This is a genomic window from Sphingobium sp. LMC3-1-1.1 (assembly GCF_040676285.1).
Classification (GTDB): Bacteria; Pseudomonadota; Alphaproteobacteria; order Sphingomonadales; family Sphingomonadaceae; genus Sphingobium.
Window position 1 is genome coordinate 1 of record NZ_JBEGHQ010000002.1, and the last position, 54603, is coordinate 54603.

57 protein-coding genes, 2 tRNA genes and 1 rRNA gene (1 of these 60 only partly in view) are annotated in these 54603 nt (G+C 65.5%); 30 read left to right on the forward strand and 30 right to left on the reverse strand.

The window, feature by feature from the left end; all coding sequences use genetic code 11:
- Together rrf and MRBLMC3_RS05950 are read left to right on the forward strand one after the other, a co-directional pair.
- A 5S ribosomal RNA gene (gene rrf / locus MRBLMC3_RS05945) occupies positions 1-107 on the forward strand; the annotation flags it as partial.
- A 63-nt stretch (positions 108-170) separates the two neighbouring features.
- Positions 171-247, forward strand: a tRNA-Met gene (locus MRBLMC3_RS05950).
- 175 nt (positions 248-422) lie between these two features.
- Here MRBLMC3_RS05950 and pgeF read toward each other — a convergent pair.
- Positions 423-1184 (reverse strand): peptidoglycan editing factor PgeF, encoded by a 762-nt coding sequence (gene pgeF / locus MRBLMC3_RS05955; RefSeq protein WP_363826681.1) that lies wholly within the window; start codon positions 1182-1184, stop codon positions 423-425.
- Between the two features lie 171 nt (positions 1185-1355).
- On the opposite strand from pgeF, the gene MRBLMC3_RS05960 reads away from it, so the two are divergent.
- Positions 1356-2972 carry an amino acid permease gene (locus MRBLMC3_RS05960; RefSeq protein ID WP_363753501.1) on the forward strand — a complete coding sequence of 539 codons (1617 nt, stop codon included), beginning with the start codon at positions 1356-1358 and terminating at the stop codon, positions 2970-2972.
- Positions 2973-3007: 35 nt separating this feature from the next.
- Here MRBLMC3_RS05960 and MRBLMC3_RS05965 read toward each other — a convergent pair whose 3' ends face one another.
- Positions 3008-4282, reverse strand: a complete 1275-nt coding sequence (locus tag MRBLMC3_RS05965; protein WP_363826685.1) for a multidrug effflux MFS transporter — start codon at positions 4280-4282, stop codon at positions 3008-3010.
- A gap of 185 nt (positions 4283-4467) precedes the next feature.
- Between MRBLMC3_RS05965 and MRBLMC3_RS05970 the strand changes: the two genes are divergently transcribed.
- The gene (locus MRBLMC3_RS05970) at positions 4468-4764 is read left to right on the forward strand and encodes an SEL1-like repeat protein (RefSeq protein WP_133653309.1); all 297 of its coding nucleotides are present in this window, start codon (positions 4468-4470) and stop codon (positions 4762-4764) included.
- A 54-nt stretch (positions 4765-4818) separates the two neighbouring features.
- On the opposite strand, the gene MRBLMC3_RS05975 is transcribed toward MRBLMC3_RS05970, so the two are convergent.
- From MRBLMC3_RS05975 to MRBLMC3_RS05995, 5 genes are read right to left on the reverse strand one after another with little or no spacing between them, the layout of a single operon-like run.
- Positions 4819-5964 (reverse strand): GNAT family N-acetyltransferase, encoded by a 1146-nt coding sequence (locus MRBLMC3_RS05975; protein WP_363826688.1) that lies wholly within the window; start codon positions 5962-5964, stop codon positions 4819-4821.
- Positions 5957-6682, reverse strand: coding sequence for a glycerophosphodiester phosphodiesterase family protein (locus tag MRBLMC3_RS05980; protein WP_363826690.1), 726 nt, complete (start codon positions 6680-6682; stop codon positions 5957-5959). Before MRBLMC3_RS05980 ends, MRBLMC3_RS05975 begins: the two co-directional genes overlap by 8 nt.
- Positions 6666-7127, reverse strand: a complete 462-nt coding sequence (locus MRBLMC3_RS05985) for a RidA family protein (protein ID WP_363753493.1) — start codon at positions 7125-7127, stop codon at positions 6666-6668. The genes MRBLMC3_RS05980 and MRBLMC3_RS05985 overlap by 17 nt, the downstream gene beginning before the upstream one ends.
- Positions 7124-7795 (reverse strand): HAD family hydrolase, encoded by a 672-nt coding sequence (locus MRBLMC3_RS05990; protein ID WP_363826693.1) that lies wholly within the window; start codon positions 7793-7795, stop codon positions 7124-7126. The genes MRBLMC3_RS05985 and MRBLMC3_RS05990 overlap by 4 nt, the downstream gene beginning before the upstream one ends.
- Complete coding sequence (locus MRBLMC3_RS05995; protein WP_363753488.1) at positions 7792-8088, reverse strand: DUF3572 domain-containing protein; 297 nt, start codon at positions 8086-8088, stop codon at positions 7792-7794. Before MRBLMC3_RS05995 ends, MRBLMC3_RS05990 begins: the two co-directional genes overlap by 4 nt.
- A gap of 77 nt (positions 8089-8165) precedes the next feature.
- Between MRBLMC3_RS05995 and MRBLMC3_RS06000 the strand changes: the two genes are divergently transcribed.
- Positions 8166-8528 carry a response regulator gene (locus tag MRBLMC3_RS06000; RefSeq protein WP_363735706.1) on the forward strand — a complete coding sequence of 121 codons (363 nt, stop codon included), beginning with the start codon at positions 8166-8168 and terminating at the stop codon, positions 8526-8528.
- A gap of 42 nt (positions 8529-8570) precedes the next feature.
- On the opposite strand, the gene MRBLMC3_RS06005 is transcribed toward MRBLMC3_RS06000, so the two are convergent.
- From MRBLMC3_RS06005 to MRBLMC3_RS06020, 4 genes are read right to left on the reverse strand one after another with little or no spacing between them, the layout of a single operon-like run.
- Entirely contained in the window at positions 8571-9368 is a 798-nt protein-coding gene (locus MRBLMC3_RS06005) for a 3'(2'),5'-bisphosphate nucleotidase CysQ (RefSeq protein WP_363826695.1), read from the reverse strand.
- Positions 9355-10701, reverse strand: a complete 1347-nt coding sequence (locus tag MRBLMC3_RS06010; RefSeq protein ID WP_363826697.1) for a TldD/PmbA family protein — start codon at positions 10699-10701, stop codon at positions 9355-9357. Before MRBLMC3_RS06010 ends, MRBLMC3_RS06005 begins: the two co-directional genes overlap by 14 nt.
- Positions 10702-10749: 48 nt before the next feature.
- Positions 10750-11685 carry an NAD(+) diphosphatase gene (gene nudC, locus MRBLMC3_RS06015; protein ID WP_363826700.1) on the reverse strand — a complete coding sequence of 312 codons (936 nt, stop codon included), beginning with the start codon at positions 11683-11685 and terminating at the stop codon, positions 10750-10752.
- Positions 11672-12751, reverse strand: a complete 1080-nt coding sequence (locus MRBLMC3_RS06020; protein ID WP_363826703.1) for an A/G-specific adenine glycosylase — start codon at positions 12749-12751, stop codon at positions 11672-11674. Before MRBLMC3_RS06020 ends, nudC begins: the two co-directional genes overlap by 14 nt.
- A gap of 26 nt (positions 12752-12777) precedes the next feature.
- On the opposite strand from MRBLMC3_RS06020, the gene MRBLMC3_RS06025 reads away from it, so the two are divergent.
- The 4 genes from MRBLMC3_RS06025 to smc all read left to right on the forward strand — a co-directional run bounded on the left by MRBLMC3_RS06025 (position 12778) and on the right by smc (position 18360).
- Positions 12778-13320, forward strand: a complete 543-nt coding sequence (locus MRBLMC3_RS06025) for a DUF721 domain-containing protein (protein WP_363735711.1) — start codon at positions 12778-12780, stop codon at positions 13318-13320.
- A 63-nt stretch (positions 13321-13383) separates the two neighbouring features.
- Positions 13384-14055, forward strand: coding sequence for a thioredoxin domain-containing protein (locus MRBLMC3_RS06030; protein WP_363735712.1), 672 nt, complete (start codon positions 13384-13386; stop codon positions 14053-14055).
- A 46-nt stretch (positions 14056-14101) separates the two neighbouring features.
- Entirely contained in the window at positions 14102-14836 is a 735-nt protein-coding gene (locus MRBLMC3_RS06035; RefSeq protein WP_363735713.1) for a thioredoxin domain-containing protein, read from the forward strand.
- Positions 14837-14916: 80 nt separating this feature from the next.
- Positions 14917-18360, forward strand: coding sequence for a chromosome segregation protein SMC (gene smc, locus MRBLMC3_RS06040; protein ID WP_363826706.1), 3444 nt, complete (start codon positions 14917-14919; stop codon positions 18358-18360).
- Positions 18361-18475: 115 nt separating this feature from the next.
- Here the strand turns inward: smc and MRBLMC3_RS06045 are convergent, their stop codons facing one another.
- A complete protein-coding gene (locus MRBLMC3_RS06045) occupies positions 18476-19933 on the reverse strand; it encodes a phospholipase D-like domain-containing protein (protein WP_363826708.1) in 1458 nt (485 codons plus the stop codon).
- Positions 19930-20835 (reverse strand): 4-hydroxybenzoate octaprenyltransferase, encoded by a 906-nt coding sequence (gene ubiA, locus MRBLMC3_RS06050; RefSeq protein WP_363826711.1) that lies wholly within the window; start codon positions 20833-20835, stop codon positions 19930-19932. The genes MRBLMC3_RS06045 and ubiA overlap by 4 nt, the downstream gene beginning before the upstream one ends.
- Before the next feature lie 105 nt (positions 20836-20940).
- Between ubiA and MRBLMC3_RS06055 the strand changes: the two genes are divergently transcribed.
- Together MRBLMC3_RS06055 and MRBLMC3_RS06060 are read left to right on the forward strand one after the other, a co-directional pair.
- A complete protein-coding gene (locus tag MRBLMC3_RS06055) occupies positions 20941-21687 on the forward strand; it encodes a 16S rRNA (uracil(1498)-N(3))-methyltransferase (protein ID WP_363826714.1) in 747 nt (248 codons plus the stop codon).
- Between the two features lie 172 nt (positions 21688-21859).
- Positions 21860-23233: a glutamate--cysteine ligase gene (locus tag MRBLMC3_RS06060; protein ID WP_363735718.1), complete on the forward strand. Its 1374-nt coding sequence runs from the start codon at positions 21860-21862 to the stop codon at positions 23231-23233.
- Between the two features lie 85 nt (positions 23234-23318).
- On the opposite strand, the gene MRBLMC3_RS06065 is transcribed toward MRBLMC3_RS06060, so the two are convergent.
- The 3 genes from MRBLMC3_RS06065 to MRBLMC3_RS06075 form a co-directional block, all read right to left on the reverse strand.
- The gene (locus MRBLMC3_RS06065) at positions 23319-24614 is read right to left on the reverse strand and encodes a methyltransferase family protein (protein ID WP_363826716.1); all 1296 of its coding nucleotides are present in this window, start codon (positions 24612-24614) and stop codon (positions 23319-23321) included.
- A 73-nt stretch (positions 24615-24687) separates the two neighbouring features.
- On the reverse strand, positions 24688-25314 hold the full coding sequence (locus MRBLMC3_RS06070) for a DUF1345 domain-containing protein (RefSeq protein ID WP_363735719.1): 627 nt from the start codon (positions 25312-25314) through the stop codon (positions 24688-24690).
- A gap of 96 nt (positions 25315-25410) precedes the next feature.
- On the reverse strand, positions 25411-25986 hold the full coding sequence (locus tag MRBLMC3_RS06075) for a peptidase S14 (RefSeq protein ID WP_133653063.1): 576 nt from the start codon (positions 25984-25986) through the stop codon (positions 25411-25413).
- A 139-nt stretch (positions 25987-26125) separates the two neighbouring features.
- Between MRBLMC3_RS06075 and ruvA the strand changes: the two genes are divergently transcribed.
- The 3 genes from ruvA to MRBLMC3_RS06090 all read left to right on the forward strand — a co-directional run bounded on the left by ruvA (position 26126) and on the right by MRBLMC3_RS06090 (position 29874).
- Positions 26126-26734 carry a Holliday junction branch migration protein RuvA gene (gene ruvA, locus MRBLMC3_RS06080; protein ID WP_363826719.1) on the forward strand — a complete coding sequence of 203 codons (609 nt, stop codon included), beginning with the start codon at positions 26126-26128 and terminating at the stop codon, positions 26732-26734.
- Entirely contained in the window at positions 26731-27750 is a 1020-nt protein-coding gene (gene ruvB / locus MRBLMC3_RS06085; protein WP_133653065.1) for a Holliday junction branch migration DNA helicase RuvB, read from the forward strand. The genes ruvA and ruvB overlap by 4 nt, the downstream gene beginning before the upstream one ends.
- Before the next feature lie 255 nt (positions 27751-28005).
- Entirely contained in the window at positions 28006-29874 is a 1869-nt protein-coding gene (locus tag MRBLMC3_RS06090) for a PhoX family protein (protein ID WP_363826722.1), read from the forward strand.
- 234 nt (positions 29875-30108) lie between these two features.
- On the opposite strand, the gene rpmG is transcribed toward MRBLMC3_RS06090, so the two are convergent.
- The gene (gene rpmG, locus MRBLMC3_RS06095; RefSeq protein WP_007687342.1) at positions 30109-30276 is read right to left on the reverse strand and encodes a 50S ribosomal protein L33; all 168 of its coding nucleotides are present in this window, start codon (positions 30274-30276) and stop codon (positions 30109-30111) included.
- A gap of 219 nt (positions 30277-30495) precedes the next feature.
- Here rpmG and MRBLMC3_RS06100 point away from each other — a divergent pair, with 219 nt between their 5' ends.
- The 3 genes from MRBLMC3_RS06100 (at position 30496) to MRBLMC3_RS06110 (ending at position 32013) form a co-directional block, all read left to right on the forward strand.
- Positions 30496-30828 carry a hypothetical protein gene (locus MRBLMC3_RS06100; RefSeq protein WP_133653067.1) on the forward strand — a complete coding sequence of 111 codons (333 nt, stop codon included), beginning with the start codon at positions 30496-30498 and terminating at the stop codon, positions 30826-30828.
- A gap of 8 nt (positions 30829-30836) precedes the next feature.
- Complete coding sequence (locus MRBLMC3_RS06105) at positions 30837-31403, forward strand: TMEM165/GDT1 family protein (protein ID WP_363826725.1); 567 nt, start codon at positions 30837-30839, stop codon at positions 31401-31403.
- 118 nt (positions 31404-31521) lie between these two features.
- A complete protein-coding gene (locus MRBLMC3_RS06110; protein WP_133653069.1) occupies positions 31522-32013 on the forward strand; it encodes a Dps family protein in 492 nt (163 codons plus the stop codon).
- Positions 32014-32058: 45 nt separating this feature from the next.
- On the opposite strand, the gene MRBLMC3_RS06115 is transcribed toward MRBLMC3_RS06110, so the two are convergent.
- From MRBLMC3_RS06115 to MRBLMC3_RS06135, 5 genes are all read right to left on the reverse strand, one after another.
- On the reverse strand, positions 32059-32529 hold the full coding sequence (locus tag MRBLMC3_RS06115) for a GreA/GreB family elongation factor (protein ID WP_363753468.1): 471 nt from the start codon (positions 32527-32529) through the stop codon (positions 32059-32061).
- A 115-nt stretch (positions 32530-32644) separates the two neighbouring features.
- On the reverse strand, positions 32645-34468 hold the full coding sequence (gene cobT, locus MRBLMC3_RS06120; RefSeq protein ID WP_363826729.1) for a cobaltochelatase subunit CobT: 1824 nt from the start codon (positions 34466-34468) through the stop codon (positions 32645-32647).
- Between the two features lie 103 nt (positions 34469-34571).
- Complete coding sequence (locus MRBLMC3_RS06125) at positions 34572-34994, reverse strand: OsmC family protein (RefSeq protein ID WP_133653072.1); 423 nt, start codon at positions 34992-34994, stop codon at positions 34572-34574.
- Between the two features lie 21 nt (positions 34995-35015).
- A complete protein-coding gene (gene cobS, locus MRBLMC3_RS06130) occupies positions 35016-36023 on the reverse strand; it encodes a cobaltochelatase subunit CobS (protein ID WP_133653073.1) in 1008 nt (335 codons plus the stop codon).
- Positions 36024-36193: 170 nt separating this feature from the next.
- The gene (locus MRBLMC3_RS06135) at positions 36194-36811 is read right to left on the reverse strand and encodes a J domain-containing protein (RefSeq protein WP_363826732.1); all 618 of its coding nucleotides are present in this window, start codon (positions 36809-36811) and stop codon (positions 36194-36196) included.
- Positions 36812-36855: 44 nt separating this feature from the next.
- On the opposite strand from MRBLMC3_RS06135, the gene MRBLMC3_RS06140 reads away from it, so the two are divergent.
- The 3 genes from MRBLMC3_RS06140 to MRBLMC3_RS06150 all read left to right on the forward strand — a co-directional run bounded on the left by MRBLMC3_RS06140 (position 36856) and on the right by MRBLMC3_RS06150 (position 38877).
- A complete protein-coding gene (locus tag MRBLMC3_RS06140) occupies positions 36856-37158 on the forward strand; it encodes a BolA family protein (protein WP_133653075.1) in 303 nt (100 codons plus the stop codon).
- 109 nt (positions 37159-37267) lie between these two features.
- Positions 37268-37975 (forward strand): glutathione S-transferase, encoded by a 708-nt coding sequence (locus MRBLMC3_RS06145; RefSeq protein ID WP_363735751.1) that lies wholly within the window; start codon positions 37268-37270, stop codon positions 37973-37975.
- Complete coding sequence (locus MRBLMC3_RS06150) at positions 37972-38877, forward strand: pirin family protein (protein ID WP_363735725.1); 906 nt, start codon at positions 37972-37974, stop codon at positions 38875-38877. The genes MRBLMC3_RS06145 and MRBLMC3_RS06150 overlap by 4 nt, the downstream gene beginning before the upstream one ends.
- Before the next feature lie 82 nt (positions 38878-38959).
- Here the strand turns inward: MRBLMC3_RS06150 and MRBLMC3_RS06155 are convergent, their stop codons facing one another.
- Positions 38960-39802, reverse strand: a complete 843-nt coding sequence (locus MRBLMC3_RS06155; RefSeq protein WP_363826735.1) for an MJ0042-type zinc finger domain-containing protein — start codon at positions 39800-39802, stop codon at positions 38960-38962.
- Between the two features lie 181 nt (positions 39803-39983).
- Between MRBLMC3_RS06155 and ftsE the strand changes: the two genes are divergently transcribed.
- The 4 genes from ftsE to MRBLMC3_RS06175 are packed head-to-tail and all read left to right on the forward strand — an operon-like array spanning position 39984 to position 42845.
- The gene (gene ftsE, locus MRBLMC3_RS06160) at positions 39984-40694 is read left to right on the forward strand and encodes a cell division ATP-binding protein FtsE (RefSeq protein WP_363735727.1); all 711 of its coding nucleotides are present in this window, start codon (positions 39984-39986) and stop codon (positions 40692-40694) included.
- Positions 40694-41608 carry a cell division protein FtsX gene (locus MRBLMC3_RS06165; protein ID WP_363826738.1) on the forward strand — a complete coding sequence of 305 codons (915 nt, stop codon included), beginning with the start codon at positions 40694-40696 and terminating at the stop codon, positions 41606-41608. Before ftsE ends, MRBLMC3_RS06165 begins: the two co-directional genes overlap by 1 nt.
- Positions 41605-42135, forward strand: coding sequence for a YdcF family protein (locus MRBLMC3_RS06170; RefSeq protein WP_363735730.1), 531 nt, complete (start codon positions 41605-41607; stop codon positions 42133-42135). Before MRBLMC3_RS06165 ends, MRBLMC3_RS06170 begins: the two co-directional genes overlap by 4 nt.
- Before the next feature lie 14 nt (positions 42136-42149).
- Positions 42150-42845, forward strand: coding sequence for a lysophospholipid acyltransferase family protein (locus tag MRBLMC3_RS06175; RefSeq protein ID WP_363826741.1), 696 nt, complete (start codon positions 42150-42152; stop codon positions 42843-42845).
- A 165-nt stretch (positions 42846-43010) separates the two neighbouring features.
- Here MRBLMC3_RS06175 and MRBLMC3_RS06180 read toward each other — a convergent pair whose 3' ends face one another.
- From MRBLMC3_RS06180 to MRBLMC3_RS06190, 3 genes are all read right to left on the reverse strand, one after another.
- Entirely contained in the window at positions 43011-43916 is a 906-nt protein-coding gene (locus MRBLMC3_RS06180; RefSeq protein ID WP_363735732.1) for a prephenate/arogenate dehydrogenase family protein, read from the reverse strand.
- Positions 43916-45013 (reverse strand): histidinol-phosphate transaminase, encoded by a 1098-nt coding sequence (gene hisC / locus MRBLMC3_RS06185; protein WP_363826744.1) that lies wholly within the window; start codon positions 45011-45013, stop codon positions 43916-43918. Before hisC ends, MRBLMC3_RS06180 begins: the two co-directional genes overlap by 1 nt.
- Positions 45014-45076: 63 nt before the next feature.
- Positions 45077-46036 carry a 2-hydroxyacid dehydrogenase gene (locus MRBLMC3_RS06190; RefSeq protein ID WP_363826747.1) on the reverse strand — a complete coding sequence of 320 codons (960 nt, stop codon included), beginning with the start codon at positions 46034-46036 and terminating at the stop codon, positions 45077-45079.
- A 57-nt stretch (positions 46037-46093) separates the two neighbouring features.
- Between MRBLMC3_RS06190 and metX the strand changes: the two genes are divergently transcribed.
- Complete coding sequence (gene metX / locus MRBLMC3_RS06195) at positions 46094-47245, forward strand: homoserine O-acetyltransferase MetX (RefSeq protein ID WP_363826750.1); 1152 nt, start codon at positions 46094-46096, stop codon at positions 47243-47245.
- Entirely contained in the window at positions 47242-47829 is a 588-nt protein-coding gene (gene metW / locus MRBLMC3_RS06200; protein WP_133653087.1) for a methionine biosynthesis protein MetW, read from the forward strand. Before metX ends, metW begins: the two co-directional genes overlap by 4 nt.
- Positions 47830-47961: 132 nt before the next feature.
- Here metW and MRBLMC3_RS06205 read toward each other — a convergent pair.
- Positions 47962-48036 (reverse strand) — tRNA-Thr (locus MRBLMC3_RS06205).
- A gap of 114 nt (positions 48037-48150) precedes the next feature.
- On the opposite strand from MRBLMC3_RS06205, the gene MRBLMC3_RS06210 reads away from it, so the two are divergent.
- Entirely contained in the window at positions 48151-48285 is a 135-nt protein-coding gene (locus MRBLMC3_RS06210; protein WP_363827028.1) for a hypothetical protein, read from the forward strand.
- Positions 48286-48295: 10 nt separating this feature from the next.
- Here the strand turns inward: MRBLMC3_RS06210 and MRBLMC3_RS06215 are convergent, their stop codons facing one another.
- Positions 48296-50077, reverse strand: a complete 1782-nt coding sequence (locus MRBLMC3_RS06215) for an aminopeptidase P family protein (protein ID WP_363826753.1) — start codon at positions 50075-50077, stop codon at positions 48296-48298.
- A gap of 93 nt (positions 50078-50170) precedes the next feature.
- Here MRBLMC3_RS06215 and MRBLMC3_RS06220 point away from each other — a divergent pair, with 93 nt between their 5' ends.
- Both MRBLMC3_RS06220 and MRBLMC3_RS06225 read left to right on the forward strand, forming a co-directional pair.
- Entirely contained in the window at positions 50171-52243 is a 2073-nt protein-coding gene (locus MRBLMC3_RS06220; RefSeq protein ID WP_363826756.1) for a S9 family peptidase, read from the forward strand.
- A complete protein-coding gene (locus MRBLMC3_RS06225) occupies positions 52243-52641 on the forward strand; it encodes an acyl-CoA thioesterase (protein WP_363826759.1) in 399 nt (132 codons plus the stop codon). Before MRBLMC3_RS06220 ends, MRBLMC3_RS06225 begins: the two co-directional genes overlap by 1 nt.
- A 67-nt stretch (positions 52642-52708) precedes the next feature.
- On the opposite strand, the gene MRBLMC3_RS06230 is transcribed toward MRBLMC3_RS06225, so the two are convergent.
- Positions 52709-53692 carry a TerC family protein gene (locus MRBLMC3_RS06230; RefSeq protein WP_363735739.1) on the reverse strand — a complete coding sequence of 328 codons (984 nt, stop codon included), beginning with the start codon at positions 53690-53692 and terminating at the stop codon, positions 52709-52711.
- Positions 53693-54078: 386 nt separating this feature from the next.
- Here MRBLMC3_RS06230 and MRBLMC3_RS06235 point away from each other — a divergent pair, with 386 nt between their 5' ends.
- Complete coding sequence (locus tag MRBLMC3_RS06235; RefSeq protein ID WP_363826762.1) at positions 54079-54486, forward strand: hypothetical protein; 408 nt, start codon at positions 54079-54081, stop codon at positions 54484-54486.
- Between the two features lie 37 nt (positions 54487-54523).
- Here the strand turns inward: MRBLMC3_RS06235 and MRBLMC3_RS06240 are convergent, their stop codons facing one another.
- Positions 54524-54603: the final stretch of an ABCB family ABC transporter ATP-binding protein/permease gene (locus MRBLMC3_RS06240; protein ID WP_363827015.1), read on the reverse strand. Its footprint extends 1780 nt past the window's final position; only the last 80 of its 1860 coding nucleotides appear in the window; its start codon lies off the right edge, out of view — the gene reads right to left on this strand; its stop codon occupies positions 54524-54526.

The window sequence follows — 54603 nt, forward strand, 5'->3', positions numbered from 1 at the left end:
CCATAGCGTCTGTGACCCACCCGATCCCTTCCCGAACTCGGACGTGAAACCAGTCTGCGCCGATGGTACTGTGGCTCAAGCCCCGGAAGAGTAGGGCGTCGCCAGGCATTATAGCTCGCGCTTCAATTCCCATCCACAATATGTGCGGCCTCCGCAGCGATCTCTAGTGTCGCGGGATGGAGCAGCCCGGTAGCTCGTCAGGCTCATAACCTGAAGGTCGTAGGTTCAAATCCTACTCCCGCAACCAGAGGCCGCAATCTTCTTCGCAGTTGGATCGCCATTCCGGTCAAACCCTCGAAACCATTAATTTCGGTCGAGGTTGGACATGGCCCATTTTCATTGCTGCAAGCTATTCTCAAACCCATTCCATTGACGCTGGCTTGCCGCAGATAGCGTGTACGGCCGGCTACCTGCGTGCTTCTTCAAGCCCGTAACGCTATCATCGAAATCTGTCGGCCATAATCGGGTTCTCCGCGGTGGCATGCACGGCGATAGCTGTAAAAGCGTTCTGGCTGCCCATATGTATCCTCGTCCAGCAGCTCGACCTGGCCGACCCCCGCACCCGCCAGCCGGGCGGCGACATAGGCGGCGATGTCGAACTGACAATGCCCCTCGCGGCCAGCCGAGAAAAAGCGATCATTTTCCGTATCTGCTGCCACGAAGCGTTCGGCGAAATCCAGCGTCACCTCATAGGACGAACGGCCGATGCATGGCCCTATCGCGCATGTGATCCGGTCACGCGCTGCACCCAGCGCCTCCATCGCATCGATCGTCCGATCCGTGACACCGCCCAGGGCGCCCTTCCAGCCCGCATGCGCCGCACCAATGATCCCTGCCGAGGCATCGGCAAACAGCACGGGAACGCAATCGGCGGTGAGAATCCCCAATATCAGACCGGGTTGATCCGTCACCATCGCATCGGCCGACGGGCGTTCGTCAATGGCAAAGGGCGTGGTGACTGTGACCACATCGGGTGAGTGGACCTGGTGGACCGTTACCAGCGCACCCCCGGGCAGCAGGGCGTCGCGCGCAAGATCCCGGTTGTGCAGAACCGCGTCACGTTCGTCTTCCGAGCCAAGTCCGACATTCAGGCCAGCATGAACCCCGGTCGAAACGCCGCCGCGCCGCCCGGCGAAGCCATGCAGCGTATCGCTCAAACTCGCTGCCCGCAGCAATTCTACCACAATTCACTCCTTTGGGGTCGTCAGGGGGAGGGGGAGCGCTTTTGGACCATGTCCCGAATGCGCAACATACTTGCGCGCCGCAGATTAGGCGATAGTCTCCACTCCATCACAAAAGGAGAGCGGCCGCAACGGCCGTCTGGGCAAAAGACTTCAAAGATAAAGGGCTCCACAATGATTTTCGGGCGCATAAAGCCATTGGATGCCATATTGGCCACGGCCGAGAAGAAAGCTCTCGTCCGTACGCTGGGGCCGGTTCAACTGACGCTATTGGGTGTCGGCGCGGTCATCGGCACCGGTATTTTCGTTCTGACCGCCGCCGCCGCGCAAAAGGCCGGGCCAGGCATGATGTGGAGCTTCGTGATCGCGGGCGCTGTTTGTGCCTTCGCCGCGCTCTGCTATTCCGAAATCGCCTCAATGGTTCCCGTGTCGGGCTCGGCCTACACCTATACCTATGCCGTCGTCGGCGAATTGCTCGCCTGGATGGTGGGCTGGGCGCTCATCCTCGAATATGCGGTCGCCGCCAGCGCCGTTTCGGTGGGGTGGTCCGGCTATTTCATGGGGCTGCTCAAAAGCATCACGGGACTCGAATTGCCGCAGGCGCTCTCGGCGGGGCCGGTCTGGACGATGAATGGCCTGATCCCACATGCTGACTTCACCCACGGCGTGATCAACATTCCCGCCATCGTCGTCGCGCTGGCAGTCACGACCCTGCTGATAATCGGCACCACCGAAAGCGCGCGCGTCAATGCCGTGCTCGTCGCCATCAAGGTGTCCGCGCTTACCGCCTTCATCATTCTGACGCTTCCCGTGCTTGACACCGGCAATTTCTCGCCCTTCGCACCCAATGACTGGTTCGGTCCCGCGGGAACCAGCGGCATGGGCATAGTCGGCGCCGCAGCGTCCATCTTCTTCGCCTATGTTGGCTTCGACGCGGTGTCGACCGCGGCGGAGGAAACCAAGAACCCGCAGCGCAACGTGCCCATCGGCCTGATCGGCAGCCTTGCGATCTGTACCATCTTCTATCTGCTCGTGGCTGCCGGCGCGATCGGCGCAATCGGGGCGCAGCCTGTGCTCGGCCCGGATGGATCGGTCGTCGCGCCGGGATCGCAGGGCTTTGCCGCCACCTGCGCGATGGCGGCCCATGCCAAGGATCTGGTCTGCTCCAACGAAGCGCTCGCCCATGTGCTGCGCGAGATCAACTGGACGGTGGTCGGCAATGCCCTTGGCCTTGCGGCCAATCTGGCATTGCCCTCAGTCATTCTGATGATGATGTTCGGCCAGACCCGCATCTTCTTCGTGATGGCACGCGACGGTCTGCTGCCGGAAAAGCTCGCCAGCATCCATCCCCGGTTCAAGACGCCCCATATCGTCACCATGGTGACGGGCATCTTCGTCGCGATCGGCGCCGCGCTGCTGCCGGTGGGGCAGCTGGCCGACATCTCCAACTCCGGCACGCTGTTCGCCTTTTTCATGGTGTGTCTCGCCGTGCTGGTGTTGCGCGTGAAGGAACCGGGCCGCGCTCGCCCCTTCCGCACGCCTTTGGTGTGGGTGATCGCGCCGACTGCGGCATTTGGCTGCGTCTTCCTGTTCTTCAACCTGCCGGTCGACGCCCAGCTTGTCCTGCCGATCTGGGGCGGGATCGGCCTCGTGCTCTATTTCATCTATGGTTATCGCAAGAGCCATGTGGGGCGCGGCCTGGTTGAAACCCATGAGCAGGATAGCGGCATCCCGCCTCAACCCGTGCCGCCGCTGCCGGGCGCGCATACGCCTGGCGGCCGGGACGCCTGATCGATCAAAGGGGGCGGATCACACCGCCCCCTTTTTCAATGCATCGGCTCGAATTCCGGATCGCGCAGCCCGCCATGATGGGGGCGCGTGAACAATTTTCCCCGCTCCGCCCAAGCGACGATCAGGAAGGAGATAGAGCCGAACACCGCCAGTCCCAGGGTCAGCGGCAATGTCGTCCCGTTGAAGGCGCGGCCGATCAGGCTGCCCAGCGTGCTCGACACGGCGGTGGTCAGAAATGCCTGGAAGGAGGAAGCGACGCCGGCGCCTTTCGCGAAGGGCTCCATGGAGATCGCGCTGAAATTCGATGCGGTGAAGGCGATGGTCATCATCGTCGCTGACTGCAGGACCATGAAGCTGGTGATGGTTTCCAATCCGGACAGGATCACGGTCAGGTGCACGACATTGATGGACACCAGGCATAGCAGCGCTGTCTGGCTCAGCCGCCGCGCACCGAAGCGCGAGACAAGGCGGCTGTTGAGCAGACTGCCGATGCCCATGCTGCCGGCGATGGCCGCGAAGGCGAAGGGAAAAATCTTCTGCGCGGCGAATATGTCGAAGAATATCTGCTGCACCGACAGGATGAAGCCGATCAGGCCGCTCATCACGACGCCGCTCGCCAACATGTAGCCGATTGACGCCCGCGTGCGGACGATCGTGCCGACCGTGCGGAAAATGGAGCCTGCGCTCATCCGCAGGCGATTTTCCGGCAGCAGCGTTTCGGGCAGCCGCATCCCCATCCACAGCAGGATCAGCGTCGCCAGGATCGCTAGCGCCCAGAAAATCCAGCGCCAGGGCGCAATCCAGAGGATCGCCTGGCCGAAAGTGGGCGCCATGACCGGGATCAGCATGAACACGGCGAAGATCAGCGACATCACGCGGGCCATCGCATCCCCCCTGAACCGATCACGGACGATGCCGACGGTGATCACCCGGCTGGCCCCGGCGAAAAAGCCGGCGGAGGCCCGTCCGACGAGCATGGCGGCAAAGCTGTGCGCGCCCGCGCAGGCGATCGAGGAAAGGATGAACAGCGCCATCGCGCTGCCGAGTACCCGCTTTCGCCCAAAGCGGTCAGACAGCACGCCGAACAGCAGCGACCCAACACCCAGGCCCATGAAATAGACGCTGATGATCAATTGGCGGTCGTTGGGGTGGGGGACCGAAAGATCCCGACCGATATCGGGCAAGGCCGGCAGCATGGGATCGATCGACAGCGCGTTCATCGCCATCAGGCAGGCGCAGAGCATCACGAATTCGCGAAACGCGATGTCCTTCTTCGGTTGCACCCGGCTGATGTCGTGATGGTCTGTCATGCCGGTGGCTATGGGGACAATCCATTGACCGCGCCACCCTTTTCACGTCGCGGACGGACGCGGGATCGGTTCAACGGAGCCATCATCACATGGTATCCGACGCGTTAACCATTTTTTATCCGCTGCCGGTGCAGCCTGCTGCTCGTCAAGAACCACAAGTCGAAATCCATGAGGGGGATTCGGTTATGGCCAATGGACTGAAGAGTGCGCAGTTTCTGATGCAAAGCCGGTTTGCCGGAGCAGAAGGCCAAACTGCGGAGGCCTGTTTCGATCTGGGCGTCGCCTATAGCTGCGGCACGGGCGGCATGCCGGTGGATCTGATCGAGGCGCATAAATGGTTCAATCTCGCCGCGCTCAAGGGCAGCGAGGAAGGGCAGGCGATGCGCGCCGAAGTGGCCGAGGAAATGTCGGCGCGCGAAATCGCCGAAGCGCAGCGGCAGGCGAGGGCGCTGATTGCCGCGACACAATTGCGCGCGGCCTGAAATCGGGGACACAGCGGTCCGCCAGGCTCCTTGCAGCCAGGCTGACCTTTGTCGTCAGTCCGGCCGCGCCTCGCCCTTCCGAAAGGGTGTCCTTTCGGTCAGCCAGATCCGGTCGCGCTGCACGCCCTGCCGTTCCGCCACCAGGAATTCGGTAACGGCCCTGCGGAAGCTGGCATTGGGAATGAAATGCGCTGAAAATGTCGGCTCCGGGGTGTAGCCGCGCGCCAGCTTGTGGCCGCCCTGCGCGCCTGCCTCCACCCGTTTCAGTCCGCGGGCGATGGCGATGTCGATCGCCTGATAATAGCATAGTTCGAAATGCAGATTGGGCACGTCTTCCGAACAGCCCCAATAGCGACCGTAGAGCGTATCCGCGCCGATCAGGTTGAGCGCACCGGCGATGGGTCGCCCTTGTCGCAGCGCTAGCACCAGCAGTACCCGGTCGGCCATGCTCTCGCCCAGCATGGAGAAAAATGCCCGGGTCAGATAGGGGCGCCCCCATTTGCGTGCTCCCGTGTCCTGGTAAAAGGTCCAGAACATGTCCCAATGCGCCTCCGTCAGCGCCGCTCCGGTCAGGTGGAGGATATCCAGCCCCTCGACCGCCCTTTCCCTTTCCTTGCGGATATTCTTGCGCTTGGCACTCGACAGATCGGCCAGGAAGTCGGCGAAATCGCCATAGCCGCGATTGGTCCAGTGGAACTGGCTATCCTCCCGGATCAGCCAGCCCGCCGCCTCGAACAGCGGCACCTGTTCGGGCGCTATGAAGGTCGCATGGGCGGAGGACAGTTGATTCTGCTGCACCACCGCCTCGATCCCGGCGATCAGCGCCGGCGCGAGGGTCCCATCACGCAGCAGCAGCCGGGGGCCCGGTACCGGCGAAAAGGGAGCCGCGATCTGAATCTTCGGATAATATTGCCCGCCGGCCCTTTCCCAGGCATCGGCCCAGCCGTGGTCGAACACATATTCGCCCTGGCTATGGCTCTTGCCATAAAGCGGCGCGGCAGCGGCGATCCGCCCGTCCGGACCATCGATCACCAGCGGCAGCGGTTGCCAGCCGCTGTTTCCGCCGACGCTGCCCGATCGTTCGAGCGCGGTCAGGAAATCCCAGCTCATGAAGGGATTTGCGTCGCCCGCGCAGGCGTTCCACTCGTCGCGCGGCAATTCCGCAACGCCCTGCGCCAGCCGGGCCACGCATTCAGTCATGGGACCGCTCGAAGATGATCTGGTCCGCATGCAGCGCGGCGCGGGCACGCTCCTCCTCTCCGCGCACCGTCCATGTCAGCACGGGCAGGCTCCTTTGGCGGGCATCATGGGCAGAAGAGGAAGGCAGGTCGCGGATATCACAGGCGATAAAATCGGGTTTCGCCGCCCAAAGTGCAAGGGCCCGCCCGATTCTGCCGCGCCAACCGCGCCTGCCCTGGTCCGTGATCACCAGGCCCCGCGCGACCAGGGGCCGGCGGCGCCTGAACCAGCCAATGGCGAGGGGGTTGAATGACATGACCGCCGCCAATGTCTTCGGCCGTCGCGCCAGATCGTCGGCAACCGCCGCGCAGATCGGGCCGACATGGCGCCCGTCCACCTTGATCTCGATGAGCAGGGGAATTTCGGTTCCGCAGAGGTCGAGCAGCGCGCGGAGGCGGGGAACGCCGCCGCCGTCGGGCAGCATCAGGCGATCTATCGACCCGGCATCATGGTCCGACACCGCGCCACCTTCGCCCGTCATCCGTTCAAGGGACGCGTCGTGAAAGACGATGGCGACGCCGTCGCGGCTGAGGCGCACGTCGCATTCGATGCCGAAACCGCCGGCGATGGCGGCCGCGAAGGCCGCCATGCCGTTTTCGCTGATCCGACCGCCGTGCAGCCCGCGATGGGCAAAGGGGCGCTCGGTCAGGAAGGGATAGGCGTCAGGCCGGGCGGACAAGGACGATCGCGTCGATCTCGACCACCGCGCCCAGCGGCAGCACCGGCACGCCGACGGCGCTGCGGGCGTGTTTGCCCGCTTCGCCGAATATCTCGACCATCAGTTCGGATGCCCCATTGGCGACCTTGGGCTGGTCGGTGAATTCGGGCGTGCTGCTGATGAAGGCGCCCAGCTTCACGATCCGTTCGACCCGGTCCAGGCTGCCGAGCGCCGCCTTCATCTGGGCGATCAGGTTGAGCCCGCAGGCGCGCGCCGCCTTGACGCCATAGTCGAGGTCGCGGTCCTCGCCCAGCCGGCCCGTCATCAACTGGCCGTCGGACAGCGAGATCTGCCCGGAAATATGCAGCAGGCCGTTGGCTTCCACCGCTGCGACATAGGCGGCGACGGGTGCGGCGGCGGCGGGCAGGGCGATGCCCAATTCACTCAGCCGGGTTTCGATGCTCATGAGGATGCTCCCTGGGTGGACGGAATATTCTGATAGGACGGTGCTGCCGGCGCGGGCCCCTCGGCCAGCCGGGCGGCGATCCATGCTTCGGCGACGGCCCAGTCGTCAATTCGGGCATGGGCCATGGGCGCGACGGCGACGTTGGCGGCGATCTGCGGCTCCCCCACCATGTGCAGGCGCCAGACGCCGGGCGCATGGTCGGCGACCGAGGCATGATGCTCCGCCAGATCGTCGATGAACAGGGCGACGCTGGGTTCGCGCTCCGCAAGGATGGCGGCCAGCGGCTTCCCCTTGCCTCCCTGGTTCCAGCGCACCGGAAGATCAAGGCCATGCGCCGCGAGCTGTTCGACGCGCTGGAGGTGATGCCGCTCCGTGATGTTGGTCAGGACCACGATGTCCGCAATCCGGCCGAGCCGCCTTATGGCCTCCACCGCCCCGGCAATGGGCGTCTGGCGGTGCATCTGCGTCTCGAAAAAGCCCAGCAGCAGTTCCCAGACCAGCGCCCGCTCCACCGGCTGGCCGCTGTCCTTGTGCCGCAGCGCCTCGCTGAAGCCGCGGTCATGCATGTCGAAATGGATATCATGCTGCTCGTCCAGCCACTCGCGAAAGGGGACGACCATGTGCAGCAGCACCTCGTCGCAGTCGGTGATGATCAACGGCCGGGTCATGCGGCAAGATGCTCCTTTGCTGCTATCAGCGCCTCCGGGCTGCTGTCGATGCTCTCTGCGCAGGCGATGAGGTCGGGCTCATGGTCCGACAGGAAGCCCAGCACAGCGCCCAATATCGCAGGATCGGCCACGCCCGCCCTCAGCGTGTCGGCATCCAGCCCCGTCAGCGCCAGCAGCCGGTCGGCGCGCCGATCATCCGCCAGGGTCCAGGCCAGCGCCATCAGCGCCAGTACGGATGGCTCTCGCGTATCGCTTGGACTATGCTGCTTGCCATGGTTAATGTCGGGACGCATGATTGATCTCAACGAAGGGCGGGTTTAGGGGACGCGCTTCCATTATATTGGCGGATTTCTCCAAACGCGGGTGACTGGTGGCAAAGCGCGTGCTCGTTGTCGAGGACAACGAACTCAATCTCAAACTTTTTTGCGACCTGTTGCGCGCGCACGGGCATGAAGTGCTGCCGTTGCGGGACGGGCGCGACCTGTTGCCCCAGGCGCGGGAGTTCCATCCCGACCTCGTGATCACCGATATCCATCTGCCGCATGTCAGCGGCCTGGACCTCATCATCTCGCTGAAGCAGGACGCGCAATTGTCGTCGGTGCCGGTCATGGCGGTCACCGCCTATGCCGGCCATGGTGATGAGGAGCGGATCCGGGAAGCGGGGGCGCAGGCCTATGTGTCGAAGCCGATCTCGGTGCTGCGCTTTGTGGAGCAGGTGAACGCATTGCTCTGACGCGCGCAAGGGCGGATTGCGGATGGGGCCGATGCGCCGCCTCTATCCCCGCGTCAATATCTCCCGCGCCCGGGGCGCCAGGCGTTCCGCCGCGGCCGCGTGAATCCCCGGCGCCGCGCACAGCAAGCCGAAAGCAGTGGGTTGCGGCCGGTTGAAGGAAAAGGGATTGCCGAGCGCATCGGTGACGACAGCGCCGGACTCTTCCGCGATCAGCGCGGCAGCGGCCACGTCCCATTCATTGCCCCAACGCACCGTGGCGACCAGGTCGGCCTCGTCCGCCGCGACCATCGCCATGCGCAAAGCGATGCTGTTGGGCTTTTCGACGGTGACGAGATCGCGGTCATGGCGGGGAAGCTGGTCCGCCGGAACCCGCGAACCGGGCAGGACGGCGCGTGGCCCGGCGCGCAGGGACCGACCGTTCCGGGTCGCCCCTGCACCCGCCTGCGCGATCCACAATTCATTCCGGGCGGGCGCCGCGAGAATGCCGAAGCGCACGGCGCCATGTTCCACCAGCGCCACCGAAACCGCCCAGCCGGGCCGCCCGCGCAGATAGTCGCGCGTGCCGTCGATCGGATCGACTACCCACACGCGCGGCAGGTTCAGCCGATGCACGGTGTCGGCCGTCTCCTCCGACAGCCAACCCGCCGCGGGATCAATGGCGTAGAGCCGCTCGCGCAGCATGGCGTCCAGTTCGATGTCAGCCTCGCACACCGGATGGCCGGGCACCTTTTCCCACTGGCGCACGCGGGTTTCCCCGCCCGCCCAGAGCGTCAGGGCCCGGTCGGCCGCGTCCGAGACGGCGGCCACGGCATCGCGCAAGGGAATGTCAGCCGCCTGCAACGGTCATCCCGTCGATACGAATGGTCGGCACGTTCATGCCATAGCGGAAGGCAAGGTCATTGGCCGGCACCAGCGCCCGGAACATGTCCTTCAGATTGCTGGCGATGGTGATTTCCGACACCGCCTGCCCAACGGCGCCATTTTCGATCAGGAAGCCCGCTGCCCCCCGGCTGTAGTCGCCCGTAACGCCATTGACCCCCATGCCGATCAGTTCGGTGACATAAAGGCCGCGTTTCACGTCCGCCATCAGTTCGCCGGGCGACAGCTTGCCCGGCTCCATATGCACATTGGTGACCCCCGCGCCCGGCGCGCCGCTGCCGCCCCGGCTGGCATGGCCCGTCGGTTGCAGGCCCAGTTGCCGTGCCGAGGCGCTGTCCAGCAGCCAGCCGGTCAGCACGCCCTTGTCGATCAGCGCCCGCCGCTCGACGGCAAGTCCCTCGCCGTCAAAGGGGCGCGAGCGCAAGCCGCGCGGCCGCAGCGGGTCGTCGATGATCGTCACGCCCGAATCGAACAGCGCTTCGCCCAGCGATTCCAGCAGGAAGCTCGATCGCCGCGCAATGGCGGGGCCCACCATTCCGCCGATCAGATGCCCCATCAGGCTGGACCCGATCCGGGGATCGAAGATCACGGGCATCACGCCGCTGCCGGTCTTCACCGGATGGAGCCGCGCCACTGCGCGATGCCCGGCGCGGTTGCCGACCGCCTCCGCATCGTCCAGATCCTCGATATGGCGGACGCTGTGGCTGGCATGGTCGCGCTGCATGTCGGCGCCGGAGCCGGCCAGCACGCTTGCCCAGGTCGAATGGCTGGTCCCCGCATAGGCCCCTGCAAAGCCATGGCTGGTGGCGAGCGCCATCTGGCTCCGCCCGGTCGCCGCGCCGCCGCCCTCGCTATTGGTGACGCCGGGCACGGCGCGTGCCGCCTCCTCCGCGATCAGGGCGCGTTCCCTGAGGTCCGCCGGTTCGGGTTCGACCGGATCGGTCAGGTCCAGCGCCGGAAGTTTCTTCCTGAGCAGCCGGTCTTCCGGGGCGAGGCCGGCATAGGGATCTTCCGGCGCCTGTCCCGCCATGGCGATGCACCGGTCGACCAGCGTGGCCAGCGTCGCGGGATTCATGTCCGACGCTGAAATGCTGGCGGAGCGGCGCCCGATGAAGACGCGCAGGCCGATCTCCTCGCCCTCCGACCGTTCCACATCCTCCAGCGCGCCCAGCCGTACCGACACGTTGGTCGACGCGTTGCAGGCATAGATGGCGTCGGCCGCATCCGCGCCCGCCCGGCGCGCCGCAGTCACCAGATCCTGCGCGCGGGACTGGGCTTCTTCTAGGCTGAGCATGGGATCGATCGTTTCCTGTAAGGGGACATGCAGGGCGAAGGGGCGGCCTTACGCGCTTGGGCGACGGTCGGCAACCTGCCCTTCCGATCCCCTTTCATCCAGCCAATGGCGCAACAGATGCCAGGCAATGGCCATCGGCGGCGGGGCGAGAAAGGGCGCACCGTCCTCCCCGGCCATTGCGGCGCGGACGCCCGCCTCGTCGCACCAGAAGGCGTGTTCGATCTCATTTTCGTCGATCTTCAGAGCGTCGTCATCGGCCTGCGCCATGCAGGCGACCATCAGGGAAGAGGGGAAGGGCCAGGGCTGGCTGGCGACATAGCGCACGGAGCGGGTGACCACGCCCGCTTCCTCCCGGATTTCGCGAACCACGGCTTCCTCCAGCGTCTCGCCCGGCTCCACGAAGCCGGCCAGTGCGGAATAGCGCCCCGCAGGCCAGCCATGCTGCCGTCCGAGCAGCACGCGCCCGCGATGTTCGGCCAGCATGATGACCACCGGATCGACGCGGGGGAAATGTTCCGCCCGGCAGGATTCGCATTGCCGTGCCCAGCCCGCCTTGGCAGGCGCCGTGCGCTGTCCGCAGACCGAGCAGAAACGATGCCGCGCATGCCAGGCCAGCAGGCTGCGCGCGGCACCGTAGAGGGCGACCTCATGCCCCGGCACCTCATCCGCCAAGGCCCGGCTGCGCGGCGTGGCGAACAGGGTGTCCGGCGCATCTGCCAGCAGTTCGGCGAAGATCGGCTGTTGCCGCTCATCCACGCCGAGCAGCGCATGATGTTCGATCAGGCCGTCGGCGGGCAGCGGTTCCATCACCAGATGGCCATCCACCACCACCGGTTCCAATCCGTCCAGTACGACGCGGCGCGCCTGCGCAGATGCAAAGGCTTCCGCCAGCAGGACAGGGTTGCTGCGGACATGGTCGACCCGGTCCAGTCGTCCGCCGCCAAAGGCGATGAGCCGCGATCCGGGGGCGTCAGAGCCGTGCATCTTTCCCTTTCTCCTTCATCGCCGTCTGGGCCGCCTGGGCCGCGCGGGCGAACAGCGTCGGCAGGCCCGCCTTCGCGATCCGGGCCACTGGCCACCATTCGCCCTCTCCAGGCGGCGTCACATCCTGCCCCACATGGGCATGATGCACCGTCAATGCGAGGGAGAAATGCGTAAAAACATGCGCGACTGGTTCCGCCACCTGGCGCCAGGCACCGGCGACCGGCGGCGTCGGATCGGGCGCGTCGTTCCATTCGGAGGAGGGCAGCGCGCGCATGCCGCCCAGCATTCCCTTTTCGGGCCGCCGCACCAGCCAGACATGCCCGTCGGGCCGTTCGATCCACCAGCCATGACCGCGGCGGTGCGGCTTGGCCTTCTTCGCCGCCTTGACCGGGAAAGCGGCAGGGTCTGCGGTACGGAAAGCCGCGCAATTCTCCCGCAACGGGCAAATGCCGCAGGCGGGATTGCGCGCCGTGCAGATAGTCGCGCCCAGATCCATCATCGCCTGCGCGAAATCCCCGGCGCGCAGGTCCGGCGTGATCGCGTCGGTCGCCGCGCGAATCCCGGGGCGTGCCGCCGGCAAAGGCGTCGATATGGCGAAGAGGCGCGAAACCACGCGTTCGACATTGGCGTCGACCACCACGGCCCGCCGCCCGAAGGCGATGGCGGCCACCGCCGCCGCCGTATAGGCGCCGACGCCCGGCAGGGCGCGGAGCCCCTCCTCCGTGTCGGGAAACATGCCGTCATGTTCGTCCGCGACCGCCCGTGCGCAGGCCAGCAGGTTGCGGGCGCGGGCATAATAGCCCAGCCCTGCCCAGGCGGCCATGACCTCGGCATCCTGTTCCGCCGCCAGCGCCGCGACATCGGGCCAGCGTTCGGTGAACCTGGCGAAATAGGGCGCGACCGCCGCGACAGTGGTCTGCTGCAACATCACCTCCGACAGCCAGACCCGATAGGGATTGGCGGCATTGGCCCCCGGCGGCGCGCGCCAGGGCAGGCGCCGCGCATGGACGTCATAATGGGCGAGCAGATCGGATGCTATTTTCTGGATGTTGCCCTCGACGCGCATGGCGCCCCTATGCCATTAAGAGAGCCATGACGGAACGCCCCCCGACACCCAAAATGAAAAGCCGCAAGTCGGATGCGGAAGACCGGCCGCGCGTCGGCGCGCCCCGCCGGATCGCCGACCTGATGCCCGCCATCGGCGCCGCCGCCTTCCGCAAGTTCGGCTTCGTGCAATCGAGCATCGTCACCCGCTGGGCGGAGATCGTGGGCCCGCATTATGCGACGATCAGCGAACCCGAATCGATCCGCTTTCCGGCGGGTAAGAAGGCGGGCGGCACATTGCAGCTCACCGTCATGAGCGGCCATGCGCCCATGATCCAGCACGTGCTGCCCGACATCATGGAGCGGGTGAACCGCTTCTTCGGCTATGCCGCCGTCGCCAAGATCGCGATGAAGCAAGGCATGGTGCAGCCCAGGGAACCGGAACGCCGCCCCCCGCCGGCCAATCTCAAGCCCATTCCGGTCGAGCTGGGGGATTCCCTGCGCGACATTGGCGACCCCGAATTGCGCGCCGTGCTGGAATCCCTGGCGCAGGGGCTTGCCAACAGCAGCGGTTTGCCCAAGATCAGTTGATCGGAAAGTTACTCCATCACCACCTTCAGCCGCGACAGGGGCGGCGCATCACTGGACCATCGCATGATGAAATTCCGCCTGGCCTTCCTCGCCCTGCTCGCCATCCCGGCAAGCGCATCTCTGTCCGCATGGGCCGCTCCCGCCGCCAACTGGCTGACCCGGATAGCCTTGTCCCCCATGGGTGGCCATGTGCTCGGCAATCCCGCCGCACCGACCAAGCTGGTCGAATATGTGAGCTACACCTGCTCCCACTGCGCGCATTTCGTGGGCGAAGCCAGCGAACCGCTGCGCGCCAATTATGTGAAGGGCGGCACACTCAGCGTCGAGGTGCGCAATGCGGTGCGCGACAAATATGACCTGGCCGCCGCGCTGCTCGCCCGCTGCGGCGGGCCGAAGCAATTCTTCGGCAATCATGAGGCGCTGTTCGCCAATCAGGAAGCCTGGATGGAGAAGATCCAGTCCTATGAGACGGACGCCGCCAAGCCGACGGATCAGAAGGCGGCCCTGCGCGACATCGGGCAGAAGACCGGCCTCTACGCGCTGATGGGCAAGCGCGGATTCAAGCCCGCGCAGCTTGACGCATGCATCAACGATCCCGCGTCGATGAAGCAGGTGCTCGCCATGACCGACGAAGCCTGGAACAAGCTGCAGATCGGCGGGACGCCCGCGTTCACGCTGAACGGCACGCTGGTCCACGGATCGGACTGGACGCGGTTGCAGGCTGCATTGCCCTGATCTAAACCACTGCACGACAACGCCCGACAACGGAGCCAAGAACAACGTGAAAGCCCTTTCCGGACTTGCCCTGATCGCCCTTAGCCTCACCGTCGCCGCCTGCGGCAAGAAGGATGAGGGCAGCGTCACCTCCGCCGAACCGATCGCCGCGGTCGCCGCGCCTGCCGGCACGAAATGGTCGGAAACCATCGCCGCCAGCCCCGACGGCTATTTCGTCATGGGCAATCCCAATGCGAAGGTGAAGCTGGTCGAATATGGTTCCTACACCTGCTCGCACTGCCGCGACTTCGCCGCCGAATCGTCCGAGGAGATCAGGCAGATCGTCGACAGCGGGAAGATGAGCTTCGAATTCCGCAATTATGTGCGCGACCCGATCGACATTTCGACGGCGCTGCTGGCCCGTTGCGGTGGCAAGGACATTTTCTATCCGCTCTCCGAACAGTTTTTCGCCAATCAGAGCGCGATGTTCGAAAAGGCGCAGGCGCTGGGCGATGAAAAATACAAGGCGCTGATGAGCGCGCCCCCGGCGCAGCGCTTCGGCCAACTGGCCTCCGCCGTCGGCCTGGTCGATTTCGCCAAGCAGCGCGGCATATCCGAAGATCAGGCGAAGCAGTGCCTGGCCGACACGGCTGCGGCCGAAAAACTGGCCAAGACGGTCGAGACCGCCAATCAGCAATATAAGATCGAAGGCACGCCGACCTTCATCCTGAACGGCGTGATGGTGGAAAATACCGCCGCCTGGCCGGCGCTGCGCACGAAGCTCAAGGAAGCGGGGATCTGATTGGACCAGGGGGGGCTGACATCGTCGGGCCGGCTTTCCGCCGATGGCGGCGCCGCCCGGCCCTGCCCTGACGTCGCGCAATGCAGATAAAGCGCCTCAAGCTCTCCGGCTTCAAGAGCTTCGTCGATCCGACCGAATTGCGCATCGAACCGGGCCTGACCGGCATTGTCGGGCCCAATGGCTGCGGCAAGTCCAACCTGCTGGAGGCGATCCGCTGGGTCATGGGCGAATCCAGCGCCAAGTCGATGCGCGGCGGCGGCATGGAGGATGTGATCTTCGCGGGCACCTCCACCCGTCCGCAGCGTGATTTCGCGGAAGTCTCGCTGCTCACCGTCCAGGAACAGGGCGAACTGTTCAACGCGGTGGAAGTGGCCGCCGACGGCGAACTGGAAGTGACCCGCCGGATCGAGCGGGGCGCCGGCAGTGCTTACCGCGCCAATGGCCGCGACGTCCGGGCCAAGGACGTGTCGCTGATCTTCGCGGATGCCGCCACGGGTCCGCACAGTCCCGCGCTGGTCAGCCAGGGCCGCATCGCCGCCGTCATCGCGGCCCGCCCCCAGGAGCGCCGCGCCATGCTGGAGGAAGCGGCGGGCATTTCCGGCCTGCACGTCCGCCGCAAGGATGCGGAGCAGAAGCTGCGGGCCGCCGAAGCCAATTTGATGCGGCTGGACGAAATCCTTTCCGACATGGACGCCCGCGCCAGCAGCCTGCGACGCCAGGCGAAGGCGGCGGAGCGCTATATCCGCCTCTCCGAACAGATCCGCATCGCCGAGGGACGCACGATCTTCGCCCGCTGGCGCGAGGCCGCCGCCAGCGCAGACGCCGCCCGTGCCGAGGCCAAACAGGCCGAAAGCGCCGTCGCCGCCGCGCAGGAGGCGCAGCAGGCCGCCGCCGTCCACGCCCATGCTGCCGTGGAGGCGCTTGCGCAGAAACGCGCCGCCGCCCAGGTCGCGCGCGATGCGGCGAGCGAAGCGGGACACAGGCTCGCCGCCCTGCGCACCGAACGGGACGGCGTGGTACGGCGCCTCCATGACCTTGCCCAGCAGGCCGCCCGGCTGGAGGAGGACCGCGAACGCGAAGGCACGCTCGCCAATGACGCGGCGGAGGCGATTGCCCGCCTCACCGATGAACTGGCGGCGCTCAAGGCGCGCATCACCGAGACCGAGGCGATGCGTCCCGATTTCGCCGGCCGGATCGCCCGTGCCGAGGACGCCGCCCGCGACGCCGAACTCGATCTGGCCAAGGCCATGGCGAAGCAGGCGGGCGAGCAGGCCGAACTGCGCGTGGCTGACGCTGCGCTTGCCGCCGCGCGCGCTCGCCTGGACCGGGCGTCCCGTGAAACGCAACGCCTTGAATCGGAAGTCGCGGCCTTGCCCGACGCCGCGCCGCTGGAAGAAAAGCGGGCCGAAGCGATCGCCGCTCAGCAGCAGGCCAGCGCCGACCGCGATGCCGCCGAAGCCGCAATCCGCTCCGCCGAAGCCGACCGCGCCGAAGCAGCGGAGGCGCGTGCCGGCGCCGAGGCCGCCTTGTCCTCCGCCCGCGCGGCCCTCGCCGCGCTCGACAGCGAAGCCGCCGCGCTCCAGCGGGCCGTGGACAGCGGCACCGGCAGCCGCAGCCGCGCGCTGGATCGGCTCAAGGCCGCCCCCGGCTATGAACGCGCGCTCGCCGCTGCGCTGGGCGACGATCTGGAAGCGCCCATCGCTGCCGAGGGCAAACGCCGTTGGGCAGGCGCGACGCCGCTCGACAGCGATCCAGGCCTGCCCGCAGGGTGCACGGCGCTCTCCGTCCATGTCACGGCGCCGGCCGAACTGGAGCGCCGTCTCGCCCAGGTCGCGGTCGCGGACAGTGACGAAGGCCAGGCGCTCGCGGTTGGCCAGCGCCTCGTCACCAGGGATGGCCAGCTTCGCCGCTGGGACGGCTATGTCGCCGTGGAAGGCGGAGCCGCCGCCGCCGAACGGCTGATCCGCCTCAACCGTCTCGAGGCCCTTGCCGCCGCCCGGCCCGCCGTCGAAGCCGATGTCGATGCTGCCCGCGCGGCGCAGGATGGAGCATTGGCGCGTGAAGGCGAGGCTGGCCGGACGCTGGCGTCCGGCCGCACCCAGCTTGCGAATGCGGATCAGCGCCTGCGTACCGCCCTGCGCGCCGCCGATGAGGCCGCCACCGCGCTCGAACGGCTGAGCGGCCGGCGCGAAGCGATGGAGGAGCGGTTGAACGAAGCCCGCGCCGACCTGCTCGGCGCGCAGGGCGAGCATGACAAGGCGCAGGCCAGCCGGGCCGCCATGCCCGATGGCGGGGAAACCCGCGCGCAGGTCGCCACGCTGCAACAGGCGAGCGAAAAGGCCCGGATCGCGGTCAGCCAGCTTCAGGCCGATCAGGCGCTGGCGGACCGCGCGCTGGCCAGCGACCGGGAGCGCATGGCCGCCGCCGATGCGGAGGCCAAGAGCTGGCGTGCCCGCGCCGGTGAAGCGGCCAAGCGCATCGCGGCGATGGTCGAACGCGGCGAGGCCATAACGAAGGAACGCGCCGAAATCGCCGGCCAGCCTGACAGTCTGGCGGCGACCATCGCCGCACTCAGCGAGCAGGGCGACACGCTGATGCAAGCGGCGGAGGCCGCGCGGCGCGAGGAAAGCGAAGCCGAAGCCGCGCTGCGCATGGCCGAACAGCGCGCGTCGCAGGCTGGCGAAACGCTCGCCAATGCCCGCGAAGCCCGCGCCACCGCCACCGCCCGCGCCGAGGCGGCGGATGAGAAGCGTGTCGAAACCAACCGCCTTTCCGGCGAGCGATTCGAATGCCCGCCGCCCGTCCTGCCCGAAAAACTGGGCTTCGCCAGCGCAGAGGTCCGCATCGCCCAGAGCGAACAGGGCGAGCATGACCGGCTCGTCACGGAGCGTGAGCGGATCGGCCCGGTCAACCTGGTCGCGGCGCAGGAACTGGAGGAACTGGAAGCCACCCAGGCCAGCAGCCGCGCCGAAAGCGAGGAACTGACCCAGGCGATCAACCGGCTGCGCGGCTCGATCGGCAGCCTGAACCGGGAGGGGCGCCAGCGCCTGCTCGCCGCGTTCGAGGCGGTGGACGGCCATTTCCGCCGTCTTTTCACGACGCTGTTCAATGGGGGCCAGGCGCATCTGGAATTGATCGACAGCGACGATCCGCTTGAGGCAGGGCTGGAAATCATGGCCCAGCCGCCGGGCAAGAAGCTGGCCGCCCTGACCCTGCTCTCCGGCGGTGAACAGGCGTTGACGGCCGTCGCCCTGATCTTCGGATTGTTCCTGACCAACCCCGCGCCGATCTGCGTGCTGGACGAGGTCGACGCGCCGCTGGATGACGCCAATGTCGAGCGCTTCTGCGACCTGCTTGACGCGATGGTGGCGCAGACCGACACGCGATACCTGATCGTCAGCCATAATGCGGTAACCATGGCCCGCATGCACCGGCTGTTCGGCGTGACCATGGTGGAACGCGGGGTGAGCCGCCTCGTGTCGGTCAACCTCGGCAGTGCGGAAGCGCTGCTCGCGGCGGAATGACTGTGTTTCGGGCCCGGAACGGATTTCGATCTGATTGAATCAGATCGCCGCTCTGGTTTCCTTGTTTTCCGCGATTTCTTAACCAGCGATCGGTTCCGATCGCTTGGAAATCGCTCTAATCCCGCTCCATCCACCCGCGCATCCGCCGGAACAATCCGCGCTCCGCCACGGGTTCCATCATCTCTCCCGGACCTTCCGGATCGAGTATCTCATTGTCCGCCAGCCATGCCTGCACGTCGTTCAGGTCAGGCGTCACATAGTGTCTCAGCGTTCGCCCCGGCTTGTCGCGCAGCTGCTCGACGGCGGCTACCAGCCCGCGCTCGGCGATCACCGCCGCCACACGCGCGACGGGCAGGTCGAGATGCTCGGCGATGAGATCGTCGCGAATCGCCCGTATCACATCCTCCCGCCCTGCATTGGCGGGCAGCGCGGCATCGATCGTCACGTCGCATTCGGTGTCCAGCCGCATGGACCGGTTGTTCATGTTGGACGATCCGACCCGCAGAACCCGGTCATCGACGATCAAGATCTTGGCATGCACATAGATCGGCTCCCCCCGCGCGGTAAACGGATGGTAGAGCCGTAACCGGCCGTGGCGGTCCCGCGCCTTCAGCGCCTCGAACAGCCGGGCGCGGCCCGTGTCCATGGCCTGCTGTTCCAGCCAGCCGTCGGCCTGTTCCGGATTGATGATGACGATCTGCGGCCCGTCCTCCTCGGCCAGCCGGGCTGCGATCGCCTCGGCAATGCGGCGGGAGGCGAAATATTGGCTCTCCGCATAGATATAGCGCTTCGCCGACGCGATCTGGTTCACATAAAGCCGCTCGATCTCGATCAGCGGTTCCTGGTCCTCCATCTCCGGCGCGGAGCGGGATATGGCGACATCCACATCCTCGAACTGCACCGGCAATGCATCGGGCCAGCAATCCTGCTGACCCTCCACCGGTAGCAGTTCCTCCCCGCCTGCATCCTTCCACCGCGCCCGCGCATGCTGGCCCAGCGCCGCCGCGACGGGCCCCTGCAGGGCCGTCGTCGCATCGTGCCAGGGGCCATAGGGCGACCCGTCCGGATGCCGCCGCCCCGGTTCCTCATCGCGGTGATGCCGGGTGTCCCAGCGATCGCCGGTCATGTCGATGCCACCGCAAAAGGCAAAGCAATCGTCGATCACCACGATCTTCTGATGGTGGGACGCGGCGGTCGGATGATGGCTGTCCAGCTTCACCGTGATGCGTGAATTGGCCATCCAGCGGACGGTCGTGAACAGGTTTGACGGCCGCACCATGGACTTCATCGCGCCCACGTCCCAGCGCAGCAGGAAGATTTCCAGCTCCGGCGTCCGTTCCACCAGCCAGCTTATGAAATCCCCGATCACCGTTGGCGCGCCGTCGCCCGCCTCATCTTCGCGGATCAGCGTGATGGCGGCGTCAAAATCCCAGCCGATCAGCATGATCCGCTTCTTCGCCTTCATCATCGCGGCGCGGGCATGCCGGAAATAGGCGTCCGCATCGACGATCATGCTGGCCTTCAGCGCCCGCTCGATCCGCCAGCAATCCTCCCTCTCGCGCGGACCGTTCATGCGCTGCCCACCACCAGGCAGCCCAGGAACATCAGCAGTCCCGCAAAGCGATTGGAACGGAATTTGGCCAGGGGATCGATGCCGTCCTCCTTCAGCGTCGCCACCTGCCAGCCCAGATGCACCGCCATGGGCAGCAACGCCGCCAGCGCCAGGCCCTGCGGCCTTGCCTGCCAGATGGCGCTGGCCCAAAGGCCCAGCGCCATCGCATAGCAGAACGCCACGCCGCTGCGCACATGCCTGCCCATGGACAGGGCGCTCGATCCGATGCCGATCAGGGCGTCATCCTCCCGATCCTGCAACGCATAGATGGTGTCATAGCCGACCACCCAGAAGATGCATCCTCCATAGAGCAGCAATCCCGTCAAATTGAGGCTTCCCGCCGCTTCGCTCCACCCGACCAGCGCCGCCCAGGAAAAGACCAGCCCCAGCCATATTTGCGGCCAGCCGGTGATCCGCTTCATGAACGGATAGGCCGCGACCAGCGCCAGCGAGCCCAGGGCCACGACCTGGGCGTAGAGATGGAGCTGGAGCAGCACCACCAGTCCGACCAGGCAGAGGGACAGCAACCATATCCATGCGGTCTTGAGGGATATCGCCCCGCTCGCCAGCGGGCGGGATGCCGTGCGCGCTACCTGCCGGTCGAGGTCGCGGTCGACAATGTCGTTGAACACGCACCCCGCCCCGCGCATGGCGATGCTGCCCAGCAGCAGCCAGAGGATCAGCGGCCACTGCGCCCGCGTACCCCCCGCCAGCGCAACGGCCCAGGCGCCAGGCCAGAACAGCAGCCACCAGCCGATCGGCCGATCAAATCGCGCCAGCAGGGCCAGGGCACGGGGGATATTCGGCAAGCGCGCGACCAGCCCGCGCGCCTCGCTATCGGGAACTATCGTCTGTTGGGCCATGATAGGTTTTTGGGACTCCGTTCGGGCCGAGCTTGTCGAAACCCTCCACTTCCCTAAAGAGAAGCATGCCCCTTCGACAAGCTCAGGGCGAACGGAAGAGACAAAATGACCGCGACCCCCGCCTGGCCGCCGCAAAGCGCGCCGCGCCTCCACGTCGAAACGCAGCTGGGCGAGGGTGTGGCCGTGCCTGTCGACGGCAACCCGGCCCATTATCTGATCAGCGTCATGCGGGTGAAACCGGACGACATCGTCCTGCTGTTCGACGGCAGGTCGGGCGAATGGGCGGCCAGGGCGCGCGACATCCGCAAGCGCGACCTGGTGCTGGAGGTGGTCAGCCAGACCAGACCGCCGGAGGATGTCCCCGATTTCTGGCTCTGCTGCGCGCCGATCAGGAAGGGGCGCATCGACCTGGTCGCCGAAAAGGCCTGCGAACTGGGGGTGGCCCGCCTGCAGCCCGTGCTCACCCGGCGCGCCGTGGTGGACCGGCTCAATTTCGATCGCCTGCATGCCCATCTGGTCGAAGCGGCAGAGCAATGCGGCCGCACGGCCCTTCCCGAACTTGAGCCTATGGTGAAGCTCGACGCGTTGTTGCGGGATTGGCCGGAGGACCGCTGGCTTTTCTTTGCCGATGAGACCGGCGGGGAGGTGCTGGCCGCCACGCTCAGGGCGCATCCGGGCGCCGCCGCTTTCCTGATCGGTCCTGAAGGCGGCTTCGACCCCGCCGAGCGCGAAGCGATCCGCGCCCATCCCCGATCGGTCGCCGTCTCGCTCGGCCCCCGGATTCTGCGCGCGGAAACCGCCGCCATCGCTGCGACCACGGCCTGGATGACGATGAACGGAGACTGGGTTTAGCTTCCTGGCGCGTCATGCTTCCGCGGCCCGCCGGCTGGCACCGCAGCATCTCGTGCCGAGCGCTCAAATATGGTTTTCTTCCGCAACCCGATTGAAGCCGCCATCAACGCAGCTTATCTGAGCGCCGAAGGTTGCGCCTTTGACGCAACCGGGGGAAAGATTAAGGCGGGGCATGAGCACCAGAACCGACTCAGGGGAAAATGATCCCATCATTGAAAGCCGCGAACAGTTGATCGCGGCCTTCGCCAAGGGCGCCAAGCCGAAGGATCGCTGGCGCATCGGCACCGAGCATGAGAAATTCGTCTATGCGAGGCGGGATTATCACGCCCCCAGCTACGACGAGCGGGGCGGCATTCACACGCTGCTGATCGGCCTTACCCGCTATGGCTGGAACCCGGTGTTCGAGGGGGAGAATATCATCGCCCTTTCCGGCGCCGACGGCACCATCAGCCTGGAACCGGCCGGCCAGCTCGAACTGTCGGGCGCGCCGCTGGAAAATCTCCACCAGACCTGCGCGGAAACCAGCCGGCATCTGGAACAGGTGAAATATGTGGGCGACATGTTGGGCCTGGGTTTCCTGGGCCTTGGCATGTGGCCGGACAAGAGCCGCGAAGAACTGCCCATCATGCCCAAGGGCCGCTACGACATCATGCTGCGTCACATGCCGCGCGTGGGCAGCATGGGCCTGGACATGATGCTGCGCACCTGCACCATCCAGACCAACCTCGACTATGGCAGCGAGGCGGACATGGTGAAGAAGTTCCGCGTCTCCCTTGCGCTGCAGCCGCTGGCGACGGCGCTCTTCGCCAATTCGCCTTTCACGGAAGGCAAGCCCAACGGCTTCCTGTCCTATCGCAGCCATATCTGGTCGGACACCGACCCCGGCCGCACGGGCATGTTGCCCTTCGTGTTCGAGGACGGCTTCGGTTATGAGCGCTATGCCGACTATGCGCTCGATGTGCCGATGTATTTCGTCTATCGCGACGGCCGCTATATCGACGCGGCGGGCCAGAGCTTCCGCGATTTCCTGAAGGGCGAACTGCCCGCCCTGCCCGGCGAAAAGCCGACGGAGAAGGACTGGGAGGATCATCTGTCCACCGCCTTCCCGGAAGTGCGGATGAAGAGCTTCCTGGAAATGCGCGGCGCGGATGGCGGGCCGTGGAACCGTATCTGCGCGCTGCCGGCGCTATGGGTCGGGCTGCTCTATGACGAAGGCGCGCTGGACGCGGCCTGGGATCTGGTCAAGGGCTGGAGCATGGAGGAACGGCAGGTCCTGCGCGATTCCGTGCCCAAACTGGCCTTGGACGCGCCCATTGCGGGCAACCGCAAGCTGCGCGACATTGCCGCCGAAGCGCTGGACATCGCCCGCGCCGGCCTTTCCGCCCGCGCCCGGCTCAATGCGTCGGGCGACAATGAAAGCGGCTTCCTCGCCCCGCTGGACGAGATCGTGGCGTCGGGCCAGACCCACGCCGAACGGCTGCTCGCCCGCTATCATGGCGAGTGGAAGGGCGACCTCACCCGGATCTACGCTGAGGAAAGCTTCTGACGCTTCCTTCCTTCTCCCTGCGGGAGAAGGAAGGGTTGCCCCTCCGACAGGGCCGGTCAGCTATTGTGGATGAGATGGTCGGCCCTCATTCGGCGGGCTGCGCCAGCCCCATGGGCTTGCGCCCCACGATCCACGCGAAAAGGCGTGGCACGGCGCCGTTGCGCTCCATCCAGTCGCTATAGGCGCGATATTCCGGATCGGCGCCCAGATGCGCCTCCTCGGTCTTCGCCCGCCAATAATAGACCGCATTGGTCACGCCCAGCAGGGCACAATTGCGCACCACATCGGTCAGGTTGCCCGACAGGCTGAGGAAAGGCAGGGCGGAAAACCACCAGAAGAGGTTCTTCGCCAGATAGGCCGGATGGCGCGTCCAGCGATAGGGTCCGTGCGTCAGGATCCCGCGATGCGTCAGGTTGGAGAAGCGCAGTCCGAAGGCCACCGTCGCCCAGGCATAGATGGCGGTCAGCAGGACCAGCCACCCGCCCAACAGCCATTGCAGGGCCTCATGCCCGCGCGTCCAGACATCCCATTCGGCTCCGCCGGCGTGATAATCGAGCGGACCGCCATTGCCCATCAGCACAAAGGGCGGATAGCAGATCAGCGCCGCAACCCATCCCGCCAGCAGCGGATTGGCCGTCCGGATATGCGAATCCAGCGGCTTCATCGTCAGCATATAGCCCACCGTCGCCATGCAGACGTCGATCATGAACATGATGGCGATCAGGAAGCTCGCCAGGGCCACGGGATGGCTGAACGCATCCGCTGTCCGCCATTCGACCACGCTGGCGAAATTGCCCGGCACGATCGACAGCATGAAGGCGAGGAAAAAGCCCTTCACCGCCCAGGCGCGGGCATGATGGGCAACCTCCGCCCGGTCCGGCACGCCCGCGGCTCCGCCGATCACCCATTGGCCAAAGGCAAAGCTTGCGTCCTTCGGTTCGACCGTCCGCCGGTCCAGCCAGATCACATAGGGCACTGACGCCCCCAGCAGCCAGGGCGCCGCGCTCATCAGCAGGTTCATGGACATGCGATAATCGCCCGCCCAATACCAGCGCGCAATGCAATAGAATGATGCGATGACGAGCCAGGTCGCCCATAAACCGGCGATCTTGACGATGCTGACGTCCATCACCGCGCGCCAGGGCCGGGCGGGTGCGATCCAGTCGATCCCTGTCGATGCCCGGCGGTGGACCTTGTCGACCAGCAGCGACCACAGCACCATGGGAAGGCCGCACGCGACTACCGCGGCGAAGCCCGCATTCGGCCCATTCATCCCGTAATGGCGCGCCACCAATGTCCAGAGGCAGAGGCCGACCAGCCCGGCAATGCCCACGCCATGGCTGACGGCGGATTTCGGACAGGGATCGGCATTGTCGCTCATGCCGTGGCCCTAGCGAAAATAGGTAAACAACCCCCGAAGGCCGACCGGGCGAAGGGGGATCCGGCCGCCCCGATCAGCTCCCGCCCAACACATTGATGGTGAACGCCAATATGCCCAGGTTGAAGAGGAAGGCGGCCAGGCAATGGAACAGCGCCGTTTGCCTTATGCTTCCGCTTTTCACGGCGACGTCGGAAGTCTGGAATGTCATTCCCAATGTGAAGGCGAAATAGAGGAAATCCCAGTAGCTTGGTTCCTGCGTGTCCGGAAAATCAAGTCCGCCGCTGTCCCGGCCCTTTCCATCGCCCAGGTAGAAGATATGCGCATAATGCATCGCATAGACGAGGTTGGAGAAGAGCCAGGCCAGCGCCAGCGTCGCCAGCACCAGCGCAATCGCCCCCGCACTTGGCCCGCCATGCTGGCTGACCGCGACGCCGACGGCGACCAGGATCACCATCGACACGATTCCGGTCAGCAACAGCATCAATTGCCGATTGACGTCATTGTCCGCCGCTTTGCGCCGCATCGCGTCGGGATCGGCGTCCAGCAGCGGCCAGACCGACAGGATGAAGGCCAGCGCCGCCAGGTCAAAGCCCGCCATCACCGCCTCATGCCAGGGCAGCAGGAGGCCAAAGGGCGCCATGCTGGCCAGCAGGGCCAGGAACATGCCATAACGCCACGGGAAAATCTGCGGTCGGCTCATGCCGTGCATCAAAGGCGTAATCCCCGCCGCGCACAAGATGCTTTTGATACCGCATTTTACGCGTTGCCGACCGCAAAGGGTCAAGTTGACAATGCGCTAGATCACGGCCGCCACCAAACCCAGCGCCTGGGCCTCATTCGCTTCGAGATACCAGTTTTCCGGCGCGCGCTTCAGCAGTTCTTCCATCGAAACCTGCGATCCCAGGATCAGGTTCGCGAAACCTTCATTCTGGATCGCGATCGACGCCTCGATCTCATGCAATGTCGCCTTGAGCGACGCGATGCAGGTCGACAGCGGCCCTTCCAGATGGATGTCCCGCGTGATGATGCGCTCGTGGATCATCACGCGTGTTCCCCGCGCGAGATAGCGATTTTCCGCCGCGAAGAAGCCCATGAAGGTGGCGCCCGCCGAATAGACCGCCGTCTTGCCCAGGAACACCAGCCGCCGGTCCGGATAGAGATCGGAATGGAAGCGGACATCCTCCCCCATCATCCGTGCAATCTCGGGATCGCCGCCCAGGGTGGCGATCTCCACCACGACCAATCCCTGTTGCGGCGCGGACGACAGGCAGTTGCGGAAATGCAGGTACATGCCATGATCGACATAGCCTGACAGCATGATCGCGGGATATTCGAAATCCTTGGGGCCCAGCAACGGTGCCTGTATCGACATTAAAAACGGCTCCTTCTTCTGCCCTCGCCGGCTGCTCTACGCGCAGGCCGGCAAATGGTGCCCTGTTCCCCTCGGTTTTTAGCTGGCGCCCCGCTGGAGACGTCCCTAAAGAACAGATCATGACCAAAGGGCGGGGCGCATGATCGCTAAACTGAAAGGACGGCTGGACAGCACGGGCCTGGACCATGCCATCATCGACGTGGGCGGGGTCGGCTATCTGGTTGGCGCCTCGTCCCGCACGCTCTCCGCGCTGGGGCCTGTGGGCGAAGCGGTGACGATCCATACCGAAATGCTTGTGTCGGACGATGCCATCCGCCTGGTCGGTTTCGCCCGAGCCGAGGAACGCGACTGGTTCCGCCTGCTGACCGGCGTGCAGGGCGTGGGATCCCGCGTGGCGCTGGCCATATTGTCGGCCCTGGAACCGGCGGAGCTGCACCGCGCAGTGGCCACGGGCGACAAGGCGATGGTCGCGCGCGCCAATGGCGTCGGCCCCAAGCTTGCCCAGCGCATCGTCAATGAGTTGAAGGACAAGATCGGCGCCGTACCCGCACCAGCCGGCGCGGCCGGTGGCGGCTTTACGGCCCTGCCCACCGGCGGCCACGGCGCCGACGCGATTTCGGCGTTGCAGAATCTGGGTTTCAAACCCGCCGAAGCCAGCAGCGCCGTCGCCGCTGCCGAGGAGGAATTGGGTGAGGACGCGTCGCTGGATGCGCTGGTCCGCCTGGCGCTCCGGAAAGCGGCGAAATGAGCGAGGACCGCCTGATCTCCTCCACGCGCCGTGTCGAGGATGCGGATGCCGCGCTGCGTCCCAAGTCCTTGGGTGAATTTATCGGGCAGCAGGCGGCACGGGAAAATCTGCGCATCTTCATCGAAGCCGCCAGGGGACGGGGCGAAGCGCTGGACCATGTGCTCTTCTTCGGTCCCCCCGGCCTTGGCAAGACGACGCTGGCGCAGATCGTCGCCCGCGAAATGGGTGTGGGTTTCCGCGCGACATCAGGCCCGGTCATCGCCAAGTCAGGCGATCTCGCCGCGCTGCTCACCAATCTGGATGAGGGCGACGTCCTCTTCGTCGATGAGATTCACCGGCTCAACCCCGCGGTCGAGGAAGTGCTCTATCCTGCGATGGAGGACCGGGCGCTCGACCTGATGATCGGCGAGGGGCCGTCCGCCCGATCGGTGCGGATCGACCTGCCGCCCTTCACCCTGGTCGGTGCGACCACGCGGCAGGGCCTGTTGACGACACCCCTGCGCGACCGCTTCGGCATTCCGGTGCGGCTGCAATTCTATACAGTGGACGAACTGGAGCTGGTGGTGCGCCGCGCCGCGCGGCTGCTGGACCTGGCCATAACCCCGGACGGTGCGGTGGAGATCGCCCGGCGCTCGCGGGGCACGCCGCGCATCGCGGGGCGACTGCTGCGGCGGGTGCGCGACTTCGCGAATGTGGCGGCGGCAGCGGCCGTGGACGCCAAGGTGGCCGACGCCGCACTGACGCGGCTGGAGGTCGACTATCTCGGTCTCGACCTGATGGACCGCCGTTACCTGACCATGATCGCGGACATTTATCGCGGCGGCCCGGTGGGGGTCGAAACGCTGGCGGCCGGTCTTTCCGAAGCGCGCGACACGATCGAGGAAGTGATCGAACCCTATCTCATCCAGCTTGGCCTGATTGCCCGTACGGCGCGGGGTCGCTGCCTCAATGGTCCGGGCTGGAAGCATCTGGGCCTCAATCCCCCCTCCCATCTTCAGGATGGGCTGTTCGATTGAAATCGGCCGACGGCCGGACCGACCGGCCGCCGATCGCCAAATGATCCATACGCATATTCGCGGGAGGGCAGGCCATTCATCGCGGCGGCCCGTGGTCGGCTTCCCATCGATCGGCAATGTCACCGCCCGGTCATGCCGCTTTCACCGATCCGTCTCCTTTTTGCAGCCATGCCGTCATTTGCCTCTGCCATGCCCCGGTCGCCACCGGCGCGGCCTCCAGCCGACAGCCCGGATTATGCACAGGGGTATTCATCCATGTCTCATCTGACCGACGAGGCGCGCGCGGCCTTTCGCGATGCGCAGCCAAAGATCACCGCGGGCGAAGACAGCCTGGAATCGATCGTCGCCGCCAATCCGGCGCGCCGCACCGTGCTGAAGAACGGCCTGCTGGGCCTTTCCATGCTGCCGATGCTGGGCGCGCTGACGGCATGCGGCGACGACGAAGCCTCCGGCTCGCCCGCCCCCCTTCCCCCGCCGACCCCGGCGCCCAGCTATGCCATCGCCTTCGCGTCGGTCGCGATCAACAGCAACGACACGGTCACCGTTCCTGCCGGCTACACTGTCGATGTGTTGCTGAAGGCGGGCGATTCGGTGGAGCCTGGCACCCCCTATGCCCCCGGCAGCATCCCCGGCAGCGCGAGCCAGACCAATTTGTGGGCGGGCGGCAATCATGACGGCATGGAGTTTTTCGACCTGTCGGGCGTCGATCCCAACAGCGGCGGCCTGCTGGCGATCAACCATGAACTGCCGGATTACAATATCCTCTTCGCCAGCGGCACCTATAACGCCGCCACCGCCACCGCGGACCAGAAGGCGCTCGCCCTGTCGGCCGTCGGCGTTTCGGTGGTGGAAATCGCCAAGGGCACGGACGGCAAGTTCGCCGTCAAGGCGGGATCGCGCTTCAACAAGCGCTATAGCGGCAACACCGATTATCGCGTTGGCGGACCGGCTGCGGGCCTGCTGTCCTCGACCATTCGCGGTACGCTCAACAACTGTTCCTCGGGCCGCACGCCCTGGGGCACCTATCTGACCTGCGAAGAGACGACCAATAATTATCTGGATCCCACGCAGCCCAGCAACAATTACGGCTGGGTCGTGGAGATCGATCCCTATCAGGAACTGGCCGCGCCGACCAAGCGCACCGCCATGGGCCGATTCTCCCATGAGAACACCGCCTATCTGAATGACGCCAACAATCGCGTCGCCTTCTATATGGGCGACGATTCGACGCCGGGCTGCATCTACAAGTTCGTGCCCGATCGCGCCTACAGCACCAGCAATCGCGCATCGAACGTCGACCTGCTCGATTACGGCACGCTCTATGTGGCGCGCTTCAATGCGGACGGCACGGGGGAGTGGCGGGCGCTGGTGCAGGGCCAGAACGGCCTGGTCGCCAACGCCACCGATCCCGGCAACGTCAGCCAGTCGACCACGCCGCCCACCCCCACCACCGTCAGCTTCAACAGCACGGCCGATGTGCTCATCAACGCCCAGTCGGCCGCCCGCGTCGCCGGCGGTACGCTGATGGACCGGCCGGAATGGATCACGGTCGCGCCGAATCATCAGGCGATCTTCGTCACGCTGACCAACAACAGCGGTCGCCGCGTCACCGACAATCCCAATCCGCGCGTGACCAACCTGCACGGCCACATCCTGAAGTTCCGCGAAAATGGCGATTCACCGCTCGCAACCGGCTTCACCTGGGAAATTTTCCTGCTGGCGGGCAATCCCAACCTTGCCGAAGCGAATCTGAAGGGGAACATCAACGGCGATTATTTCTCCAGTCCCGATGGCCTTCGCATCGATCCGCAGGGCCGCCTGTGGGTTCAGACCGACCACAACCTCACGGGCAACGCCGGTACGTTGAACGGCACGGCGGTGAACATGACGCAGGCCTTTGGCAACAATTCGATGTACCATGTCGACCAGACCAGCAAGGCGTCCAAGCGCTTCCTGGTCGGTCCCACGGGCTGCGAGATCACCGGCATCGCCTATACGCCGGACCTTCGGAACTTCTTCATCAATATCCAGCATCCCACGGGCAACTGGCCGGTGTCGGGGCAGCAGCCGCGTTCCTCGACGATAGTGGTGCGCCGTACAGACGGTCAGCCGGTCGGAAACTGAGCCTTGGCGCCGGCCCGGCCCTGTTCGCCGGCAAGGGACGGCTTCCTGCGCTCCGGCGCCAGAAAGTCGTCCTTGCCGACCCCTCCCGGCCCTGCGGAGGATGGCAAGCCGACCTCGCCTTGAGCACGGCTGGGAAACAAGGAAAGGCCCGTTCCCTTAGGAACGGGCCTCTTCGTTCGGGCTATATACGCCGCGAATCCGAATGGTGTCAGGTGGCGTCAGCCACCTGCGCGATCACTTGATCTTGGCTTCCTTGAACTCGACATGCTTGCGCACGACGGGGTCATATTTCCGGAAGCTCAGCTTCTCGGTCTTGGTACGCGGATTCTTCTTGGTCACGTAGAAGAATCCGGTGTCAGCCGAGCTGACGAGGCGAATCTTGACGGTTGCTGGCTTGGCCATGGCCTTAGTCCCTGGTCGTGAATATCGTGAAAAAGAAGAGCGGCCCCAAATCTCTTGCGAGCAAGGGACCGCCCCGTTTCAGCGGTGCCCCATGAGGCAGATTCGGATCGGTGTCAAGGCTCGTGGCCGAAATGCGGCGGCCATGCTACACTTTACGCGGCCTTAACCGGCTCGGGTCTATCGGTGGAGTCGGAGTTACAGGACGGGGGAGTCTTCTCCATGCGACATGATCCGATGCTGGCCATTCTTGCCGATCTGCTGCGGCGGGTGGACGCGCTCGCGGGCGAACGGGGGCATATCTCCTTGGCGCGCCTGCGGGACGAGATTGACCGGATACGCCATATTGCCCGCGCCTTCCACCTCGACAATGTCGAAGGCCTGGCCGGCACATTGCAGTCGGCGCTGTCGCTGCAAGGCGCCGGGCCTGTCGTCATGTCCTATCTCGACCTGATGCGCGACGCGATCGCGGCCGAAATGCCCGATGCGGAGGTGATAGCGATGCCTGTCGCCGCCAGGCCGGCGGCGGGGCCTGGCACGCGGCTGACCGTCTGACCGGCTGAATGGATGCATTGCTGATCGCGCTGCTCGGCTGTCTGTTGGCCGAAACCGGCGACAAGGGGCAGTTGCTGGCCCTGGCCCTGGCCGAACGGTTCCAGCGCGATGGAGCGGTGATCGCGGGGATCGTGGCGGCGGCTTTCGCCAATGCGGCGATCGGCGCGGCGGCGGGCGCCTTTATCGCGCCGATGCTGGGGACGGACGGGCGGTTGCTGTTCCTGGCGCTGGCTTTGATCTTCCTGGCGGTCGGGATGTTCTGGCCGACGAAGCGGCCTGACCCCCTGGCGAACTGGCGGCTTGGGCCCTTTCTCACCAGTGCGCTTGGTCTCTTCATCCTCGGCTTCGGGGACGGCGCGCAATTCCTGATCCTGGGAATCGCCGTGCGCACCGCCGATCCGGTGCTGGCCGCAACGGGCGGGGCGATCGGCATCATCGCCGCGACTGTTCCCGTCCTCCTGCTGCGCGGCCCGGCGTTCGACGCGCTGCCGCTTCGCGCCATTCGGCTTGGCGGCGCCGTGCTGGTGCTGCTCGCGGGGATGGCGGCGGCGGTGTCGGCGCTGCACCTCGCCTGATCGACGGAATGCATCAGACTGAACGGCTTTTTTGGCGGAGTTCCCTGTTTTGTCATGGCACCATATCGGGCACAGATCATTATATGTCCGAAACCAAGTCCCTTAGCAGGAGCCAAGCATGACAGCCCCCGATCTCAAGACTCCGACAGATTTGCGCAGCAATGCCACGAAAACGGTCGCAGAGGCGCTGAACGGCGTGCTCGCGGACAGTTATGCGCTGTATTTCAAGACCAAGAATTTCCACTGGCACGTGTCCGGTCCCCATTTCCGCGACTATCATCTGATGTTCGACGAGCAGGCGACGCAGATCCTGGCCACCACCGATCTGATCGCCGAACGCGTGCGCAAGACCGGGAACACGACGCTGCGTTCCATAGGCGACATTTCGCGTCACCAGTCCCTTGCCGACAATGACGCCGATTATGTCAGCCCCGGCGACATGCTGAACGAGTTGCGGGAGGACAATCTGAAGCTGGTGGAGGCCCTGCGCGCCGCCAAGGCCGCAGCCACCGAAGCGGGCGACAATGCGACGGAAGGCATTATCGACGATTGGACGGACGAGGCGGAGGAACGCGCCTGGTTCCTGTTCGAGGCCGGCCGCAACGCCTGATGGAACAAAGCCCTCCAGCCGCGACTGGAGGGCTTTTTCGTTGGATCAATCCTCGATGATCGGCTCTATCGCCACGATGGTGAGCGCAGCGGCCCTTCCACCGAAATCCACGCTCTCGCCACCCTCCGCATCCATCATCGCGCGGGCGAGCGGCGCGGAAAAGGCGATGCGCCCTTCGGCGGGATCCGCTTCATCATCGCCGACGATGCAGATCTGCCTTTCCTTGCCGTTCAAGCTGTAGGTCACGCGGCTGCCGAAGGCGACCGCCTCCCCGTCCGGGATCGGCCGCACCTCCGCGGTGGCAAGCCGGGTCCGCCAGTATCGCAACTCGCGCTTCAGCTTCTTGGCCTCATCTTCGGCCATGCCATCCATTTCCACCGCCTCCAGCGCTTCCACCTTCTCCCGCGTCAGCCGCAGGCCGCGCGCCGTCACCCAATTGGGACCGGGCGGCAGCGGAAGTTCGAAAGTGGGCTCCAGATGCTCCTCGTCACTCTCGCGACGAAAGGCGACACTCATTGCACTCTCCTGTCAAAACGCCTGTCCGCGCCATCACGAGGTCGAAACCGGCGCTCTTCTTTTCAAGGGGAAGGTCCGGGTTGCGACAGCGCCAAAGCCCGGACAAGCAGGGCTTCTAATCGTCGAACAGCGCCGCGAGCTGTTCCACCATGGTGCCGCCAAGCTGTTCGGCATCCATGATGGTCACTGCGCGGCGATAATAGCGGGTCACGTCATGGCCGATGCCGATCGCCACGAGCTGAACGGGCGAGCGGTTCTCGATCCATTCGATCACCTGCCGCAAATGGCGTTCCAGATAGGTGCCGCTGTTCACCGACAGGGTGGAATCATCGACAGGCGCGCCGTCGGAGATCACCATCAATATGCGGCGTTCCTCGTTCCGCGCCAGCAGCCGGCCATGCGCCCAGAGCAGCGCCTCGCCGTCGATATTCTCCTTGAGCAACCCCTCCCGCATCATCAGGCCGAGATTCTTGCGCGCCCGGCGCCAGGGTTCGTCCGCCTTCTTGTAGATGATGTGGCGCAGGTCGTTCAAACGCCCCGGCATCGGGGGACGTCCGGCCGCCAGCCAGTCCTCCCGGCTCTGCCCGCCCTTCCAGGCGCGGGTGGTGAAGCCCAGTATCTCCGTCTTCACGCCGCAGCGTTCCAGCGTGCGCGCCATGATATCGGCGCTGATCGCGGCGATGGAAATCGGCCGGCCGCGCATGGACCCGGAATTGTCGATCAGCAGCGTGACGACGGTATCGCGGAACTCGATATCCCGCTCGATCTTGTAGGACAGCGATCGTGTCGGATCGATCACGATCCGCGCCAGCCGCGCCGCGTCGAGCAGCCCCTCTTCCTGGTCGAAGTCCCAGCTCCGCGACTGCTGCGCCATCAGCCGGCGCTGCAGCCGATTGGCCAGTTTCGTCACCGCGCCCTGCAGGCTGACGAGCTGCTGGTCCAGGAAGCCGCGCAGGCGCAGCAATTCATCCTCGTCGCACAGGTCCGTTGCGGTCACCACCTCGTCATGCAGCAGTGTATAAGCCTTGTAGTCGAAGCCCGGCGGCAGGTCGCCCATCGGCCGGTTCGAGCGAACAGGCATCATGCCGTCCTCGCCCATATCCTCCGCGCCATCCTCGCTGCCGGGATCGAACTGATCGCTATATTCGGTTTCGCCGTTCTGGCTTTCCCCGCCCTGATCCTCGGCGCGCGTCTCGGCAAAGGCGTCGCTGTCGCCGGCCTCGTCCTCGCCGCTGTCGCTCTCGTCCTGTTGCTGCTCCTCGTCCTCGCCCTCGTCCGGCGTCTCGGAATCATCAGTCTCGGGCGGCATGTCTTCGTCGACAAGCGCGAGATGCTCCAGCATGGCGGTGGTCAGCTTCTGGAAGGCGCGCTGGTCGTCAATGGCCATGGCCAAAGCGTCGAGATCAGCGCCCGCCTTTTCCTCGATCCACTGGTCGATCATCGCCAGGCCCGCCTGCACGTCCCTGGGCGTGGCCTGTCCGGTCAGCCGTTCGCGCACCTTGAGCGCCAGCGCCGTCGACAGGGGCACTTCCTCGGACGAACGTGCCCGCCGGATCGGGTCGGATTTCAGGCGCAGGTCCAGCGCATGGTTCAGGTTCGCCCGAACCCCTTCCATCGCCCGCGAACCGATCGCCTCGACCCGCGCCTGCTCCACCGCATCATAGACGGCCCGCGCGGTCGCGTCGGCGGGCGCGGCCGCGTTGTGGATCCGGGCATTGTGATGCCGCAGCCGCAGCGCATTGGCGTCGGCAAAGCCCCGCGCCAGCGCCACCTGATCAGCGGGAAGGTTGCGTCCAGGAGTCGGCACCTTGATCGCCTTGCCCGCCATATGAGGCGTGTCGGCGGTGAAGCTGACCTCCACCTCCGCGTCGCGCGCAATCGATCGCGCTGCGCCGGACAGCACATCCTTGAAGGCGTCGAGGAGCGAACGGTCGGTCATGTGTCCAGCAGCATCCCGCCCGACGCAGGGTGAAGGCAACCGTTCAGGCAGCGATGCCCTTCATCCCGCGGGGCACGGAGCGCGTTCGTACGGGCGGCGGCGTTCATGGCCGCTCGCCCTCTCCGACATAGGGCACCGCGATGGTCTCGATCTCAGTCTCCACCTCGCTCATCAGCTTGTGCAAAGGGCATTTCGCGGCCACGGCGATCAGCCTGTCATGCTGGTCGGCGGTGAGCGGACCGGACAGGGCGATGCGCGTGGTCAGCCTGTAGACGCCCTCCCGTTCCCGGCTTGCGTCGCGCACCACGCCGACGTGGATGTCCTCCACCGGAATGCCGTTGCGTTGCGCATACCAGAGCATGGTCATCGCCTTGCAGGCGCCCAGCGCCGAATCATACAGGTCATGCGGGTCGGGTCCGGCGTCATGGCCGTCGGGCGCCGACATGTCCGCGATCAGCTCATGGCCGCGGATGCTGATCCGGTGGGCGGTGCCGCCCGATGGATCGATCCGTTCGACGACGATCATGGCTCGTTCCTCCCTGCGCGCTCAGGCCGCCCGGTGGGCGACGCTTTCGGGCAGGTCCTTGCCGAAGACGCGCTGATAATATTCGGCCACCAGCGGCCGCTCCGCCTCATCGCATTTGTTGAGGAAGGACAGGCGGAAGGCGAAGCCGATATTCTTGAAGATCAGGGCGTTCTGCGCCCAGCTTATCACAGTGCGCGGCGACATGACGGTCGAGATGTCGCCGTTGATGAAGCCCTGGCGGGTCAGCTCCGCCACCTTGATCATGTTCTCGACTTCCTTGCGGCCGCCCTCATGGTCATATTCGCCGGACTTGGCCAGCACCACCTGCGCCTCGGTCGCGGCGGGCAGGTAGTTGAGCGCCACGACCAGGTTCCAACGGTCCATCTGGCCCTGGTTGATCTGCTGCGTGCCGTGATAAAGGCCGGTCGTGTCGCCCAGACCCACGGTATTGGCGGTCGCGAACAGGCGGAACCAGGGATTGGGCCGGATGACGCGATTCTGGTCGAGCAGCGTCATCTTGCCGTCGGTTTCCAGCACGCGCTGGATCACGAACATCACGTCCGGACGGCCGGCGTCATATTCGTCGAACACCAGCGCGACCGGCCGTTGCAGGGCCCAGGGGAGCAGCCCTTCGCGAAATTCGGTGACTTGCTGCCCTTCCTTCAGGACGATGGCGTCGCGCCCGACCAGGTCGATGCGGCTGATATGCGCGTCCAGATTGATGCGGATGCACGGCCAGCGCAGCCGCGCCGCGACCTGCTCGATATGGCTGGACTTGCCGGTGCCGTGATAGCCCTGCACCATCACGCGACGGTTATAGGCAAAGCCCGCCAGGATCGCGAGCGTGGTATCCGGATCGAACACATAGGCGGGGTCGAGATCGGGCACCCGCTCATCGGCTTCCGAAAAGGCGGGTATCTTCATGTCGACATCGATGCCGAACACTTCGCGCGCATCCACTTCGCGGTCGGGCGATGCCAACAGCGTTTCGGCGCGGGTATCGGGTTGGACGTTCGGGATGTCGGTCATCTTCTAATCTCTTTGAACGGTCTGGTCGGCACAGCCCTAGCCATAGGGGACGGGCATGTCGATAGAGTGGGGCTTTAGCAGGCCGGGATCAAGCAGCCCATTCGGCCAAATTGGCCCCCTGCCCGATCAGCGCCGGCGGGGGGAGGGGACGATGGGCTGTGCGACGCGGCTCAGGCAAAGGCCTCCGCCTTGCGCAGGAGCTGATAGGCCTCGATCACCCCCTGCAGCGATGCCTCATGGCTGCGGTCGCCACCATTATGGTCGGGATGAAAGCGCCGCAGCAATTCGGTATAGCGCTGCCGCAGCGCCCTGCGGTCGGCATCGATGGGCAGCCCCATCACCTCCAGCGCCTTGCGGTCGTCCCGCGACAGGAACTTGCCGTCCTGCCGCATCTGGCTGTCGGCCCGGGCCTTCGCCACCCGCTCCCTGAACTTGGCGCCGATGGCGTCCAGCGGATCCTGGAAGTCCGACCATCGGGGCGGCGGGCTGGCAGCGTTGGAGGAAAAGGCCCGGGTTTCCCTTTCCCATCCCGCATAGGGGCGCTGGGCGGCGGCGATCTCCTCCGGGCTCATGCCGGTGAAGAAATTATAGCCCTGGTTGAATTCCCGCACATGGTCGAGGCACAGCCAGCGCCAGCGCGGGCCTTCCTCGTGCGACCGGCCTCCCTCCACGGGGGGCGCGCGAAATTCCCCCGGTTCATCGCAGCCGGGCGCCGCACAGGGGCGGTCGCTTTCCACGCGGCCATGGAAACGGTTGAAACGTCGGGTCGAGAAGGAATCGCCAGCCAAGATTGTCCTGATGCAACGGGGAGCAAAGGGCCTATATAGGGGCGATGACCGAGATTCTGAAAGACCCCTCCACGCCGCAAGGACCAGTGGCCACCGAAATCGAAGCCCGGCTGCAGGCCGCCCTCAATCCCGAACGGCTCGCCGTGATCGACGACAGCGAGAAGCATCGCGGGCACGCCGGGCATGATGGATCGGGGGAAAGCCACTTCACCGTGGAGATCGTTTCCGACCGCTTCACTGGCCAGAACCGCGTGGCCCGCCAGCGGCTGGTCAATGCCGCGCTGGCCGATCTGCTGCGCGAAAAGGTTCATGCCCTGGCGATCAAGGCGCGCGCGCCGGGCGAATGACACCATGGCGCCTCTCGCGCGTTGTGCGGCCGTTCCCAAAGCGATTTCCGGCCGGATGAACCTCTGACCGCCGGCATTTCGTGAGAGCAAGGGGCTGGAGGCGCGACGTATGGCCTATGATTTCTGGTACTGGTCCACCATAGCGGGCCGCGGCGAGTTCGTGCGGCTGACGCTGGAGGCGTGCGGCATTGCCTATCGCGACTGCGCCCGCATCGATGGGGACGGCGCGATGATGGCCGATATGGAACGCCATGACGCCGGTCCGGCCTTCGCCCCGCCCTATCTGGTCGCGGATGGCCGCACCGTGGCGCAAACCGCCAACATCCTCTTTTACCTGGCCGAGCGGCATGAATGCGGCCCCGAAGGTCTCAGGCCCCGCTATTGGCTGGCGCAGGTGCAGCTTACCGTCATGGACATGGTGGCGGAGGCGCATGACGTGCACCATCCGCTCGGCCCCGGCCTCTATTATGAGGAACAGAAGGCCGAAGCGCTTCGCGCCGCCCATGGCTTTCGCGCCAGCCGCATCCCCAAATTCCTCACCTATTTCGAACATGCGCTGAGCGCCGAGCCCGGTGACTGGCTGGCTGCCCGGCGCTGGAGCTATGCCGATCTGTCGCTGTTCCATCTGGTCGCCGGGCTGCGCCATGCCTTTCCGTTGCGCATGGCGACGCTGATGCCGTCCTTTCCGCGCCTTGCCGATCTGCATGACCGGGTTGCGGCGCTGCCCGAATTGCAGGACTATCTGGCGAGCGAACGGCGCCTGCCGTTCACTAATGAAGATATCTTCCGCCATTATCCCGAACTGGACGCAGCATGATCCCGACCGATCCGATCATACAGACGATCACGCCCACCACCCATAATCTGGGCGATTTCCGCGTCCATCGCTCCCTGCCGGTCAAGGATCGCACCATGGTCGGCCCCTTCATCTTCTTCGACCAGGCCGGACCGGCCCGGATAGAGGCGGGACAGGGCGTGGATGTTCGCCCGCACCCGCACATCAACCTGGCCACCGTCACCTACATGTATGAGGGCAGCTTCCTCCATCGCGATTCCCTGGGCACGGAGCAGCTGATCGAGCCGGGCGCGGTCAACCTGATGACGGCGGGCAAGGGCATCGTCCACAGCGAGCGGTCGCCGGACGAGGATCGCGCGAAGCTGTCGAAACTGTCCGCCATCCAGACCTGGCTGGCGCTTCCCGACCGTTATGAGGAAATGGACCCGGCCTTCGAACATGTCGGCGAGGGCGGCTTGCCCGTCATCGATGGCGCCGGGGCGCGGGCGCGCGTGATCATGGGCAGCCTGTGGGGCGCCACCTCGCCCGTGACCACCTATGCCAGCACCATCTATGCCGATATCCAGCTCTCTCCTGGCGGTTCGGTCCCGATCGACGCCGCTGCGGAGGAGCGGGCCATCTATGTTTCGGGCGGCGATGCGGCGCTGGACGGAGTCATGCTCCAGCCGCAGATGCTCTACGTCCTGCGGCCTGGCATCCGCGCGACATTGATGAGCGTCGACGGCGGCCGGGTGGTGCTGTGCGGCGGCGAGGCGTTCCGGACGCCGCGCCATGTCTGGTGGAATTTCGTGGCATCCTCGACCGATCGCCTGATGCAGGCGCGGGAGGATTGGGAAGCCATGCGCTTCCCGCTGATCCCCGGCGACGATCAGGAATTCATCCCGATTCCGCAGGGAAGGCCGAAGACGGTGAGCTATCCCTGAACGGCGACTTGGCCCGATAATGCGCGGCTTGCTTCTACCATGGCAGGAGCAAGCCGTGCCTGGATAGCGGCTTTTCTGCCCGTTACTGGACGAAAGTCAGCGACAGATTTTCGGCATTTTTCGGAATGTCGATCCGGCTTTCGTTGATCGACGCTTCTTCGCCCGGTTTCAGCCGGGTCCGGTCCGCCTTGGTGGTCCAACTGAACACCAGCCGGTTCTGCCGGTCGCGCAATTGCACCAGCACTGGCGGCACCGGCAGAACCTGCTTGCCGCTGTTCACGATCCGGGCGCCAAAGGCGAAATATTCCTCTCCGGTGGGCAGCTTGCGCCGCTCGGCGGGCTTGGAGAGATAGAAGAGCAGGTCCGGATCGCCTTCCTCCGGCACCAGGCCCAGATTGACCGCCCAGCCAGGCGTGCCGAAATACCACAGCGCGCCGCCCGCCGCGCCGACGGCCAGGCAGAAGGCGATCGCCGCATAGGTCCAGATCTTCAGCCGGTTGCGCCGCGGCTTCGTGGCGGCGGGCACAGGTTCGGCCCAGTCGTCATGCGCTTCCGCCTGGGCGCGGCCATAGACATCGTCAAACCGGTAATCCGGCCTGGTTTCCTCTGGCGCGGCGGCGAGCGGCTCGGGCTCCTCGGCCGCTGCGACGGCCTCGACCGCTGGAGCTGAGGGTTCCTCGACAGGTGGAGGTGGCGGAGGAGGTGCTGGCGGGGGCGGCGGAGGAGGTGGTGGTGCGGGACGAGGAGGCGGCGCAGCTTCCGCTATGCCTGCCGTCGCCATCGCTTCTTCCCGTGGAGCGAGCGCGGCGCCTTCCTGGAACCAGCTATGCTTGCAGGCGGCGCAGCGAACCTGGCGGCCGTTCGGGCCGACGGCGCTGTCCGGCACGATATAGCGCGTGGCGCAATTGGGACACACCAGGATCATGTTGCTTCATAGGCACGAGTTGGATTCGAGGGCAAGCGGCTTCAAACATGCCGTCTCCATCGTGCGCGACTCGCGGGAACAGGCTGGCTCGCCTTCCGGATGGGCTTTACGGCCGCCCGTCCACTGTGCCATGGCTATATGCTCGGGGAAGCAGGGAGCGCGCGGGCGCCGAAATTGACGCATGTCGGCCATTGTCCAGTTCGAAAATGTCGGCCTGCGCTATGGTCTGGATAGCGAGACGCTGTCCGACGTCAGCTTCTCCCTGGCCGGCGGCGGTTTCTACTTCCTGACCGGCGCGTCGGGCGCGGGCAAGACATCGCTGCTGAAGCTCCTCTACCTCGCCCAGCGGCCCAGCCGTGGCGTCATCCGTCTGTTCGGCGAGGATGTGGTGACGCTGCCCCGCAAGCGCCTGCCGGGGTTCCGCCGCCGCATTGGCGTGGTGTTCCAGGATTTCCGGCTGGTCCCGCATCTGTCCGTATACGACAATATCGCCCTGCCGCTACGCGTTGCCGGCATGGAAGAGAGCGAGATCGACCTGCCCGTCAGCGAAATGCTGAACTGGGTGGGCCTGGGCGATCGCGGCCAGGCGCGCCCCGCCACCCTCTCAGGTGGCGAGCAGCAGCGCGTCGCCATCGCCCGCGCGGTGATCGGCCGCCCGGAGATATTGGTGGCGGATGAGCCGACCGGCAACGTCGACGCCGACATGGCCCGCCGCCTCATGACCCTGTTCGAAGCGCTCAACCGGCTCGGCACCACCATCGTCGTCGCCACGCACGACCTGCCGCTCATCGCTCAGGTGGGAAGCGCGCAGATGATGAAGCTGGACAAGGGCCGCCTGTCCGACCCGACCGGATCGCTGCGCTACCCGCCCCGGCCGCAGGTGGCCGGCTGATGGCGTCCACCGGCACTCTGGGCAATCGTCGGGCCGCCGCCGCCGCGCGCCATCGGCTGCTGCCGGAGGGGCGGGTGGCTGGCCCCATGCCCTGGATCATCGCCATCATGATGTTCCTGACGGTGCTGTCGGCGGCCGCCGGTCTTGGCCTGGGCGCGGCGGTGAAGGCGATGGGCGCCGACCTCGCCGGCCGCGCGACGGTGCAGATCGTGGAAGCCAATGCCGAACAGCGCGAACGCCTCAGTGCGGGCATTGCCGCCGCACTGCGCAAGGACGCGACCGTCCGCACCGTCCGTCCGGTCCCGCCCGCCGCGCTGGCAGAGCAGATTCGCCCCTGGCTGGGGCAGGATGCGGCAAGCGGCGACCTGCCGATACCGGCGCTGATCGACATCGAACTCACGCCGGGCCAGGCGGACGCGAAGGTGGAGCGCCTTCGCCGCCAGCTCCACAACCTGTCGCCCAAGGCCCGCATCGAACCCCATGCCGCTTTCCTCGCGCCGCTCGCGGGCCTGCTTTCCGCGCTGGGCTGGCTGGCGGCGGGCATCGTCGTGCTGATGACGCTGGCGACCGGCGCTGTGGTCGTCCTTGCCGCGCGCGCCGCGCATGACAGCCATCGCGGCACCATCGACGTCCTGCACCTCATGGGCGCGACCGATGTGCAGATCGCCCGGCTGTTTCAGCGCCGTATCGGACTGGACGCGCTGTTCGGCGGCGCGCTCGGCTTTACATGCGCATTGCTGGTGATCCTGCTGCTCGGCGCGCGGCTGCTGGCTACCGGATCGGAACTGTTGAGCGCCGTCCAGCTACCCTGGACCAGCTGGGCCGTACTGGCCGCTATACCCATGGGTTGCGTGCTGCTGGCGCGGATCGCGGCGCGCTGGACAGTGCTGCGGTCGTTGGGGCGGCTGCTGTGATCGTCCGCTTCATCGCCGTCACCCTGCTGGGGTGGATGCTGGGCTTTGCCTGGTTCGCGATCTTCCTGCCGCAGCCGCTGGACGGTCGCCAGACCGATGCGATCGTCGTGCTCACCGGCGGGGCCGGGCGCATCAATCGCGGCCTTTCGCTGCTTCAGGACGGCGCGGCCAAGCGGATGCTGATCTCCGGCGTCGATCGCTCGGTCCGCCCGGTGGAACTGGCTGCGCAATATAAGGTGCCTGAACGCCTCTTTTCCTGTTGCATCACGCTTGGCCGCGAAGCCATCGACACGCGTTCCAATGCCATAGAGACCGCGCACTGGCTGGAGCGGCGGGATTTCAAGACGGTGCGCCTCATCACCACCGACTGGCACATGCGACGTTCCGCGCTTGAACTGCGGCAGGCGTTGCCGGAACGGGTCACGCTCGTCTACGACGCCGTGCCCAGCCGCCCCAGCCTCACCATGCTGGCGCGGGAATATAATAAATATCTGCTTCGCCGGGCGGCGGCGCTCATCGGTATCTGAATGGCTTACCCGGAATGCTGACCGCGCTGCGCTCCCTTGCCTTCATGCTGATCTTCTATCCGGGATCGCTGCTGTTCGTCCTTGCGGCGATGGCGTCCAACCTGGTCGCTCCGCGCTCGATTCCTCGGGTCGCGACTGCGTGGAGCCGCTTTCATCGCCGTTGCGCATACTGGCTGCTCGGGCAGAAGGTGCGGGTCGAAGGAAGGCTGGAGAACGGTCCCTATCTCTATATCGTCAAGCATGAATCGATGTTCGAGACGATCGACCTGCTTTGCCTGCTGGATCGTCCCGCCATCGCTGCGAAGCGCGAACTGTTCGACATTCCGCTCTGGGGCGGCATCGCCCGGCGCTACGGCCTGATCCCCATCGAACGCACCGCCGGGGCCAGCGCGCTGCGCGCCCTGCGCGCCGCGGCCAGGGCTGCCACGGGGGAGGGCCGGGCCGTCTGCCTCTTTCCGGAGGGCACCCGTGTGCCTCATGGCGAAAGCCCACCGCTGCGCGCTGGTTTTGCCGGGCTCTATGCGCTGCTCGGCCTGCCGGTGGTACCCGTCGCGGTGGACAGCGGCCGCGTCTCGCCGCGCGGCAAGTTCATGAAGCGCGCAGGGACCATAACCTACAGGGTGGGCGAGATCGTTCCCCCCGGCCTCGACCGGCGCGAGGCGGAAGCCCTGGTACATGCGGCGATCAATGCGTTGAACAGGCCGTCATAACCTGCCGTGCCCCTGCGAAGGCAGGAGCCAAGTTCACAGGTTGCGCGGAACACGCTGCTGCATTTAGAGCGATTTCCAAGCGATCGGAACCGATCGCTGGTTAAGAAATCGCGGAAAACAAGGAATCCAGAGCGGCGATCTGATTTAATCAGATCGAAACCCGCTCTAATGACGCCGCCCGAAATCGGGTTTGGGATCGTCCTGCCCCTGCTCGATGATCGACCGCCGGATCGCGCGCGTGCGGGTGAACAGGTTGAACAGCGCATCCCCGTCATTCCAGCGGATCGCCCGCTGCAAGGCCGACAAATCCTCCGAAAAACGCTGGAGCATTTCCAGCACCGCATCCTTGTTCGCCAGGAACACGTCGCGCCACATGGTCGGATCCGATGCGGCGATACGCGTGAAGTCGCGAAAACCGCCAGCGGAATATTTGATGACCTCCGACTGGGTCACGTCCTCCAGATCGCTGGCCGTGCCGACGATGGTATAGGCGATGAGGTGCGGCAAATGGCTGGTCACCGCCAGCACCAGATCATGATGCGCCGGGTCCATCGTCTCCACGTCGGCACCGACGCGCCGCCACAGTTCGGACACCCGCTCCACCGCCACTGGATCGGCGTCGGCAGGTGGCGTCACGATGCACCAGCGGCCCTGGAACAGCGAGGCAAAGCCCGCCTCTGGCCCGCTATTCTCGGTCCCCGCCACGGGATGCGCGGGGACCACCCTGCGCCCGGGCAGCGCCGCATTCAACTGCGCCAGCACGTCGGCCTTGCAGGAACCGACATCGCTGATGATCGCATCGGCAGGCAGGTCTTCGGCAATTTCCGCCGCCGCCGCGCCCATGGCCCGGACCGGCACGCACAGCACGACCAGATCGGCGTCCGTCACCGAAGCGCCGGCGGTATCGGTGACGTCGTCGGCCAGATCGATGGCCCGCGCAATCTCCCGCACGCCTGCATCGGCATCATAGCCGGTCACGCGCACGGTCGGCATGGTTTCGCGGATCGCCCGCGCCAGCGACGAGCCGATCAGCCCCAGCCCGATGATCGTGACCCGCGCGAAGGGCAGCATCAGGCGGTTTCCGCCATGGCGCGCAGCCTGTCCGCAACCCTGCGCATCTGATCCTCGGAGCCGATGGTGATGCGCAGGCCGTTGGGCAGCCCCTGTCCAGGCAGCCAGCGGGTGGCGAAGCCTTCGTCCCAAAGCCCCTTCATCGCCGCCTCGGCCGTCAGCCGTCCATCGAACAGGATCAGCAGGAAATTCGCCTTGCTGGGCACGGCGCGCAGCCCATGGTTGGACAGCGAGGCCACTTCCGCCGCCAGCCATTCGCGCCATTTCCGGTTGTGCACCCGGCTCGCCTCGATCCAGGCCGTGTCCTGGATCGCCGCCACCGCCGCGGCCTGCCCCGCCGTCGTCACGTTGAACGGCGCCCGGATGCGATGCAGCACGTCGATCACCTCGGCGCTGGCATAGCCCCAGCCGATGCGTTCGGCCGCCAGGCCATGAATTTTCGAGAAGGTGCGCGTCACGAACACATTGGATGCGGTCCTGGCCAGTTCCAGCCCGCCATCATCCTCCTCGGCATCCAGATATTCGGCATAGGCCTGATCCAGCACGAACAATATGTCGGGCCGCAGGCTGGCGTGCAGTCGCGCAATCTCCTCCCGCGACGTCATGGTCCCGGTGGGATTGTTGGGATTGGCGAGGAAGACGACCTTGGTCTTTTCCGTCACCGCCGCGAGCAGCGCGTCCACGTCGGTCGCATAGTCGGCATCCGCTGCGATGACGGGCGTCGCCCCGACGCGCCGCGCGGCGATGTCGTACACCGAAAAACCATAGCGGACGTACAGGATCTCATCCCCCGGCCCGGCATAGGCGCTGGCCGCGATGTGCAGCAGCTCGTCCGATCCGGTGCCGTAAATCACGCGCACGGGGTCCAGTCCATGCGCCGCCGCGATCGCCTCGCGCAGCCCGGTTGCGGCCGGATCGGGATAGGTCGCCAGATCCGCCGTCGCCGCGACCATCGCGGCTCGCGCCGCTTCCCCGGTGCCCAAGGGATTCTCATTGGCCGACAGCTTCGCCAGCGGGCGTCCGTCATCGGCGGCCGACTTGCCGGGGACATAGGGCGAAATGCCAAGGATCCAGTCTTTGGGGGCGGGCTTTGTCATGCGCCGCGCTTTAGCGTCATCGAGGCGAAACGCAAAGCGCTTGGATGTCCCTTCCGCGCCGCTTTATACGACCGGGGTCAGCAGGGGCTCGCCGGCCGCCCAGGCGTCCAGATTGGCCAGCACCAGGTCGGCCATCGCCTTGCGCGTCTCGACCGTCGCGCTGCCCTGATGCGGTTGCAGCACCACATGATCCATGGCGAACAGGGCCTCCGGCACATGCGGCTCGTCCGCGAACACGTCGAGACCCGCTCCCGCGATCCGCCTTTCCGCCAGCGCCGCCACCAGCGCACCCTCATCGATCACGCTGCCCCGGCTGATATTGACGATCACGCCCTCCGGTCCCAGCGCGTTCAGCATAGCCGCGCCCACCAGCCCTTGCGCTTCCGGCCCGCCCGATGTCGCGACGATGATCACGTCGCTCTGCCGCGCAAGGTCGAGCGGATCGGCCACATAGCGATAGCGGCTGTCCGCTGCCGCCCGCCGATTGTGATACAGGATTTCCCCGGCCACCGGCTCCAGCCGCCGGGCGATGGCCCGCCCGATCCGCCCCAGCCCGAGAATTCCGATCCTCCGCCCCGTCAACCGCCCGGCAAGCGGAGGCCTGTTGCCCCGCGCCCAATCTCCGGCCCGCACCATCCGGTCATTGGCCGCGATGTTGCGCACCGTCGCGTAGAGCAGGCCCACCGCCAGGTCGGCCACGTCATCGGTCAGCACGTCCGGCGTATTGGTGACGCGGATGCCCCCGGCCCGCGCATGATCGATATCGACCTTGTCATAGCCCACCGAAAACAGCCCGATCATCTCCAGCTTCGGCAGCGCGTCCATGATCGCGGCGGAGGCGCCGACCGATCCGAAGGATACCAGCGCCCGCGCCTCCCGCACCTGCGGGGGCAACGTGGCGGGATCGGCATTCGCGGGAAGGGCGTGGACCGCGAAACGCCGCGCCAGCGCATCGTCCAGATAGGGATAGAGCGGGCCATAGGTGACGATGGGGATGGCGGGACGGTCGGTCATTCCGGTCATCTAGGCGAAGGAAGGGCCGATTGACAGAGCCCGGCCCCGGTCCTAGCCCGAACGGATATGGCCAGCGCGTCCCTTCCCGATGACAACCGTTTCGGCCTGCGGCGGCAGGCGCGCCTGCCCGGCCCGCTGCGGCTGGACAGCGGCGCGGCGCTGGGCCCGGTGGACATCGCCTATGAAACCTATGGGCGGATGAATGCGGACCGGTCCAACGTCATCCTCATCTGCCACGCGCTGACCGGCGACCAATATGTCGCGTCGGAACATCCCGTCACGGGCAAGCCCGGCTGGTGGTGGCGGCTGGTGGGGGAGGGGAAGCCCGTCGATCCCGCCCGTCATTTCATCGTCTGCGCCAATGTGATCGGCAGTTGCATGGGGTCCAGCGGGCCGGCCAGCGTGGATCCCGTCACCGGCGATCCCTATGCGATGCGCTTTCCGGTGATCACCATAGCGGACATGGTCCGCGCCCAGGCGATGTTGCTCGATCATCTGGGCGTCGACCGGCTCCATGCCGTCATTGGCGGCTCGATGGGGGGCATGCAGGCGCTGAGTTGGCCCACCCTCTGTCCGGACCGCGTGGAAAGCTGCATCGTCATCGCCTCCACGGCGCGGCACAGCGCCCAGAACATCGCCTTTCACGAAGTCGGCCGGCAGGCGATCATGGCCGACCCCCACTGGCGCGGCGGCGATTATTATGCGGGCGGTTTGATCCCCAGCGCAGGGCTGGCGGTGGCGCGCATGGCGGCGCACATCACCTATCTTTCCGAAGCTGGCCTTACCGAGAAATTCGGACGGCGTTTGCAGGGGCGCCCGGAAAACCCGAACGGGGCCAAGACCTTCGGCTTCGATGCCGATTTCCAGGTGGAATCCTATCTCCGGCATCAGGGATTGAGCTTCGTCGAGCGGTTCGACGCCAACAGCTATCTCTACATCACCCGGGCCATGGACTATTATGACATAGCGGAGGATCATGGCGGCAGCCTCGCCAGGGCCTTTGCCCCATCCAGGGCGCGTTTCTGCCTGGTCAGCTTCGATACGGACTGGCTCTATCCCACGGCGGAATCCCGCCTGATCGTCCACGCCCTCAACGCCGGCGGCGCGCAGGCCAGCTTCGTCGAACTCTCCAGTCCCTTCGGCCATGACGCCTTCCTGCTGGAATGCCCGGAACTGAACCGTGTGGTGGACGGCTTCCTGAAGGGCGGCCGGGCATGAGCCTGCGCCCCGACCTTGCCCTGATCGCCCGCACTGTCACCCCTGGCGCCAGGGTACTGGACGTGGGCTGTGGCGACGGCGCGTTGATGGCGGCGCTGCGCGACACCAAGCAGGTCGATGCCCGGGGCCTGGAAATCGATCCGCACAATGTCGCCGCAGCCGTCGGCCGGGGCCTGTCGGTCGTTCAGGGGGATGCCGACACCGACCTTGCCTATTATCCCGAAGCGAGCTTCGACTATGCGATCCTCAGCCAGACGCTGCAGACCACCCGCCGCCCGGACCGGGTGGTGGAGGAACTGCTGCGCATCGGCAGGCAGGCCTTTGTTTCCTTCCCCAATTTCGCCCATTGGCGCGGCCGGCTGTCGCTGTTCTGGGGCGGCCGCATGCCGGTGACGCGCCTGCTGCCCGACACATGGTATGACACGCTCAACATCCACCATGTCACGGTCGATGATTTCCGCGCCCTGGTAAAGGATCGCGGCTGGTCGATAGACGGCCAATGGTTTCTGAAAGGGGATCGTGAGACCACCCATGCCAATGCCAATCTGTTGGCGGAGCATGCCGTGTTCCTGCTGAGGCGTTGAGGGCGCGGAAATCCTCGTGCAGCGACAGGGCTGCGGCCGCTGCCCACCCGCAATGGCTGACGATCCACCGCCACAAGCGCGGCGAAAAAACGCCAAGCCGGGGCGGCGTAAATCAAGGATATGCGGGAAAAATGGTGCTGCCGGTGAGGATTGAACTCACGACCTCAGCCTTACCAAGGATGCGCTCTACCACTGAGCTACGGCAGCACTATTTCGGTTCCATCCGGCTTATAGCGCCAGCGGAGCCGGGCCTATGGCTCCCTCCTTGCGCCATGTCAAGGCGGCTTGCGGCAGAAGATGCAATTTGATTATGGGCGGGCCATGACAAACGGTCAGGACCAACGGAAAGAGCGATTGGCGCAGGCGTTGCGGGACAATCTGCGTCGCCGCAAGGCCCAGTCCCGCGAATCGCGCGACACGCCAGCCCCCCCGCGCCCGGACGACGCGGGGGAGTAGATCGGCACTGCTACAGCGGTGCACAGGCCGCCTTCAGCCAATCGAGCGCCGCGCCGTCCAGTTGCGGCCCGACGACCTCCCATACCTGGGCGTGATAGCCGTCCAGCCAGGCACGCTCCTCGTCGGTCAGCAGTTCGGTTGCGATCGCGTTCCGGTCGATCGGCGCGAAGGTCAGCGTCTCGAACCCCAGCATCTCCCGCTCCGCGCCTGGCACGTCACGGGGTTCGACCAGCACCAGATTTTCGATGCGGATGCCATATTCGCCGGTCTTGTAATAACCCGGCTCGTTGGAAAGGATCATCCCCGCCTGAAGCGCCTCGTCACCGCCGCCGAATGTCGCGATCCGCTGCGGTCCTTCATGCACCGACAGGAAGCTGCCCACGCCATGGCCGGTGCCATGGGCATAATCCAGCCCTTCCGCCCAGAGGAACTGGCGCGCCAGCACGTCGAGCTGCCCGCCGCGCGTCCCCTTCGGGAACTGCGCGCGGGCCAGGGCGATATGCCCCTTCAGCACCAGCGTGAAGCGCCGCTTCATTTCCTGCGTCGGCGTGCCGATGGCGATGGTGCGGGTCACGTCGGTCGTGCCGTCGCGATATTGCCCGCCGGAATCGACCAGGTAGAAACTGCCGCTCTCGATCGGCCGGTTCGTCTTCTCCTCCACGCGGTAATGCACCACCGCGCCATTCGGCCCGGCGCCGGAAATGGTGTCGAAGGACAGGTCCTCCAGCAGCCCGGTCTCCTTGCGGAACGCCTCCAGCCGGGCCGCCGCGCCCAGTTCGTCGACACCGCCCCCCGGCGCCTCGGCCGCGATCCAGTGCAGGAAGCGCGACAAGGCCGCCCCGTCCCGCGCCTGCGCCGCCTTGTGGCCCGCGATCTCGATGGGGTTCTTGACCGCCTTGGGCAGCACCGCCGGATCGCGCAGTGCCAAAATATGCGCGCCGCCGGCCTCCAGCGCCTCGAATATGGCGGCGACCGCGCGTTCGGGATCGGCAGCGACCGTCTTGCCGGCAAAGCCCGCCAGCGCATCGGCGAAGGCCGAGCGATCATGCACGCGCACCGCATTGCCCAGATGCTTCGCCACCGCTTCGTCCATCTTCTCCGGCGCAACATACAGGTCCGCCGTCGCATCCGCATGGACGATGGCATAGGCGAGCGCGACCGGCGTCCGTTCCACATCCTTGCCGCGAATGTTGAACGTCCAGGCGAGGGAATCGAGCGCGGACAGAACCACGGCGTCGGCATGCCGGGTGACGAGCCAGTCGGCCATGGCCTGTCGTTTTTCCGCCGCCGACTGCCCGGCATGGCGGTCCTCGTGCACCACCAGCCTGGCGTCGCTGGGGGCAGGGCGATCGGGCCAGACGGCGTCTACGGGGTTGGTGTCCACCGCCACCAGCTCCGCGCCGCGCTCCGCCAGCGCCTCGCCCGCCGCCTTCACCCAGGCGCGGGTGTGCAGCCACGGATCGTAACCGATCCGCCCGCCGACCGGGGCATGATCGCCCAGCCACGCCGCGACGGAGGTTTGCGGCACGCTCTCATATTGCCAATGCGCGCCATCCACCTGCTCGCGCACCTGCAAGGTGTAGCGGCCGTCCACGAAGATCGCGGCTTCCTCCGGCAACACCACGGCGCTTCCGGCAGAACCCTGAAAGCCCGTCAGCCACGCCAGCCGCTGCGCATAGGCGCCGACATATTCGCTCATATGCTCGTCAGTCAGCGGCACGACAAAGCCGTCCAGCGCCACGCGCACCAGTTGGGCGCGCAACGCTTTCAGGCGATCTTCATAAGTGGACATCAAATTTCCCTTGGACTTGTCGGCCCTCTTGCGCAGGGCCTATGGCCGCCAACATAAGCAGACCAGCACAGTTTCGCCAGATCAGGACATTGAATGACCGCTCCCTCCGTAGTTCCTTCCGCCGACCGCCGCCCGCACAGCTTCACCCGTCACGGCATCACGGTGGAGGATCCCTATGCCTGGCTGCGCGACCCCGGCTATCCGGAGGTGACGGACAGGGATGTGCTGTCCTATCTGGAGGAGGAGAATGCGTTTTTCGAAGCGGCCATGCAGCCGCGCAAGGCGCTGACCGATCGCCTGTTCGAGGAGATGAAGGGCCGCATCAAGGAGGATGACAGCTCCGTCCCACAGAAAGACGGCGACTATATCTACTGGCGCGCGTTCGAGGTCGGCGCGCAATATCGCAAATGGTATCGCAAGCCGGTGGCTGCCGGGGATGACAGCGCGCAGGATCAGCTCATCCTGGACGAACCTGCGCTGGCGGAGGGGCATGATTATTTCCGCCTGGGCGCCCTGTCGGTCAGCCCGGACGGCCGCTATCTCGCCTATGCCATCGACAATGATGGCTCCGAACGGTTCGAGGCGCGGATCAAGGATCTCTTCACCGGCGAAATCCTGCCGGAGGTGATCCCCGATACCCTGTCCTCGCTGGTGTGGACCGGCGACAGCAAGGGCTTGCTCTACGGCATCGCCAATGAACAATGGCGCACCGACAATACCCGCCTCCACTGGCTGGGCCAGCCGGTGGAAAGCGATGTAGAGCTGTTCCATGAGGATGATGAGGGGTTCCGCGTCTCGGTCGGCCTCACCTCATCGGAAAAATGGATCGTGATCGCGACCGGCGACCATGTCACCAGCGAGGTCTGGCTGCTTCCCGCGGACAATCCCACGGCACCCCCGCTGCTCGTCGCGCCGCGCCAGCCCGGCCGCGAATATGAAGTCGATGAGCATGAAGGGACGCTCTACATCCGCACCAACGACGTTCATCCCAATTTCCGGCTGGTGAAGGCGTCGCTCGAAACGCCCGGCCAATGGGAAGAGATCATCGGTGCCGACCCGCATTTCTACCTGACCGATTTCACGTTGTTCAAGGGCTTCTACGTCACCGAGGGGCGGCAGGACGGCCTCGACCAGATCGAGCTGCGCGACTATGCCACGCATTCGCCCCGGCGCATTCCCTTTCCGGAAGCCAGCTATTCGGCGAGCCTCGACGACAATCCCGAATATGACGTGACCAGGCTGCGCATCGGCTATGAATCGATGGTCACGCCCGACACGATCTATGATTATCACCTCGCCACCGGCGAGCTTGAAGTGCTGAAGGTGCAGGAAATTCCATCGGGCTATGACGCGACCCGCTACGCGACGGAACGGCTGATGGTCCCGGCCCGCGACGGCACGCCGATCCCGGTATCCATCGTCTATCCGAAAGACCTTCCGCGCGACGGCAGCGCGCCGCTCCACCTCTATGGCTATGGCGCCTATGGCATTGCGATGGAGCCGGGCTTCTCCACCAGCCGGCTTTCCCTGCTGGACCGGGGCTTTGCCTTCGCACTCGCCCATATCCGGGGCGGCGACGATCTTGGCCAGCAATGGTATCTCGATGGAAAGCTCGAAAAGCGGACCAACACGTTCACCGATTTCGTGGACGTGGCGAAGGGACTGATCGAGCGCGGCTATACCTCGACGGGCAGGATCAGCATCTCCGGTGGCTCTGCGGGCGGTGAACTGATGGGGGCGGTGATCAACAGCGATCCCGCGCTATGGGGCGCCGTGGTGGCGCATGTCCCCTTCGTCGACGTGCTCAACACCATGCTGGACGAGACATTGCCGCTGACGCCCGGAGAGTGGCCCGAATGGGGCAATCCGATCGAGGACAAGGCGGCGTTCGAGACCATTCTGTCCTATGATCCCTACAGCAATGTCAGCGCCCAGGCCTATCCGCCGCTGATGGTGACGGCCGGCCTCAACGACCCTCGCGTCACCTATTGGGAACCCGCCAAATGGGTGGCGAAGCTGCGCGCCACCAAAAGCGACGACAATATCCTTATCCTCAAGACCAATATGGGCGCGGGCCATGGCGGCAAGTCGGGCCGCTTCGAAAGCCTCCGCGAAACGGCGGAGGAATTCGCCTTCATTCTCTGGCAATTGGGCGTGGCGGACTGATGCCTTCCACCTACGCCACTCAATTCACCGCCGGCCCCGAACATATCGACATATTGGGCCATGTGAACAATGCCGTCTGGGTCCAGTGGATGGAGCAGGTCGCCACCGAACATTGGACGCGCGACGCCGCGCCCGAACATCTGGATGCCTATGTCTGGGTCGTCACCCGGCATGAGATCGATTATCGCGGCAATGTGCAGCAGGGTGAAACGGTCAGCGTCCGCACCTGGATTCCAGAAGGCCCGCGCGGCGCGCGCTTCGACCGGTACATGGAATTCACGGGCCCTGACGGCAAGGTGAAGGTGTCGGCCCGGTCGACCTGGGCGATCATCGACCGGCAGACGGGCCGCATCCTCCGGGTTCCTCCCGAAGTCGCGGCCCGCTTTACCGAGGACTAGTTTTCCGCGATTTCCCAACCAGCGACCGGTTCCGATCGCTTGGACATCGCTCTATGCTTTTGATGCCCTAGGCGATCCGCCGCGCCTCTTCCCGCGTCTTCCACAGCGACCAGCCGACGCCCGCGCCGATCAGCGCAAAGGTCACGCCCAGGCTGACGACGGGCGGAAACTTGTCGCCCCCCAGCAGGAAGTCCGCCACGAAGATCTTGGCGCCAATGAAGACGAGGATCGCGGCCAGCGCATATTTCAGATAGTGGAAGCGATGCACCATCGCCGCCAGGGCAAAATACAGCGCCCGCAGGCCCAATATCGCCATCACGTTGGATGTGTAGACGATGAAGGTGTCGGTCGTGATCGCGAAGATCGCCGGCACGCTGTCGACGGCGAACACCAGGTCGGCAAAGTTGATCACCACCAGCGCCAGCAGCAGCGGCGTCGCCGCCGTCACCATGCGGCCCGTCTTCGGATCGGCCATGCGCGCCAGGAAATGCTCGCCATGCAGGTCCGGCGTCACCCGCATATGCTTCGAAATGAAGCGGATCAGCGGGTTCCTGCCCACGTCCATCGGTTCATCGCCGCCGAACATCATCTTGATGCCGGTGAAGATCAGGAAGGCGGCGAACAGGTACAATATCCAATAGGCCTGATGCAGCAGCATCGCCCCGCCCGCGATCATCAGGCCGCGCAGTACGATCACGCCGATGATGCCCCACAGCAGCGCGCGATACTGGTACCGGGCCGGAATGGCGAAATAGGTGAAGATCAGGCTGATGACGAAGACATTGTCGATCGACAGCGCCTTTTCGATGAAGAAGCCGGTGAAATATTGCATCCCCGGCTCAGCCCCGCGCACGAACCAGACCCAGAGGCCGAACGCGCAGGCGATACTGATGTAGAAAAGGGAGAGCTTCAGGCTTTCCCTGATGCCGATTTCCTTGTTCTCCCGGTGCAGGAAACCCAGGTCGAAGGCGGTCAGCGCGACGACGATGGCGAAAAAGGCCAGCCAGAACCAGGCCGGTGTTCCCAGCCAGTCCGCGAAGAGAAATTCCATGGCATATGCTCCTCTCGTTCAACGACAAGGTTGATCGGAGCGTCCGCTGCGAATGGGGGGTGGTCTGAACCAGACCGTCAGTCGCACCGGAAACTCCGATGCGGTCCGACATCACGCGCTGGAATCAGCACGCCAGAGGGGCCCGGTCCGCGATGGGGAAAATAAGGGCCGACAGCAGCAAAATCAACCGGGGCGCCAGGGCGGAAATAGAGTCTCACAGCCGGAACGATATATTGAGGTAAACGTCTCTGACGGCGGAAACGGAAGCCGCTGGCGGTGATTATCGTTGGCGCGGTAGCCGAGGAGACACCAACGCGGGGCGGACAACTGGTCCGGAAAGAATTTATAAACCTCGCCAGCCCAAAGTGATTGGAAGGAGGCGGTGCATGTTTGCGTTTCGAATCGACGAGAAAAACAAACTTGTGCACGTCGAGATTGCCGGCATCATGTCAGTCTCGGAGGTCGAAAGATTTAACGAGGAGCTTCTGGCTAACGCCTCCGCAGCTCGTCGGTGGTTTGGGTCATTCAGGTTTCTCGTCGATGCCAGATTATCTCCGGTACAGCCCGCCGAGACGATCAGTAGCTTTAAACTGCCGCATGAAGTGCTCAAAGGCGGGGGTGATCGCTATGCGGTCGTCTTGGGCTCCAACCTGTCCAAGTTGCAAGCCAATCGGCTGTCCGACGACGACCGAGTGCGGGCATTCCTGTCGATGGATGACGCCGAGGCCTGGTTGTTAGGTTACGCCCCATCAGCAGGTTCCGAGGATGAGTCAGCGCCGTTGAAGCAGGCTTAGATCCGCCAAGCGGCCCACGGGCGTGCCCAACTTCACCTTACGCCCGACCCCCAGGGACCTCCACCACCTCGAAAATATCCTCGATCCCCGGCTCCACCGGCATATCGTCCCGCTCGG

Excerpts from the sequence above, each read along its gene's own strand:
- rpmG (WP_007687342.1), bottom strand. The coding sequence starts at position 30,276 with ATGGCCAAGCCAGCAACCGTCAAGATTCGCCTCGTCAGCTCGGCTGAC.
- smc (WP_363826706.1), top strand. The coding sequence starts at position 14,917 with ATGCAGATAAAGCGCCTCAAGCTCTCCGGCTTCAAGAGCTTCGTCGAT.
- MRBLMC3_RS06125 (WP_133653072.1), bottom strand. The coding sequence starts at position 34,994 with ATGATCGTCGTCGAACGGATCGATCCATCGGGCGGCACCGCCCACCGG.
- MRBLMC3_RS06150 (WP_363735725.1), top strand. The coding sequence starts at position 37,972 with ATGATCCCGACCGATCCGATCATACAGACGATCACGCCCACCACCCAT.
- MRBLMC3_RS06155 (WP_363826735.1), bottom strand. The coding sequence starts at position 39,802 with ATGATCCTGGTGTGTCCCAATTGCGCCACGCGCTATATCGTGCCGGAC.
- MRBLMC3_RS05975 (WP_363826688.1), bottom strand. The coding sequence starts at position 5,964 with ATGACTGAATGCGTGGCCCGGCTGGCGCAGGGCGTTGCGGAATTGCCG.
- MRBLMC3_RS06165 (WP_363826738.1), top strand. The coding sequence starts at position 40,694 with ATGGCGTCCACCGGCACTCTGGGCAATCGTCGGGCCGCCGCCGCCGCG.
- cobT (WP_363826729.1), bottom strand. The coding sequence starts at position 34,468 with ATGACCGACCGTTCGCTCCTCGACGCCTTCAAGGATGTGCTGTCCGGC.
- MRBLMC3_RS05995 (WP_363753488.1), bottom strand. The coding sequence starts at position 8,088 with ATGCGTCCCGACATTAACCATGGCAAGCAGCATAGTCCAAGCGATACG.
- MRBLMC3_RS06115 (WP_363753468.1), bottom strand. The coding sequence starts at position 32,529 with ATGAGTGTCGCCTTTCGTCGCGAGAGTGACGAGGAGCATCTGGAGCCC.
- MRBLMC3_RS06060 (WP_363735718.1), top strand. The coding sequence starts at position 21,860 with ATGAGCACCAGAACCGACTCAGGGGAAAATGATCCCATCATTGAAAGC.
- MRBLMC3_RS05990 (WP_363826693.1), bottom strand. The coding sequence starts at position 7,795 with ATGACCCGGCCGTTGATCATCACCGACTGCGACGAGGTGCTGCTGCAC.
- MRBLMC3_RS05985 (WP_363753493.1), bottom strand. The coding sequence starts at position 7,127 with ATGAGCATCGAAACCCGGCTGAGTGAATTGGGCATCGCCCTGCCCGCC.
- ruvB (WP_133653065.1), top strand. The coding sequence starts at position 26,731 with ATGAGCGAGGACCGCCTGATCTCCTCCACGCGCCGTGTCGAGGATGCG.
- MRBLMC3_RS06175 (WP_363826741.1), top strand. The coding sequence starts at position 42,150 with ATGCTGACCGCGCTGCGCTCCCTTGCCTTCATGCTGATCTTCTATCCG.
- MRBLMC3_RS06190 (WP_363826747.1), bottom strand. The coding sequence starts at position 46,036 with ATGACCGGAATGACCGACCGTCCCGCCATCCCCATCGTCACCTATGGC.
- nudC (WP_363826700.1), bottom strand. The coding sequence starts at position 11,685 with ATGCACGGCTCTGACGCCCCCGGATCGCGGCTCATCGCCTTTGGCGGC.
- MRBLMC3_RS06025 (WP_363735711.1), top strand. The coding sequence starts at position 12,778 with ATGACGGAACGCCCCCCGACACCCAAAATGAAAAGCCGCAAGTCGGAT.
- MRBLMC3_RS06225 (WP_363826759.1), top strand. The coding sequence starts at position 52,243 with ATGCCTTCCACCTACGCCACTCAATTCACCGCCGGCCCCGAACATATC.
- MRBLMC3_RS06215 (WP_363826753.1), bottom strand. The coding sequence starts at position 50,077 with ATGTCCACTTATGAAGATCGCCTGAAAGCGTTGCGCGCCCAACTGGTG.
- MRBLMC3_RS06105 (WP_363826725.1), top strand. The coding sequence starts at position 30,837 with ATGGATGCATTGCTGATCGCGCTGCTCGGCTGTCTGTTGGCCGAAACC.
- MRBLMC3_RS06100 (WP_133653067.1), top strand. The coding sequence starts at position 30,496 with ATGCGACATGATCCGATGCTGGCCATTCTTGCCGATCTGCTGCGGCGG.
- MRBLMC3_RS06090 (WP_363826722.1), top strand. The coding sequence starts at position 28,006 with ATGTCTCATCTGACCGACGAGGCGCGCGCGGCCTTTCGCGATGCGCAG.
- MRBLMC3_RS06230 (WP_363735739.1), bottom strand. The coding sequence starts at position 53,692 with ATGGAATTTCTCTTCGCGGACTGGCTGGGAACACCGGCCTGGTTCTGG.
- metW (WP_133653087.1), top strand. The coding sequence starts at position 47,242 with ATGAGCCTGCGCCCCGACCTTGCCCTGATCGCCCGCACTGTCACCCCT.
- MRBLMC3_RS06030 (WP_363735712.1), top strand. The coding sequence starts at position 13,384 with ATGATGAAATTCCGCCTGGCCTTCCTCGCCCTGCTCGCCATCCCGGCA.
- MRBLMC3_RS05960 (WP_363753501.1), top strand. The coding sequence starts at position 1,356 with ATGATTTTCGGGCGCATAAAGCCATTGGATGCCATATTGGCCACGGCC.
- ftsE (WP_363735727.1), top strand. The coding sequence starts at position 39,984 with ATGTCGGCCATTGTCCAGTTCGAAAATGTCGGCCTGCGCTATGGTCTG.
- MRBLMC3_RS06065 (WP_363826716.1), bottom strand. The coding sequence starts at position 24,614 with ATGAGCGACAATGCCGATCCCTGTCCGAAATCCGCCGTCAGCCATGGC.
- ruvA (WP_363826719.1), top strand. The coding sequence starts at position 26,126 with ATGATCGCTAAACTGAAAGGACGGCTGGACAGCACGGGCCTGGACCAT.
- MRBLMC3_RS06010 (WP_363826697.1), bottom strand. The coding sequence starts at position 10,701 with ATGCTCAGCCTAGAAGAAGCCCAGTCCCGCGCGCAGGATCTGGTGACT.
- MRBLMC3_RS06180 (WP_363735732.1), bottom strand. The coding sequence starts at position 43,916 with ATGCTGCCCTTCGCGCGGGTCACGATCATCGGGCTGGGGCTGATCGGC.
- MRBLMC3_RS06220 (WP_363826756.1), top strand. The coding sequence starts at position 50,171 with ATGACCGCTCCCTCCGTAGTTCCTTCCGCCGACCGCCGCCCGCACAGC.
- metX (WP_363826750.1), top strand. The coding sequence starts at position 46,094 with ATGGCCAGCGCGTCCCTTCCCGATGACAACCGTTTCGGCCTGCGGCGG.
- MRBLMC3_RS06140 (WP_133653075.1), top strand. The coding sequence starts at position 36,856 with ATGACCGAGATTCTGAAAGACCCCTCCACGCCGCAAGGACCAGTGGCC.
- MRBLMC3_RS05970 (WP_133653309.1), top strand. The coding sequence starts at position 4,468 with ATGGCCAATGGACTGAAGAGTGCGCAGTTTCTGATGCAAAGCCGGTTT.
- MRBLMC3_RS06070 (WP_363735719.1), bottom strand. The coding sequence starts at position 25,314 with ATGAGCCGACCGCAGATTTTCCCGTGGCGTTATGGCATGTTCCTGGCC.
- MRBLMC3_RS06145 (WP_363735751.1), top strand. The coding sequence starts at position 37,268 with ATGGCCTATGATTTCTGGTACTGGTCCACCATAGCGGGCCGCGGCGAG.
- MRBLMC3_RS06055 (WP_363826714.1), top strand. The coding sequence starts at position 20,941 with ATGACCGCGACCCCCGCCTGGCCGCCGCAAAGCGCGCCGCGCCTCCAC.
- MRBLMC3_RS06020 (WP_363826703.1), bottom strand. The coding sequence starts at position 12,751 with ATGCGCGTCGAGGGCAACATCCAGAAAATAGCATCCGATCTGCTCGCC.
- MRBLMC3_RS06210 (WP_363827028.1), top strand. The coding sequence starts at position 48,151 with ATGACAAACGGTCAGGACCAACGGAAAGAGCGATTGGCGCAGGCGTTG.
- cobS (WP_133653073.1), bottom strand. The coding sequence starts at position 36,023 with ATGACCGACATCCCGAACGTCCAACCCGATACCCGCGCCGAAACGCTG.
- MRBLMC3_RS06110 (WP_133653069.1), top strand. The coding sequence starts at position 31,522 with ATGACAGCCCCCGATCTCAAGACTCCGACAGATTTGCGCAGCAATGCC.
- MRBLMC3_RS06045 (WP_363826708.1), bottom strand. The coding sequence starts at position 19,933 with ATGAACGGTCCGCGCGAGAGGGAGGATTGCTGGCGGATCGAGCGGGCG.
- MRBLMC3_RS06235 (WP_363826762.1), top strand. The coding sequence starts at position 54,079 with ATGTTTGCGTTTCGAATCGACGAGAAAAACAAACTTGTGCACGTCGAG.
- hisC (WP_363826744.1), bottom strand. The coding sequence starts at position 45,013 with ATGACAAAGCCCGCCCCCAAAGACTGGATCCTTGGCATTTCGCCCTAT.
- MRBLMC3_RS05965 (WP_363826685.1), bottom strand. The coding sequence starts at position 4,282 with ATGACAGACCATCACGACATCAGCCGGGTGCAACCGAAGAAGGACATC.
- MRBLMC3_RS06075 (WP_133653063.1), bottom strand. The coding sequence starts at position 25,986 with ATGTCGATACAGGCACCGTTGCTGGGCCCCAAGGATTTCGAATATCCC.
- ubiA (WP_363826711.1), bottom strand. The coding sequence starts at position 20,835 with ATGGCCCAACAGACGATAGTTCCCGATAGCGAGGCGCGCGGGCTGGTC.